The organism is Mucilaginibacter sp., assembly GCF_041088075.1.
Taxonomy (GTDB): Bacteria; Bacteroidota; Bacteroidia; order Sphingobacteriales; family Sphingobacteriaceae; genus Mucilaginibacter_A.
Map to the genome: position 1 here is coordinate 1 of NZ_JBGCVY010000018.1, position 44,783 is coordinate 44,783.

Sequence of the window (44,783 nt, forward strand, 5' to 3'; positions counted from 1 at the left end):
TATCTTCATAATGTTTACTTGTTTTTAGTAAATCATCTATAAAACAAAATATTCCTATAATTTTATCCTTGGTAAGCATCATCATTAGTTCTTTAGTTGTGGTAAACCAAAGTTCCCTTTTTTGATGCTTACTCCTTTATCCTTTTATTAGCAACTTGAGTTATTTAGCTAAATTTGAAACAAGCCGTTCAGTTTGTACCTGGGTTTTTGCCAGGATTTCTTCGGCGGCCATTCGTCCGGTTTCCGCGGCACCGTTCATATAGCCTTGGAAGTTAAGGCTGCAATGTTCGCCGGCAAAGTGCAGGTTGCCAATCGCCTTCCTTTCGGCCCCGCGGATACTGGTATATTGCCCAACTTTATAGCACGAATAACTGCCAAGCGTAAAAGGGTAAGTTGGCCAATGCATCCTTTTTACATTGCCGTTAAAAGCCTTTTTGCAGCCTGGCCACATTTGTTCTAACTGGTCAACAAACTTTGGTGCCTGGGATTCCGGCGTTCCGTTTCCCAATTGTAAGCCGTCGTTTCCGCCTTGAAACACCGTATAACCGCCGTTTTTACCGGGCTGTGCCTGGCTATTGTCCCATCCGGTTTGTATGGCATTGTTTGTAAAGGCGTAACCGCTGTATTGATATTTGCGCCAAACCCTGCTGTCAAAGCCCAGCAACAGTTTGGAGTTGGTGCCATAGCCTACGTTTTTTATCGCTTGTGATTTCCATTTTGGCAAGGCCACATCCAATTCAATATTTCTTAAAACACTAAAAGGGATGGTACAAACCACCACATCGGCATTAACTGTTGTTATCGAATTATTTGCATTTAAAAAATACAAGGTGTAGCCTGTTGCGGTCTGTTTTATTTTTACCAGCACGTTTTCCGTGTAAACCTGGTCTTTAACCCGCGCGTAAAGTTTATCGGTTAAAGTTTGGTTGCCGCCTGCAATCTTATAACGCTCGTCGCTTTCGCCAAAAATTTCAAACCCGCCGGAAGTGTCCGGGTTGAACAGGAATAAAAAGTTGATGGCAGATTGTACGTCTGTTTCCAGCCCGTATTCGGTTAAGTAGGCCGTTTCTATTCCTTTGCGGATAAACCCGGTCATGCCGATGCCGTCCAGGTATTCTTTAACGCTCATCCGGTCAAAACGCTTTGAAGTAGCGTCATTGTCGTCATAAGTGATTTCATCGGGCAGCGAATTTATATCGGCATCAATCCTGGAAGCATAAGGCAAAAAAGCTTTGATCACTTCTTTTTCAGCATAAAACCTGCCGTCTATAAAAAAGCTGTCCCTGGCAAATTTTTCTTCTGTTGCAGATCGGGTATCTAATAAAGAAAGGCCGAACTCGCTGCACAGTTGAAGCATGTCATCATGTCCCGAATCAATAAACTCCCCGCCCAGTTCTGTGTAAATATCCGGTGCCAAGATATTACTTTTAGAAAAAATCCTGCCGCCAACCCGTTTTGAGCCTTCGTAAACCGTGGCAAAACGCCCTGCTTTTTTCAGTTGGTAGGCACAGTTCAATCCGGCCATGCCTGCGCCTATAATCACCGTTTTGGGCTGGGATTGGCTTTGGCTGAGGTTTGCCGAAAAACCCGGTAGTTTAACGGCAGGCGTTACCTCAACCGCTTTTTTGCAGGCATTTAAAAGGCCAGCGGCACTGATTAAAGCACCTGTTTTCATCAGGTCGCCAATAAACTTTCTTCGTTGCAGGCTGCTTTGTACAAGTTCTTCAATCAACTCATCAACCGGTGCACTATTGGTTTTTTGAGATTCTTTGGCAATAGAAAAAGCTTTGCGCAGCGCATTGAGCAAAGGCGCACGGTTTTGTTTTTTTAAATTATTCATAAAGGTTTTTTGTTGTTCCTGTTTTCAGGCAACTTATACTGCTTTTAAAGGAAATAAGGTTACGGTTTGGATGCTTCTTTTATGGCCTAAAAATCATTAAGCAGTTTTTTTTAAAAAAGATGAAAGGCCGGGCACCAATTTTTTAGTGCTAAAAGAAGCATGGCAATTTTCAGGAATTAACCTTTGAACAAGTTTTATAATTAAAATGTTATCATCTTTATGTTGTAGAAAAACAGGTTTTGTTTACTTGGCAAAGTAGCAATTCCTGTTTATTTTGCGCATCAGGTATAAACTTATTACCTTTAAGAAACCAATATAACCACTTTTTGCAAGGTGAGCAAAGATTTTGTTGACAGCAGCTGTATTTGCCAATTAAGGGCAGGGGATGAGCCTGCTTTTGCCGCTGTTTATGAGCGGTATGGGGAGAAGGTTTATCGTCTTGCCTTTAGGTTTTTAAAAGATCGGGCACAGAGCGAAGAAATAGTGCAGGAAACTTTTATAAAACTTTGGCTGACCAAAAGCCAATTGGACCCGCAAGGCAATTTATGGCTGTACCTGTTTGTAATTGCCAAGCGCCTGTCTATAAACGCACTTCGCCAACACAATCAATCTGCTGATGCCTTAGGGCAATTTGCCACCCGGATGGTAGAAACCCATAATGTAACTGAAGAACAAATTATAGCGCACGACCTGGAACAATTTACAGAGAAGATATTACAAAAACTGCCTAACCAACAGCAGCAGGTTTTTAAAATGAGCCGCAGGGAGGGCCTGACCCACAAAGAGATTGCAGAGCGGCTGCATATTTCACCCAATACCGTAAAAAATCATATGGTAGAAGCGTTAAAAACTTTAAAATCTTATTTAAAATATGCCGATTTTATTTGTCTGATTCTTTTTGAACTTCTTCAGCGCGTGTCTAATTTTTAATGAAGTATATATGCTTCTTTTATCACCTAAAAAATGGTAAGTGTTTAGTTTTTGATCTATAAAAGTTGATGCGAACACCAATTTTTAGGTGATAAAAGAAGCATTGCGTTTTTTCTGATATTAATTTAACAGGCCCTTAAAAAAATATTTTACTTTTTAATAGTCGTATCAGCTCGGCCCGGTGTTCTGTATATATCTCTCCCCAACATGGGCCGATATAAACCAATTAGAACATGAACGAGGCAAAGCTGAAACGCTTGTTGCACGATTATTTTAATGATACCATCAATCATGCAGATTGTATGGAGCTGTTGGAATATTTAAAAAATACAGATGCCGGCAAGATAGAAGGGTATATATCAGAAGACCTGTTGAAGTTAGATGAGGGGCCTGAGCTGATGCCGTTGCAGGCCCGGGATATATGGAAGCAAATTACTTCGGATGTCCGCTATGCCAACATTGCCGCTCAGGTAACAGATAACCAATCCCCTGCTGTTAAATTATACCGCAAAACCTGGTTTTGGGTGGCTGCAGCCTTACTGGTTTTTCTTGCTGTCGGGTTAATCTTTTTCAACCGGCAGTTTGCTCCGCCTGTTGCTAATAAGCGCTATGTAAAGCATGAAAACAATAACGTTATATTGCCCGGCAGTAATAAGGCAATTTTAACCACAGCTAACGGAGAAGTACTTGTATTGGAACAGGCCGCAAATGGATTGATCGTTAAGAGCGGCAACATTAAAGTGCTCAAAACCCATAATGGGCAAATCATATACAATTTAAAGGATCAAAAGCAGTCTTCTTCAGTACAGCAAATTAGCTATAATACCTTAACTACGCCAAAAGGGGGAGAATACCAGGTGGTACTGGCCGACGGAACCAAAATTTGGCTTAATGCTGCTTCTTCCATTACCTATCCCACCGCTTTCGGCAATAAAGAAAGGCGGATAAAATTAAGCGGGGAAGCTTACTTTGAAGTTGCCAAAGATGCCCGCAAGCCATTTTATGTTAATACAGCTAACGGGCAAATCAGGGTGTTGGGCACACATTTTAACATTTCTGCTTACCCGGATGACGATGTAACTTCAACTACTTTGCTGGAAGGCACCGTCCAGGTAACCAAAAACCAGTCCTCTTCCTTGCTTAAGCCCGGCCAGCAGGCCAGCATCAGCCGCGGATCAGATCAGATCAGGGTAGCTGAAGCCAAAATGGATGAAGTAATGGCTTGGAAAAATGGCTATTTTATTTTTGATGAAGACAATATTGCCGATATAATGAAAAAGGTTTCCCGGTGGTACGATGTTGATGTGCAATATCATGGCTCTGTTGATGATCAGAAATTTGGAGGGACTTTTCACCGGTCAAAAAGCATTTCTGATCTGCTGCATTACCTTGAAAAAATCGGGAATATCCACTTTTTAATTACAGGAAGGAGGATAACCGTGACCAGATAAACCTACTCTTAACAGCGGTTATCCGGAAAAAAAGCCAGAGGTGTTTGCAGCAGCCCTGGCCGACGAGCCGGAGACCCCAGTCGGGCAACCGTAACTTATTGCAGCTATACAACCAATTACCAATTAACCTAACATTCAAATGTATAAAAATTTTACTGCTTTTATTAAGGGCAAGCAACCCTGCTGTCTTTATAAACCGTTGCTTATCATGAAGCTAATTATGATCCTGCTTACAGTTACTGCCTTACAGGTAGCCGCAGCAACTTATGCCCAAGAAGTTACATTCAGTTTTAAACAGGCCAAACTGAAAGAAGTCTTTGGTAAAATTCAGGCACAAACCAATTATGATATTTTATATAAAGCCGAAGATTTAAAACAGGCCAAACTGGTAACCGTTAACCTGACCAACATGCCTTTGAGGCAAGCACTGGACATTTGTTTAAGCAAGCAGCCACTTACCTACTCCATTGAAAACACCACCATTTTAATTACCCGCAAGCCTGTATTAACTGAGGGTAAAATAGCGGCAGCCATCCCCATCAGAGGCCGGGTAACGGATACGGTAGGGCAGCCGCTGCCAGGGGTAACTATACTGGAAAAAAACACACGAAACGCAGCAGTTACGGATGCAAACGGTAACTTTTCTATAACGGTAACCGATAATAACGCAGTGCTTCAACTGAGCTTTATCGGGTTTGTAACACAGGAAATCCCGGTAGCGGGCAGAACTTCTTTCAATATCAGGCTCCGGGAAAGCAAAACGGTTTTGAACGAGGTAGTGGTAGTAGGATATGGTACCCAAAGCAGAAAGGATTTAAGTACAGCTATCAGTACGGTTGGTTCAAAAGAAATCGGACGGCAGGTGGTTACAAGTTTTGAAAATGCACTGCAAGGGCAAGCACCAGGGGTGCAAATCAACAATCCAACCGGACAGCCTGGTTCAGCTATCAGCGTTAATATCCGCGGGTTAAGCTCTGTTAGTTTAACTACTGGCCCGCTTTACGTGATAGATGGTGTACCAGTGCAGCCAAGCTATGATGAAGAGGTTAGCATCGGTAACCAAAGGCCAAACCCATTAAGCAGTATCAATCCGAATGATATTGAATCAATAGATGTGTTGAAAGATGGTGCATCGGCCGCTATTTATGGCAACAGGGCTTCTAATGGCGTTGTTGTTATTACGACCAAAAGAGGCAGGGCCGGAAAACCTCAAATTGGCTTTAACATGTATTACGGCCTTCAAAAAATTGAAAAAAAGATTGCTTTGTTAAATGGCCAGCAATTTGCTACCGTTTTTAATCAGGCGAGGGCAAATGCAGGATTAAGTGCGGCTTATAATCCTGATACCGTTCGCACAAATACTAACTGGCAAGACCTGCTTTACCGCACAGCACCCATGCAAAATTATCAGTTAAGTGTAGCTGGTGGAGGAGACAAGTCAAAGTACTATATATCAGGCGGATACCAGGATCAACAGGGTATTCTTCTCAATTCTGATTTTAAACGTTATTCGGTAAAGATAAACCTGGACCAACAGATAGCAGATAAATTTAAAATCGGTACCAGCCTAAGTTTAGCAAACACATTAAATAACCGAAGTGTAAGAAGTGAATCAGCGCTTAATAATTCAGGTGTGGTTTTGGGCGCATTGCAGCAAATCCCAACGATGCCTGTTTACAATGCAAATGGCACTTATGCTTTAAACCCATTTTCGCAAACAGATAATCCATACGGTGCATTAGTAGAAACCCACAACAATATTTCCCTAAATCAAATATTTGGCAATACCTATGGAGAGTATTCATTTATGAAAAACTTGGTATTACGTTCCTCTATTGGTATTGATTATCACGCACAAACTGAGAACCAGTTTAATACAAGGGAATTACCGGGCTTTGAAAATGCGCCCTCGGCAAGTCGTGGAAGTGCAGCAACCGGAACCAATACGGCCACCGTTTGGCTTTGGGAAAACACGTTGACTTATACACCTAATTTAGGAAACGGGAATGACCTGACACTTCTTGCAGGCCAATCTGTTCAAAACTCTGACCGGTTTACTTCAAGTGCTTCAGGCTTTGGTTTCCCTTCAGATGCAGTTCCTTTCCTTTACGCAGCAAGTAATATATCTGGCATATCAAGTTATAGGGACCAATGGGGCCTGATCAGTTATTTTGCCAGGGCAAACTATAACTATAATGGCCGTTACTATCTTTCCGGAAGTGTAAGGGCCGATGGGTCAAGCCGCTTTTCTAAAGAAAACAGGTTCGGTTATTTTCCGGCAGTGTCAGCAGCATGGCGGATATCCCAGGAATCCTTTTTCCACAAAACCGATGCTTTGTCTGAAGTGAAATTAAGGGGAAGTTTTGGTGCAAACGGAAATCAGAACATTGGTGTTTATGATCGTTTCAGTACGTATGGCACTGGGTATAATTATCCAAATTATACAGGCAACGGAACCGTAATTGGCGGTATTGCCCCGGCTGTTATTGGCAACAATAATGTGAAATGGGAAACAACGTATCAAACTGATCTTGGTTTAGACCTGGGTTTCTTAAATGACCGTTTGAATGTAACTTTGGATGCATATGTCAAAAACACTAATAATTTATTGACTGCTGTTCCTTTGTCATTTAGTTCAGGCGCTCAAAATGCAACTATTATACAAAACCTTGGAAAGATCCAAAACAAAGGTTTTGAAATTGCTATCAATAGTGTGAATGTTCGTTCAAACGGATTTAACTGGAACACACAATTCAACTTTAGCTTGAACAGGAACAAAGTTGTTGACCTGGGAACTTTAGTAAATGCCAGTGGTAAAACAGTTGACAGACAAATTATTTATGGTTTTTCAACCGTGCAGAAAGGGCAGCCGCTTGGTGCGTTCTACGGATATGTGGTACAAGGGATTTTTCAAAGTGCCGCTGAGGTAGCAAGCGCGCCTAAACAACCCAATGCAGCAGCCGGTGATCTACGTTTTGCCGACTTAAACGGTGATGGTGTAATTAATGACAGCGACCGTAAAGTTATAGGAGACCCAAACCCTAAGTTTATAAGCGGTATTACAAATACATTGAGTTATAAAGGCGTTGATTTAAGCTTCTTTTTCCAAGGAAGTTTTGGGAACAAAATATTTAACAATAACCGCTCGCTGATTGAAAATATGGCCAACCCCTTCAATCAGTCAACAGCAGTTTTAAATGCCTGGACCCGCTCCGGACAGGATACCAACATACCGAGAGAAGTATATGGTGATCCAAACGAAAATGGCCGTTTCTCAACCCAATATTTGGAAAGCGGAACTTATGTGCGGTTGAAAAACCTGACCTTAGGATATACTTTACCAGCGCAATTTTTGAAAAAAGCTAAAATCAGCAGTGTAAGGATTTACCTTTCCGGCCAAAATATGCTAACGTTTACCAAATACAAAGGATATGACCCGGAAGTAAATGCAAACCCACTTTCCAGCACCCAGTTTGGACAGGATTATGGCGTTTACCCTTCTGCCAAAGTTTATACTGCAGGTATCAATGTGCAATTTTAAACCACATAATAATTAAACAACACAATGAAAATATATAAGAATTCGTTTCTCCTGATTTCGGCCTTAGCAACAATGGCCATAACAGGTTGTAAAAAAGTACTGGACAAACCACCACTTACTGCGATAACATCTGTCAATTACTTTAAAAACGGTGATGATGCAGAATCTGCCATCACTGGCTGTTATGATGCTTTGCAAACTTCGGATTACTATGGCGCTTCCCTAAACCTAACGGGGGAAATGCCTTCGGATGACGCAACCAGCGTAAACACCGATGTAATCCCTATGGATAAAATACAATGGGGTTCAACATCAGGGGTACCCAATGGAATATACCGCGCTGCATTCATCGGTATCAACCGTGCAAATACCGTACTGGCTTATGTCCCCGGTATTACAAACACTATTTTACCGGCAAGAAGAAATCAAATAGTAGGCGAAGCTTACTTTTTACGGGCTTTACACTATTTCAACCTGGTTAAATGTTTTGGCGGTGTGCCTTTGCATTTACAGCCTTCAGAAACGGCAGGTCAATCAGCAATGGCCCGTTCAACACCAGAACAGGTGTATGCACAGATTGAATCAGATTTAAATTCTGCAGAGGGAATGTTGCCGGTTACTTTTGGCGGAGGACAATCTTTAGACCGGACAAGGGCTACAAAAGGCGCAGTTAACGCTTTGCAAGCCAAAGTTTATCTATATGAAAGAAAATGGAACCAGTCTATGGCTGCAGCCAACAAGGTTTTGACCAGTGGTAATTATGGTACATTAACTACGCCATGGAACACTTTGTTCCCTTTTAAAAATAAATCGGAATCTATTATGGAAGTTCAATATTTTGGCAATCCTGAAAGTGGCTTTACATTGCCTGATGAAATTTTGCCATCTCCTCCTGCAACTTACTCTTATCCTAAATTTAATATCCCAACTAATGAATTCATGAGTTACGTAGATACCACTAATGACATCCGGTTTAAAAGGGTAGGCAAAGTAACAGGCGGGATTAGTTATGGCAGTGTAGTGTACGGTGGCAAAGGAACTGGGAATGACAACGGCTGGTTTATATACAAGTGGAGAACCGGTAATTATTTTAATAGTCCGGATAATTACCCGATATTAATGCTTGACGAAGTTTACCTGATGGAAGCAGAAGCATCTAATGAAGCAAGCGGCCCAAACCAGGATGCTTTGGATAAATTGAATGCCATTCGTACCAGGGCCGGCCTTGCCCCGCTCACGTTAGCTACTTTATCAACCAAGGCTTTATTTAGGGATGCCATTGACCGGGAACGCAGGCTGGAGCTTGCATTTGTAGGCGAAAGATGGTTTGACCTGGTTCGGTATAGCCGCCAAACTATGGCAGACCCTACTGCAACCCATAAAGTTGATGCTTTGGCAATTATTAAACAATTTAGGCCAACTGCGGACGCAAATTATTTATTGTTTGCAATTCCTTTGGGAGAATTAAACACAAACCCGCTTATACAACAAAACCCCGGGTTTTAAAAACCGTTTAGAGCCTGCTTAAATTCATAAAAGAAAAAATGTGAATGCTTCTTTTACCCTATAAAAATTGGTGTTTGCATCAGCTTAAACAAATCAAAAACCAATTGCCCACCAATTTTTAGGTGATAAAAGAAGCATAGATACTTTAACTAACAGAATTTAAACAGGCTCTTAACCTCATTGCGTTATTTTAAATGCTTCTTTTATCCTATAAAAATTGGTAATTGAGTTGCCTTTTGTCTGGGATAAAAAACAAACACAAGATTTACAGGCATAAAAAAGAAGCATGATCATCAATCCTAAGCATATCTAAGGGTTTGATATGAACTAAAAAAACAGGCCCTTAACAGTTATTTACAAGCAGGGAAGCGAAAAGCTTCCCTCTATTAAAATATGTGTTCATGAAAAGTGAAAAGAAAAATAGGTTTTTGTACTTCGGCCTGATTTTGACAGGCTTATATCTGATAGCTGCTTGTTCAAAAAAGACCGACGGCAATACCCCTACGCCACCTGTAGTACCACCGGCAACCCCGACAAAGTCGGACGTTGCAGTATGGCTAACCATGCCCGATAAATCATCCTTGTTTCAAAAACAAAATATAACACTAAATTTCAGCAGTACTGCCAGCTCCAATACAACCCTTACGGTAGATACGGCCCAAGTATTTCAAACCATTGACGGGTTCGGGTTTGCGTTAACGGGCGGTAGTGCATCTTTGATCAATTCCCTTAATTCAACGCAACAAGATGCTTTGCTTAAGGAACTTTTTACTACCGATAGTGCGCATATTGGTATCAGTTATTTAAGGATAAGTATCGGGGCATCAGATTTAGTGCCCGCACCTTATACTTATGACGATGGGCCGGTAGATGTAAACCTGCAAAATTTCAGCATTGACAAAGAGAAAACCGATTTTCTGCCTGTACTAAAAAAGGTTTTAGCGCTCAATCCGAATATCAAAATCCTGGCGACTTCCTTCACGGCACCTGCCTGGATGAAGACAAACAACAGTTTTGTAGGCGGTAAGCTTAACCCGATTTATTATGATGCTTTTGGCAATTACTTTGTAAAATATTTTCAAGCCATGAAAGCGCAGGGAATAAATATAGATGCAGTTACTTTGCAAAATGAGCCATTGAACCCGTACAATAACCCAAGTATGGTGATGCTGGCAGATGAACAAACCAACTTTATTAAAAACTATGTAGGCCCTAAACTTTTGCAGGCAGGCATTACAACAAAAATAATTTGTTATGATCACAATCCCGATCATGAAGCTTATGCAGACAGTGTTCTTCGCGATCCTGTAGCCAATACCTTTGTTGATGGTTCTGCATTTCATTTATATGCAGGTTCAATAGGTGCATTATCAACGCTGCATAATGCATTCCCAAATAAAAATATTTATTTTACAGAACAATACACTGGCTATCCGAGCAATTTTGCTGCTGATATACAATGGGCTTTTAGCAACCTGATTATTGGCGCTACCAGAAACTGGAGTAAAAACGTATTGGAATGGAACCTGGCATCAGACCCAAACTTAGGCCCACATACTGATGGCGGCTGCAAAAATTGTTTAGGTGCAGTTACCATCGGAACAACTATTTCAAGGAATGTATCTTATTACATTATTGCACATGCGTCAAAGTTTGTAAGGCCGGGCGCTGTTCGGATTGCTTCGGATGATTCTAATACGCTTCCCAACGTGGCTTTTAAAAATACAGATGGCAGCAAAGTCTTGATCGTTTTGAACAATACAAGTTCTTATCAAACCTTTAACATAAAGTTTAACAATAAAACAGTAGCTGCAACTCTTGCCGGCGGAGCTGTGGCAACTTACATCTGGTAATGCGCGCACTGGTTTTGCCTTTCAAAACCTTTAATACGGAAATCAAAAAGCTGCCCGGTGCTTTTTGATTTTGGTATTCTTAAAAAACCATACCTGCTTAGGGGCTGTTAAATTTTATACCAGGCCCTTTGCTATTCCCGGGTTTGATGCCAATGCTTCCTTTACCCTATAAAATTGGTGCCTGCATCAATTTAAATAAAATCAAAAACGAAATGTTTGCCAATTTTTAGGCGGTAAAAGAAGCATTGAAGCCCAGTTGGGTAAATTTAAAAAGGCCCTTGTTGGGATGCTTCTTTTACGGCATAAAAATCATTGGGCTTCTTTTGTTAAAAAAATGAAACACCAATTTTTTAACTTGCATTGATTAGGTTAATGCTGATCCTGATCAAATTGTGGCTAAGCCTTTTTGCCCAAAGTCCATCCTTTTCGGATAGTCGGGGTAGGTTTCGGGCCTGCAATCCAAGCATCTGTAATGGCACCGGTTACAAAAGCATAAATCCCTTTATGGATTAAATCAATAGCTTGTTCATCTTTCGGCCAGGTCCAGGGCAAAGAACCGGCACCTGTTGCATTTTCCAGCGTTTGGTCGTTCAGCAAGCGCAGGTTCATAAACAGGAACGAACCTATCGGACCCCTGATCCCTTTTTCTGCCATCAAACCTCTGACTGCGCCCAGCAAAATCCCCTGCCCCCAGTGCATCGCCCAGTTCATTGCCTCATTATCGGGTTTGGTGGGCAGGCCAAGCAAGCGTTCTAAAGTATGGGCAGGCATATAAGAATTTGGCCTTTTCGTAATCAATTGTTCCAGCTTTTCTGCCACGGTCATTGCGGCAACACCGGCTATTCCTGCTAAAACCCCTTGTAAAACTGCTTTACTGTTCATGCTTTTTTTATCGTTCAAGTTGATATTTAACTACATGCCTGGTGGGTTTTTGTTTATAACTATAACGTGTTTTATTGATTAAGAACACTTTTGTTATTTAACGATAGGGAATTTAAAACGCAAAAAAGTTTTTCCTTATTTACCAACCCATAGTAAGCTTACCAACTTTTAGCCGGTAAAAGAAGCATCGGAAATTAAACAAATCAATCCCCGCTAAAGCAAAAAATTGATAAAACTTTAATTGCCGCCTGGCCGTATGCCAAAAGAATGAAAAACGCCGGCGCTAAGCTTTAAAGCTGTTTGCACGGTAATTATTTAAACCGGGCCTTGCATTAATGGCAAAAGAAACAATCAACAAAAAATGTATTTTCTGATTTATACCAGTTATGCTTTGCACACCAATGACCAGGCTTTAAAAGCACTGTTGCAGCAAGCGCGCGAAAAGAACAAAAAGCAGGACGTTACCGGAATGCTGCTTTATTTGAACGGCATATTTATCCAACTGATCGAAGGCGGGCAAAAAGAGGTGCAGCAGTTGTACCAAGCCATCCGTAAAGACAACCGGCATAAAGAAGCCGTTGTTTTAAAGGAAGGCCCGATAGAAAAGCGTTATTTTACCGATTGGTCTATGGGCTTTAAAGCTTTTTCTGCAGAAGAACTGGCGTATGAGGAAGGCTATAAGTGCCTGAATGGCCCTGGCCAGCCGGATATACAATCGGTACTTAAAGTTTTTGAATTATTGGCACCGGTAAATTAAATTCACCGTTGTTGGCCTTCCTTCCAAAAAATGAAGTTGCTTGCTATCGGCAATACCCAATGAACTGGTTTAAATTTACTCCTTTGTGCTTTATGCCAATGCTTCTTTTACCACCTAAAAATTGGTGTGTTTGGGTTTTTTGTCATGCCGAAATTTTTTCGGCATCCTACAAGCAAGGCTATCACTTGGAAGAGGGATCCTGAAAAGATTTCAGGATGACTAACGCCAATGCTTCTTTTACCACCCAAAAATTGGTGTGTTTAGGTTTTTTGTCATGCCGAAATTTTTTCGGCATCTCATCAGAAAGGTTATGATCTCGGAAGAGGGATCCTGAAAAAATTTCAGGATGACTAAAGGCAATGCTTCTTTTACCGGCATAAATTTGGTGTGTTTTTGTCATGCCGAAAAACCATTCGCCAGCCATCATTCAAACCGCTGCGGTTGATTTGGCATTCCCGTTTCTTTTGGTTTGTTGGTAATCGGTTGGCGTTGTGCCAAACTGCTTCAAAAAATTCCGGCCCAAATGCGATTGCGAGCTGTAACCGACCATCGTGGCAACTTCGTAAACTTTATAATCGCCTTCTTCCAGTAATTTTGCCGCTACTTTTAGCCGGGTGATGTTGATGAGTTCGTTGATGGTCAGGTTTGATATCGCTTTAACTTTTCGGTACAAAGTTGGCTTGCTCATGTTCATCAGGCCTGCAATATGCTCCACATCCAGATCGGTGTTTTGGATATTCTTATAAATCACAGCGTTTAGTTTTTCCAAAAAGTTTTCGTCGGATTTTGAATTGGCCATGCTTTTGATATGCGCCAGCGGCGAACTTGCAAAATGTTCTTTGATCTTGTTGCGGTTGCTCAGCAGGTTGGCAATTTGCACTTGCATGTGTTCGGGTGAAAATGGTTTTTCGATGTAAGCATCAGCACCAACTTCCAACCCTTCAATTTTGCTTTGCAACGTGTTTTTGGCCGTCAGCAAAATGATGGGCATGTGGCTATGGTCAAAATTGGTTTTGATCTGCTTGCAAAGTTCAAAACCGCTCATGCCCGGCATCATCACATCGCTGATGATCAATTGTATGTTTTCTATCTCGATCATGTCCAGGGCCTCTTGTCCGCTGGCCGCTTTCATCACGGTGTACTTCTCGCTCAAATCATCCGAAATAAAATCTAAAATTTCAGGGTTGTCATCTACTAACAAAATTATTGGCTTCATAAAAGGTAGGTTTATATCAGTATGGTCATTTACTGTTTCTTCGGAATTCAGGTCAAGGTCAAACTCCTTGTCCTGATGCACAGGCAAGGTTAAAGTAAAAATATTAAGTTGGTTAACAGGTTTATTTAAAGCAAGCACGCCTTTATGCAGTTCGGCCAGCGAGCGCGACAAAGATAAACCAATACCCGTTCCGATTTGCTTTTCTGTTTCTTTCAGCCTGAAAAAAGGCTCAAATATTTTTTCGCGCATCTCGTAAGGGATCAAATGCCCGTCGTTCCTGATCTCGATGGTAAAAGTACTTTCGCTTTGTTCAGGAGGCAACAATTCTACCGATACTGTTTTTACCGCATATTTTATGGCATTGTTAAGTAGGTTGCTCAGTATTTTATTTAGGGCTTCCAGGTCAACATAAGCAAACAGCGGTTCCGGCGGTAGTTGGAGTGCGCAGTTTAAATTCTTCTGTTCGGTAATGGGTTTAAAACCGGTAAAAATATCTTCCAGCAGTTCGGTAATGTTTGCTTTAACAAAATTGAGGCTAAAACTATTGGCCTCAGTTTTCCTGAAATCAAGCAATTGGTTGGTGAGATCGAGCAAGCGGTCGGTGTTTTTCTCCATGATTTTCAGGTTGTTTTGAATGTCAGGAACATGTGCCGACCTGCGGATCACTTTTTCCATTGGCCCTTTGATCAAAGTTAAAGGCGTACGGATTTCGTGGGCCACATGGGTAAAAAACTCAATTTTGGCGTTGTAAATTTGCTTTTCCTTGTCGTTCTCCAAAAGCTCGATCAGCCTTTTATTTTTGTTCCTGGTTCTGATGTGGTAACTTCTAAACAGGTAGTAAATAATAAACAGCCCCAAACCGGTATAAAGGATATAGGCAAAAGTGCTTGCCCAAATTGGCGGGGCAATGATGATCTCAAGCCGGGCATCCTGGTCGTTCCATTTACCGTTGCTGTTGGCCGTATTAACAATAAAGGTGTAATGCCCTGGCAAAAGCTGGGTAAAATAAACCTTTCTGTTTGTTTTGAGATAGTTCCAGCGGTTGTCCAAACCCTGCATTTTGTATTTGTACTGCGTCATTTCCGGCGAGGGGTAGCTCAACGCGGCAAAATCAATACTAAAGGAAGACTGGTCGTAGTCCAGCTTGATTTTATGCGTATAAATGATAGATTGGTTAAGCAAATTATGGTTGATGGCCACCTCTTTGTTAAACACCTGGAAACCGGTAATATAAACCGGCGCGACAAAATTATTATCATGGAACGAAAGTGGGTTAAAGCTTACCATCCCTTTTACACAGCCAAAATACAAGGTACCGTCTGCATCTTTAAAAGAAGAGTTGTAGTTAAACTGGTCGCTCAGCAAGCCGTTGGCTTTGGTATAAACCTTTAAGTTTTGGTTAATTAGGCTGAGGCTGACCAAGCCACGGCTGGTGCTTATCCACAAATTTTTGCCCGCGTCTTCCTGCATCCGGAAAACGTAGTTGCTGGGCATGCCGTTGTTTACATCGTATATTTTGTATTGGTTTTTGGCAGGGTTGTAACGCCAAACACCCAGGCCTTCGGTAGCAAACCAAAGCTGATGTTGGCTGTCTTCAAAAATGCCGTTCACCGTACTGCTGTTTAATGCTTCTTTTACCGGGTATTTATAGTCGAGCTTGCCGCCCAGGTTTGTTTTTGGGTTGAAGTAGTAAATACCGTCGCGCATGGTACCGACCCAAATGGTACCGTTGTGGTCTTCAATCATGGAATAAACAAAATCATGGGGCGGTACGTGTTTAATCAGGGTAAAATCATGGCTTGCCGGATTGTAACGGTAAAGGCCGTAGGTGGTGCCAACAAGGATTAAGCCTTTACTGGTTTTGCAAAAGCAAACCACAAAGCTGCTTTTCAAATCGTTGGGTTTTGGTCCGGCCAAAAAATGCCGGACAACTTTTCCCGTTGGTATATCCAGAATATCCAGTCCGCGGTCAAATGTCCCTACAAACAGGTTCCGGCCATCAGCCAGTAAACCGTGGATGTTGGTATTGGCAATACTGTTTTTACCGCCCGGATTATAGTGTGTCCAGGTATGTTTATCGCTGCTGAGCTTGTTAAGGCCGTTATCCTCCGTACCGATCCAAAAATTGCCGTATTGGTCTTTGCAGATTTCGCGCACCACATTCCCTTTTAAAGAATTTTTGTCAATGCCCGGATAAAATTTGTTGAAAGTAGTGTACTGTTTGGGGTAATAATTGACGCCGCCGAAATAAGTCCCTGCCCAAACCCCGCCTTCCGAATCCTGGTACAAAGCGTAAACGGCATTGTCTGAAATGGAGTAAGGGTCGTTGTACTGCTTTTTTAAATTGGTAAAAGTGCCTTTTTGGATGTTGTAGATAAACACGCCCGATTCCGTTGCAATCCAGTATTCGTTGTCGGCATATTTCAAAAAATCCCTTACGTAGATTTCTGTTTTATTCTGGTTATAAGTCAGCACATCTTTGTAAGTGCCTGTGCCGCAATCAAAAACCTTAAAGCCCTGGCTGGAAGTACCAACAAAAATAGTGTTGTTGCCAACCCATTCAATCTTTTCGATGAAATTGGAAGAAACCCGTTTAGAGTGGTCGAAAACGCTATAACTTTTAAAAGAGTTGTTTGCAGGGTCAAACTTTTCAATTGTGCCTGATGCGGATGAAACCCAAATCGTTTTATTGGCATCCAGGGTAATGCTGGTGGCATCAAAATGTTGAAAAGGTTGCATGTTGGTCAGCTTCCCGGTTTTATCGTTGTAGATAAATAAAGTATTGCCCGTAATAAACCAATAATTGTCGTTATCACATTTAATAATACATCGGATTGCCGCGTTGGTTGGTGTTTTTATATAAAGAAAGCTTTCATTTTGGGCATGGTATTGATAAACCCCTGCATCTGTGCCTACCCACAAAGCACCTTTGTCGTCTGTATAAAGTGTATGGATAAAATTATTGCCGATGCTTTTTTTATCGTTGATATTATGTCGGAATGTTTTGAAAGTATATCCGTCAAAACGGTTTAGGCCGTCCTTGGTCCCGAACCATAAAAAGCCCTGTTTATCTTGCAAACAGCAGTAAACCGTATTGTTGGAAAGGCCGTTTTCTACCTGGTAATGCTTAAAATAGTAAGGCTGTGCCAGGCAAAAACCAAACGGAAAGAGCAGGAAAATAAGGTACAGGCTAAGTTTCAAGTATGGTTTTTTTAATATTTATTCCGTGTTTTTTGATGTTGTGGCATTTGCTTATGATGCTTCTTTTACCGCATAAAAATTAGTGTTGAAAGGCCCTTCCCCGGTTCTTTCTGATTTTTCGGGAACGATTGCTAAATGGGAAAAAAACTTAAATAATTTTGCTTCAAATATAACTTACCGTTAATGTTGTTTGTAAAAAAAATGATACGTTTTAACTAATAATTGATAGGATTTGGATAACCAACAGCTTCAAAACCCTTTTTCTTTACACCAGGATTTTAGAAGTGTTAACCTAACATTTTTTAAACTCGAATTTACCCAATTATTAATCATTTATGAAAAAAGTTTTACTTCTTGAACAAGAGGGCACAGCCCACTTGAAATGGGAACACAAACAGCCTTTAAAAAGGGTGCTAAAAGAAGCATTGGCTTTTGTTTCCATGGTAGCCTTTCTGCTTGTTTCTGCTTCGTCTTTTGCCCAAACGAAGCTTAACGTAAGCGGAACGGTAACAGACGACAAAGGCCAGCCCTTAGTGGGTGTAGGTGTTAAGATTAAGAACACGACTATCGGAACCTCAACCGATGTGGAAGGCAGGTTTAAAATTACGGTAACAGATGCCAACAGTGTATTGGCGTTCAGTTACCTGGGCTTTAGCGGACGGGAGATTCCTGTAAACGGCAAAAGCACGATCAATGTAAGGTTAGAGCCTACCAATTCCACTTTGCAGGAAGTGGTTGTTACCGGTTACGGTACCCAAAAAAGGGAATCAATTACCGGTGCCATCTCCAGCATAACCAGTAAGGATATAGAGCGTGTACATGGCGGTTCTACGGTTAGTACAGGTTTGGCGGGCAAGCTGCCGGGTGTAACCTTTCGGCAGGCAGAAGGCAGGCCGGGTGCAAGTGCCAGCATCCAGATCCGTAATATGGGTACGCCTTTATATGTAATTGATGGGGTACAGCAGGACGAAGGCCAGTTTAACAACTTGGCGCCAAACGATGTGGAAAGTATTACGGTATTAAAAGATGCATCGGCAGCTATTTATGGGGTACGTGCAGGAAACGGTGTGGTGGTGGTAACTACAAAAAGAGGCTCCGGCGAAAGCAGGATCAATGTGGATTCTTATTTGGGCTTTCAATACTGGGACAGGTTCCCCAATGTGCTTACCAACTCTTATGATTACATGAGCGCTTTGGCCGCGGCCCAGGTGGTTACCAACGGAAGTACAGCAATTACACCTACAGAATTAGAAAAATACAAACAAGGCACGCAGGTTGGCTATCAAAGTTTTAACTGGAAACCTTTTGTTTTGGCCAATAAAGGTGCCCCGCTAAATTCATTTCATGGTGATATTACAGGCGGAACTGATAAGGTTAATTATTATGTGGCAGGGACTACTTTATATCAAAACGATGAAGCGGGTTCAGAGTACGATTACCGCCGGACTAATATCCAATCAAATGTGCGGGCTAAAGTAGCATCAGGATTGACCGTTAATATGAACATTAACGGACGGGTGGAAACCCATGAAAACCCAGGCGTGCCCGGAGGCGATGATTATTTTTTAGCCAGGTTGGGTATTTTGGAAAACACACCTTTAGACCGGCCTTATGCCAATGACAACCCGGCTTATTTAAAAGACAACGGACCGCATACCGAAGCAAATTATGCTTTTTTAAATAAAACGTTAGCAGGTATCTACCACCAAGATTGGCGGGTATTGCAGGCAAACTTTGGCGCCGAGTACGAAATACCGGGGATAAAAGGACTGGTGGCCAGATATAATTACTCTTATTATATAGCTGATGAGTTAGAGAATAACCAAGAATACACTTATAACGCTTATACCTATAACCAAAGCACAAAAAATTACGATATTACACACTCCGTTACCAATCCCTGGAGAGACCGTGAACAACGCAAAGAACTGAATACCACTACTCAGTTTCAGTTAAATTACAATAACACTTTTGGTAAAAGTACGATTGGGGGAACATTTGTTGCAGAGCGTATCCACCTGGAGCATATAAGGAACTGGCTGCACGCAAGCCCGATTTCAAACAATCTGCCACTGATTTACCTGCCAACTGTAGATCAATACCAAGACAGTGATGATTCTGAGGCCCGTATTGGTTATGTAGCGCGTTTGAACTACAATTATGATAATAAATATTATTTAGAGGCATCAGGCAGAAGGGATGCGTCTTATTTGTTTGATCCGGCACACCGCGTAGGTTACTTTCCGGGTGTATCCATTGGTTGGAGGATCACGCAGGAAGGTTTCATGAAAAACCTGTTGGGGGACAAAGGGATTCTTACCGATTTAAAATTCAGAGGATCTTATGGTGTATTAGGGGATGATAGAGACCCTAATGGTTCAAGAGATATTTATGGAAATATAAACCCAATTGTTGCTACTTATGCGTACCTTCCTGGATATAACTATAATGCAGGTGCTGCAGGTAATATTGCTATATTAGGGGGAAACGCAGTCTCTACTTCCCAAAATAAAGGTGTTCCAATCACCACAGTTAGCTGGTTAAGAAACAAGATATTTGATGTGGGCGCTGACTTCAGTTTGTTTGGCAGCCATTTAAATGGTACCATTGATTATTTTGACCGATCGCGTACCGGCTTGGTTGGCACAAACTTTAGTGTGGTGTTGCCACAGGAAGCAGGATACGTATTGCCTGGAATTAATGAAAACAGTGATTCGCAACGCGGTGGTGAAGTTTCGTTGGCTTACAACAACAAAGTTGGTGCATTAACCTATAACGTAGGTGGAAACTTTTCTTATAGCCGTCATACTAACAATATTAACATAACTGGGCCTTTCGGTAACTCCTTAGATCAATACCGCAATTCGATAGTAAATCGTACATCTAATCTTTCCTGGGGCTACCAGGTTATCGGGCAGTTTACTTCACAAGACCAGATCAACGGTTATAGGGTAAATGAGGACGGTAAAGGCAACAGTACTGTTTTGCCGGGCGATTTGATTTATAAGGATCAGAACGGTGACGGAAAAATTGACGGGAACGACCAGCGCCCGATTGGTTATAATACAGGTGCCCAGCCCAATGTTAACTTTGGGCTTACATTTGGTGCTGCTTATAAAGGCTTCGACTTTCATGCTGACTTTTCCGGTGGGTCAGGTTATTCCTGGAACCAGAACTATGAAGCAAGATGGGCTTTCCAAAATAATGGAAACTTAAACACTATTTTTCAGGATAGCTGGCATTTAAGCGACCCTTACAATTTAAACAGCACCTGGATTCCCGGTAAATACCCGGTAAACAGGAACAATGTAGGGAATAACCATTACGATTATAATGCTAACTCAACATACTGGCTACATAGTGTTAAATATATCAGGGCAAGAACAATTGAATTAGGCTATTCTTTGCCTACCGCATTATTAGGTAAGGTTAAAATAAAAAGGGCCAGGTTTTATGCAAACGTTTATAACTTGTTTTCTTTAGATAATTTGCACCAGTTTGGTGTTGATCCGGAAGTTAATGACGATAACGGGTTACAGACACCACAAAACAGGGTTTTTAACTTTGGTGTTAACTTAACCTTTTAACTAAAACTTTATTCGAATATTTAATGAAAAAGATATTAGCAATAGCCATGTTTTCGGTACTTTTAAGTGCGGAATCATGCACCAAGGACAGTGATTTTTTAAACGTACCGCCAAAATCGGTCGTAACTACAGATGTGGCATTTTCGGATCCGGCATTAGTATTATCTGCTATAGGGGATCTTTACAATAGGCAGGTTGATTTTTCAAGTCTTGATGATGGATGGCAAACTTTTACAGATTTTGGTGAATCCTTTCCGTCTGACAACGGCTCTTATTTTATTGTTCAAAACCGTAGCTGGGGTTACGGCTCATGGGCAATTTGGGATTACGGATATATACGCGACCTGAACTTATTTATTGACAATGTAACTGCTTCTACTAAGTTGTTGGCTACTGATAAAAGCCGGTTTTTGGCAGAGGGGCGTTTTTTACGTGCCAATTATTATTTTGAACTGGTGAAGAGAATGGGCGGTGTCCCGCTCATTACAAAATCAATAACTTATGACAACAGCGGTTCTGTAAGTAATTTGTTGACACCGAGGGCAAAAGAGTCGGATGTTTATGATTTTGTGATCAGTGAGGCTGAAGCCATAAAAGGCTCTTTGCCTGCTGATTTGGTTGACAAGTCGAGGGCATCACAGGCAGCAGCCCTGGCCATGGAAGCAAGGGCTGCATTATATGCAGGCTCTATTGCAAAGTACGGCTCAACAACACCGCAGGTTTCACTTCCGGGCGGCGAAGTAGGTATCCCTGCAAGTATGGCCGCCGGTTATTACACTAAAGCTTTAACTGCGGCCAAAGCAATTATCAGTGGTTCTGTCGGAAATTATGGTTTGTACCAAGTGCTTCCTAATCTTTCCGACAATTTTGCAGCGGTCTTTTTAGATAAAAGTTCTGTAAACCACGAGTCTATATGGGTTGAGGATTTTAAAGCACTCGCAGGTAAAACGCATGCTTTCACTACAAACGATCAGCCTTATTCTGTATCAGATGAGGCTACGGATGCCGGCCGTTTAGACCCTTCTTTAAACCTGGTACAGTCCTTTGAAAAGCTGGATAACACCTTTGCCCCGATACCAACAACAGACGCCTCAGGCAACCCAATTTATTATACCGATCAACAAGGCCCTTTTGCAGGCAGGGATGCAAGGCTGGCAGGAACGGTAATGCTGCCCCACTTTTTCTGGAAAACAGCGTTTATTGATATTTGGGGAGGTTATTTATTGCCTAATGGCAACATTATCAGCAGTGATGATGCAACACATTTGGCTACTTTGCCTGGTACTTCGGCACAAGTACAGGTTGTTGGAAAAGACGGGCCGACACCTACTGGCGAACCGCTTAGAAGCCAAACTGGTTTTTACATCCGTAAATACTTAGACCCGGCAACGGGTTCAGGCCGAAGAGGGCGTGGCAGTGATGTCAACTTTATCCGTTACCGCTATGCTGAAGTTTTACTGAATGCAGCCGAAGCATCTGCTGAATTAGGCGATTTTGACAATGCATCTATCTATATCAACCAGGTACGTGCAAGGGCTGGTTTAACAACGCCAATTACTTTAACTGCCGGCAATTACTTCGACCGTATGGTGCACGAACGCCGTGCAGAGCTTTCATTTGAAGGGCATATTTTGTTTGACATGAAACGCTGGAGGATAGCCACCAAAGTTTGGGACGGCAATACAGAATCATTGGCAGATTTAACCAGCAACATTGGTTCGGCCACAAAAAGGAATACACAGCCCTGGGGCCTTTACCCTTATAAATTTTACAACCCGGGAGGCGCCAACGATGGTAAATGGGTTTTTAAAGAAGTCCTCCCGTCAAACGTAACAGGGGTGCTTAATTTCAGGATTGGTAATTATTACTCTCAAATTAATGACGGTATCATTTCTGCCAACCCCAAAATTATCAGACAACCCAACCAATAATTTATAAGCTATTTTAATTAGAAATTATGAAAATCAAATTTCATTACACCGTCATACTTTCGCTGATGCTTTTTAGCGCAGCATGTAAGCTGGACAATTATGCACCGCCGTCAGTAACTTTAAAGGGACAGTTGATGTACAAAGGCACCCCTGTTAATGTTGAATATAACCAGGTCCCTTTTCAACTTTACCAATCCGGCTTTAAAGGGAACACGCCGATAAGCGGGACATTTGACCAGGATGGGACTTATTCTGTACTGACCTTTAATGGCAACTACAAGTTTACCATCCCCGGCGGCCAGGGCCCATTCCAGTGGAAAGAACTGCCTTCCGGTGGCAGGGATTCTATTGCTATCAACCTTACCGGAGATCAAACCGTTAATATCGAAGTTACGCCTTATTATATGATCAGAAATGCACAACTGGTGGCTTCTGGCGGCAACATCACTGCGCAATTTAGTATCGAAAAAGTTATTACCGATGCTACTGCCAAAAATATACAAACGGTGAGCTTGTTTGTCAATAAAACCCAGTTTACATCTACAGCAGATCAGGCCGCTGAAGTTGATTTAGCCGGGACACTAATCACCGATCCTACTAATGTAAATTTAAGTGTGGCTATTCCTAAGTTTACCCCAACCCAAAATTACGTTTACGCCCGTGTAGGCATCCGGATAGCAGGCGTAGAAGACATGATCTTTTCCCCTGTTCAAAAGCTGACCTATTAAAACCTTGTTACAAATGGCCATTCGGTAGGAATGGCCATTTGTATTATTGCTAAATGTGTTTATTTAAGAGTAAGAAATGGTTTAGATTTCTGCCAAAACAACAATACTTCTTTTACCCTATAAAAATCAGTACCGTTGTTTTTGGAGCTTGCCATTTTTTATATGTTAAAAGAAGCATTTGGCTGTCATCCTGAACTTATTTCAGGATCCCGCAGGAAGGAACAACAAGCCAACCAAGTGGGGTGCCGAAACAAGTTCTGCTTAACAAAAACATAAACGCGGTGTGATTTTTAGGTGGTAAAAGAAGCATGGCAATCTTATCATGCAAAATTTAAAAGGGCTTTAAATAATGTCATTTTATAAAAGCTTATACATAGTTAAAGAAACAACAATACTTCTTTTATCGGGTAAAAATTGGTATTGCTTCTGTTGAAAAGCATGATAAAGCTTTCTGATTTTTAGGTGCTAAAAGAAGCATGTAAAGAACAAGCTTTGATAAATCCCGGAAATGTGTCAATCGTAGTATAACCTTCTGATGAAAAGAAAAATTTCCCTCATATTCCTCGTTTTCCTATATTTTTCTGCAAATGCCCAACAGCAACAATGGCATTTGCTGACCAACAGGATAACCACACCTTGGGCGCAAAAAGTAGACCCGAAAGCACCATTGCCGGAATATCCACGGCCGCAACTGGTACGTGGCAACTGGCAAAATTTGAACGGGCTTTGGAGTTATGCCATCATCCCTAAAAATCAAAACGAACCATCCAGATATGAAGGGCAAATATTAGTGCCATTTGCGGTAGAATCAGCTTTATCGGGCGTAGGGAAAACGGTAGGCAAAGACAGTCTGCTGTGGTATAAAAACACGATCAGCATCAACAAAGCTTTAAAAGGCAAAGAAACACTGCTGCACTTTGGCGCGGTTGACTGGCAAACCGAAGTTTTTGTAAACGGTAAAAGCGTTGGTATCCACGAAGGTGGCTACGACCCTTTTACATTTGATATTACCCCATTTTTAAAAAGCGGTGCCAGGCAGGAGATCAAAATAAAAGTTTGGGACCCGACAGACGATGGCCCGCAGCCACGCGGCAAACAACTTAAAAAGCCGGAAGGCATTTGGTATACGCCGGTAACAGGCATCTGGCAAACGGTTTGGCTGGAAGGTGTGGCCAAAACTTATATCGAAGCAACTAAACAAACGCCCAATATTGATAACCAAACCTTGACCATTTCGGCCGAAGTGGCAAATGCCCAGCCGGGCGACAAATTGAGGATCACCGCAATGGATGGCCAAACCAAGGTTGATGAGAAGACGATAGAGGCAGCCGGAACGGCAGTTTTAAATATCCAAAACCAGAAACTATGGTCAACAACCAGTCCGTTTTTATACGATTTGCAAGTAGCCGTTATCAGGAACAACAAAGCAGTTGATGAAGTAAAAAGCTATTTTGCCATGCGTAAAATTTCCCTCGGCCCGGATGCCAACGGGATTCAGCGAATGTTGCTGAACAATAAGTTTGTATTTGAATATGGCCCGTTGGACCAGGGCTGGTGGCCGGACGGTTTATATACACCGCCAACAGAAGAAGCTTTAAAATTTGATATTGACAAGCTGAAAGCGATGGGTTTTAACCTGATCCGTAAACACATTAAAGTAGAACCTGCCCGTTATTATACTTACTGCGATAAAATGGGCATGTTGTTGTGGCAGGATATGCCAAGCGGCGATTTAGGCAACCATTGGGAAAACCGGCCGGGCGTATACGACCGTGCGACGGATAAGGAGCGCAGCCCGGAATCTGAAAAGTATTACCGCAAAGAATGGAACGCCATCATCAATGCTTTATATAATTATCCTTGCATCATTGTTTGGACTCCGTTTAACGAAGCCTGGGGGCAATTTAAAACTGTTGAAATTACGGAATGGACGATGAAAAAAGATCCTTCCCGGTTGGTGAACAGTGCCAGCGGCGGAAATTTTTATGCAACCGGAAATATTGTTGACCTGCATAATTACCCACATCCCGCCATGCCTCGCCCAGAAATTTTTGGTAAAACAGAAGCAGTGGTATTAGGCGAGTTTGGTGGCTTAGGCTGGCCTGTTGAGAACCATGTTTGGCAAGCCAACAAAAACTGGGGCTACCAGAATTTTAAAAACGGGGAAGACCTGTTTAAAAGATACGATACCTTTACAGAAAGGTTGCAGGAACTGATCAAATTGGGTTTATCTGCCGCAGTATATACGCAAACAACGGATGTAGAAGGCGAAGTGAACGGCTTTATGACCTACGACCGCAAGGTTATTAAAATCCCGGTAGAATTGTTGCAAAAATCTAATACAAGGTTGTATGATCCTGCGTTAGTGAAAATAAAATAGATCAATCTGATGATGTCCTCAAAAAAACCTTTTGTTAAATTTTATAAGCAACTATTACTTAAAGCTGCATTAATAGGTTTTAGTGGGTTTGCTGCAACTGCACAATCTACAGTTACGGCAACCATGGTATCAAAAGCAGCTAACCAGCAATCCAATGCCTATTACGTAAATAACCGGGCACCGCTGCAAAAACAATATTTTACAAAACTGCCTGTAGGAAGCATACATGCTGGCGGATGGTTAAAAAAAGCTTTGGAACTTCAGCGGGACGGGCTTACCGGAAACCTGGGCGAGATCAGCATCTGGCTTTCAAAAACCAACAACGCCTGGTTGAACAAAGAAGGCAAAGGCGAATACGGCTGGGAAGAATTGCCGTACTGGTTAAAAGGCTATGCCAACATTGGCTATATGCTGAACGATAAAAAGATCATTAGCGAAGCCAAGTTCTGGATTGATGCAGTACTCAACAACCAGCGCGACAATGGTGATTTCGGGCCCTCAGTAGAAAAAAAAGGCAACCGTGATTTGTGGACCAACATGCCGATGTTATGGTGTTTGCAATCTTACTACGAATATGCTAAAGACCCGCGTGTTATTCCTTTTATGACACGTTATTTCAAATATGAACTGTCTGTTCCGGATAATAAATTTTTAAAAGATTACTGGGAAAACAGCCGGGGAGGCGATAATTTGTTAAGCGTGTACTGGCTGTACAACCGTACCGGGGATAAATGGCTGCTTGACCTGGCCAATAAAATAGATAAAAATACAGCCGACTGGCGCCAGGCCAACAACTTGCCCAATTGGCACAATGTAAACATAGCCGAATGTTTCAGGGAACCGGCCACTTTTCATTTGCAAAGCCATGACCAGAAAGACCTGAACGCTACTTATAACGATTTCAAACTTGTGCGCGCGATGTACGGACAAGTGCCCGGAGGGATGTTCGGAAGCGATGAAAATGCACGCAAAGGTTATGTTGATCCGCGTCAGGCAGTTGAAACCTGTGGCATGGTAGAGCAAATGACTTCTGACGAAATGCTGCTGGGCGATACCGGCGATCCTTTTTGGGCCGAGAATTGTGAAGACGTAGCTTTTAATACTTTTTCGGCCGCTTTTATGCCCGATTACAAATCACTCCGCTACCTTACTGCACCCAATATGGTGGTAAGCGACAGTAAAAACCATCATCCCGGCATTGCCAACGAAGGACCGTTTTTAATGATGAACCCTTTTAGCAGCCGTTGCTGTCAGCATAACCATGCCGCAGGCTGGGTTTATTTTGCCGAAAATACCTGGATGGCCACGCCTGATAATGGGCTTGCCGCACAATTATACAGCGAAGGCGAAGTAAAAGCCAAAGTTGGCAACGGCACACAAGTAAGTTTGGTAGAAACCACGCATTATCCTTTTGAAAGCCAGGTTAACTTTACCGTTAATACCGCAAAAGCAGTCAGCTTTCCGATCTACCTGCGTGTTCCGGCCTGGTGCAAAAATGCTTCGGTAAAAGTAAACGGACAGGCTGTAGCGGTAAATACCGGCAGCGGCGATTATATCCGCTTGGTTAAGAACTGGAAAAACGGTGATAAAATCTCTTTACAACTCCCAATGCAGTTAAAAGTGCGGGAATGGAACGAGAACAAAAACAGCGTAAGCGTTAACTACGGCCCGCTTACTTATTCTTTAAAAATTGATGAGAACTACACGCGCGAAGACAGCAAAGCAACTGCCATCGGCGATTCAAAATGGCAGCCCGGTGCCGACCCTCAAAAATGGCCTTCTTTTGAAATCCACCCCAATTCTGCCTGGAACTACGGTTTGCTGATTGATAAAACCCATCCTGAAAACTCGATTGAAATTATCCGCAGAAGCTGGCCAAAAGACAATAACCCTTTTACCAACAAAAATGCACCGATTGAACTAAAGGTAAAAGGAAAACTGATCCCCGGTTGGACAATAGACCAATACGGCCTTTGCGCGGTTTTGCCCCAAAGTCCGGTAAAAAGTGAGCAGCCCGTATCCGAACTTACTTTGGTGCCAATGGGCGGGGCAAGGTTAAGGATTTCGGCATTTCCGGTAACCGAATAAAGATGAAAACAAAAAGAATTAAAAATTAAACCGGCATACTTCTTTTACCCTATAAAAATTGGTGTAACGGTTCACAGATAATTGTTCATGGTTTATGGAGAATTGTTTATGGGAGATAGGATTTGGACACCAAATTTTATAGGGTAAAAGAAGCATTGCACAATTGACTTTAACAATTCAAATAAGAATATCAAAATGAAAAAAATACTATTTATCCTTCTGTCCGGAATGCAATATCTTGCGGTTAGCGCCCAAGGTTTTCGGGCACCGGCTTATCCGCTTATCAATCACGATACTTATTTTAGTATCTGGTCTACAACAGATAAGTTGACCGATGCGCCAACAAAGCATTGGACAGGCACCGACCAATCTTTAACCGGATTGATCAAAGTGGATGGCACGGCCTATCGTTTTATGGGCAATGAAGAAAAAACGTATAAAACGTTGATCCCAACCTCTGACGAAGAAAACTACCAAACCAAATACACCGAAACCCAGCCTGCCAGCGGATGGGAAAATGTTCAGTTTAACGATGCCGACTGGAAAAACGGTATTGCGCCTTTTGGCGACAACAATGCCGATAAAACTTCCTGGAAAACAAAAGATATTTGGGTGAGAAGGACGTTCACTTTAAACCAATCGGACTTTAAAAAACTATACCTGAAAATAAGCCACGATGACAATGTGGAAGTTTACTTAAACGGCGAAAAGGTTTACAGTAAAACAGGCTGGGTACAGAAGTTTGTATTTATTGAAATTGATGATGTAATCAGGAAAAACTTAAAGGCCGGTAAAAATGTGCTGGCCATCCATTGCGCAAATACTGCTGGCGGCGCCCATTTGGATGCAGGTTTGGTTACCGAACCGGTATCGGCACAAAAAGCAAACATTTTAGTGGCCGACCAAACCAATGTAGATATGAACGCAACACAAACCATCTATAATTTTACCTGCGGAAAAGTTGACCTTACCTTAACGTTTACTTCGCCCTTGCTGCTGAACGACTTGAATTTGCTTTCACGCCCTATCTCTTATATTTCTTACAAAGTTAAAGCCAATGATGGCAAAACACATAACGTGCAGGTTTACTTTGGCGCTTCTACGGATATTGCGGTAAACACTTCCATGCAGCCGGTAACCACGCAAAAATACACTTCCAACAGTGTGGCCATATTAAAGGCCGGTACGGTGGAACAACCCATCTTGCAAAAAAAAGGCGATGACGTGCGGATTGACTGGGGCTATATGTATGTTGGTGTGCCGCAAAGTTATGGCAGCAACCAGTATGTCAGCAGTTCTACGGATGCATTTAACAACTTTTTGCAGAACACAACTTCATCAAATGTAAAGGAAGGAAAGCATTTGGTTTTAAGTACCATTATTCCACTTGGTAAAGTAAGCAGTACGCCAAAAGAGCAGTTTATCATGCTGGGTTATGATGATTTGTACGCCATTCAGTATTTCAAACAAAATTTAAAAGCCTGGTGGAAGCTTGACCCTTCAAAAACCATCGAAAGCGAACTGAATGCAGCAGCCAGGGATTACACTTCGATCTTAAAAAGATGTACTGATTTTAACCAAAGCCTGCAAAAAGCAGCCGTTGCGGCAGGCGGCGAAAATTATGCCAAGCTTTGTGTTTTGGGTTATCGCCAAAGTATCTCGGCACATAAATTAGTTAAAAGCCCGCAAGGCGAGATACTGTTTTTATCGAAAGAAAATTTTAGCGGCGGGTTTATCAATACGGTGGATGTAACTTATCCGTCGGCACCGTTATACTTGGTTTATAATCCGGCCCTGATGGAAGGGATGTTGAACGGTATATTTTATTTCAGCGAAAGCGGAAAAAATACCCGCCCTTTTGCAGCACATGACTTGGGCACTTACCCCTTGGCCAACGGACAAACTTATGGTGAGGGCATGCCGGTTGAAGAATCAGGAAACATGCTGATCCTGACTGCAGCAATAGCAAAAGCGGAAGGCAACGCCAACTTTGCCAAAAAACATTGGAAAACTTTAACTACCTGGGCAGATTATTTGAACAAGGAAGGGCTTGACCCGGCAAACCAATTGTGCACCGATGATTTTGCCGGCCATTTAGCTCGCAATGCCAATCTTTCGGTAAAAGCCATTGTAGGGGTTGGTTGCTACGCCATGCTTGCCGAGCAGTTGGGCGATAAAGCAACAGCCGAAAAATATAGGAACAACGCCAAAGAAATGGTGGGCAAATGGATGCAGCTTGCCGATGCAGGCGACCATTACGCATTAACCTTTAACAACAAAGACACTTGGAGCCAAAAATATAACATGGTTTGGGACAAGGTGCTCGGCCTCAACCTTTTCCCTAAAACTGTTTATGAAAAGGAAGTTAAATTTTATCTGACGAAGCAAAATGAATACGGCCTGCCTTTAGACAGCAGGAAAACCTACACCAAATCTGATTGGGTTTTGTGGACGGCAGGCTTAACCGATAACCAAAACGATTTTAACGCTTTGGTCAACCCGATTTATAAATATACTGTCGAAACGACTTCGCGCATACCGTTAAGCGATTGGCACGAAACCACAACCGGTAATAAGGTTGGCTTTCAGGCACGAAGTGTTGTTGGCGGTTACTTTATGAAATTATTGGAAGTCAAGCTTTCAAAACAATAGGCCGGGCATCAGCACAAGTTTAATTTTGATCATCTATTTTCAATGCTTCTTTTATCGGCCAAAAATCAGTGCGCTTTACCTGCTCTCCTACAGCTCCCTCTCCTTTGGTGAGGGTTGGGGTGAGGCTACAAATTTATATGCCTAAAAGAAGCATTGGAATAATCCCGGTCTTGCTGAAGAGCCTGGTACAAACTTAATCAGGTTCTGAATCACTAAATCACTAAATCACTAAATTTTACTTATAAACATGCAAATTAAACTAAGGGTAATAGCTGCGGCTATATTCATGCTGCTAAGCGTACAGCTATCCGCACAGAAAAAAACAACAACCAGAGCGGTTTGGACGGCTCAAAAAGCAAAAACATGGTATGCACAGCACCAATGGCTGGTGGGCAGCGATTTTATCCCAAGCACGGCCATCAACCAGTTGGAAATGTGGCAGGCCGATACTTTTGACCCTAAAACGATTGACAAAGAGCTGGGTTATGCACAAGGCATCGGCATGAACGTGATGCGTGTATTTTTACATCATTTGCCTTGGCAGGAAGATCCCGAAGGGTTTAAAAAACGCATGGACGAATATTTAACCATTTCGAATAAACACGGTATCCAAACCATGTTTGTGTTTTTTGACGATTGCTGGAACAAAGTGCCAAAAACAGGAAAGCAGCCGGAACCAAAACCGGGGATACACAATTCGGGCTGGATGCAAGATCCTGGCCAGCCTGCTTCAGATAATCCGGCTAATTTCCCGGTGTTGGAAAAATATGTGAAAGATGTGCTGCATCGTTTTGGCAATGATAAACGCATTTTGCTTTGGGATTTATACAACGAGCCTGGAAATTCTGACAAAGGCAACAAATCAATGCCTTTGTTAAAACATACTTTTGAATGGGCCAGGGAAGTAAACATCACTCAGCCCATCAGTGCAGGCATGTGGAACTGGACTTTCGAAACCCTGAACGCTTATCAGGTTGCCAACTCGGACATCATTACTTATCATGATTATTCGCCCGAAGCAGATCACTTAAAAACCGTGCAGTTTTTAAAAATGTTCGGCCGTCCGCTTATTTGCACCGAATACATGGCCCGCCCGCGCAATAGCTTGTTCAGCACCGTGTTGCCAATGTTGAAAAAAGAAGATGTAGGCGCCATTAACTGGGGTTTTGTATCTGGAAAAACCAATACCATCTATGCCTGGGACACGCCAATGCCGGATGGCAGCGAACCAAAATTGTGGTTCCATGATATTTTCCATAAAGATGGCACGCCTTATAAAGCGGATGAAACTGCGCTGATCAAAAGCCTGACCAACAGGACGAAATAAAGTAAGCTGACGGATGAACAGAAATTGTTTTAGTACTTACCGGCCAAGTTACTTTTTGGTCATGGTGGCACTGTTCATCAGTACAAGTTGCCGGAACTTGCATCAACCGATAAAATCAACGGCTGTTGCAAGTTCCGGGATGAATTTGGTTTTGGACCGTGATTTTGCTGACCCGACGGTTATCAAAGCGGGCAATAAATACTATGCTTATGCAACCCAAAGCCGCAGCAACGGCAAAACAGTCAACATTCAGGTTGCTTCTTCTACCGATCATCAGCATTGGAAATACGAAGGCGATGCATTGCCGCAAAAACCTAAATGGGCTTCAAAAACACAAAGTTTTTGGGCGCCTGATGTTTTTTTTGATGCGAAGCTGAACAAGTTTGTGATGTTTTTTTCTGCTGATCCAAACGAATTGACCGGCAAATGTTTGGGCGTTGCTTATGCTGATCATCCGCTTGGCCCTTTTACAGATAAAGGCGAGCCGTTGCTTTGCGGCAGCGGGTTCCGGAACATTGATCCAAAAGGTTTTGTTGACCCAAAAAGCGGCAAACATTTGCTTTACTGGGGTTCGGATTTTCAACCCTTAAAAGTTCAGGAAATGACGGATGATTGGTCGGCATTTAAACCGGGCAGCACGGCAAAAGCAATTGTTTATCCCGGCAAAGACAAAACTTACAGCAATTTACTCGAAGGTTCGTGGCTGGATTACGATAAAGGCAGGTACTATTTGTATTATTCGGGCGATAACTGCTGCGGCGCCAAAGCCAATTATGCGGTTATGGTTGCAAGGGCCAGCACCCCGACCGGGCCGTTTGAGCGTTTGGGCGAAGCAAACCATTTGCTCAACAGTGCCATTTTGGAAAAAGACAGCGTTTTCCTGGCGCCCGGCCACAACTCGGTATTTCAGGATAAAAAAGGCAGAAAATGGATTGCTTACCATGCCATCGAAAGAAGCCACAAGGAAAAAGGAAGGGTTTTGTGCATCAATCGGATTGTTTATAAAAATGGCTGGCCGGTAGTGCTTAAACAATAAAACGAACAATGGGCGTATGCTTCTTTTACCGCATAAAAATTGGTGTTTATGTTGAGGTACAGGAAGTTGAAAGCCTCAACCTAAATTTTATATGATAAAAGAAGTATGAAAATCCATTATCAAACAAAATTATGATGCTTCTTTTATGCCGATAAAATCAAGATAGTTTATCTTTAAAAACCTATTTGCTTCACCAATTTTTATGTGGTAAAAGAAGCATGACAAACAGCCTGAACAAAACTTAAATATTTATTATCAACCCCAATAGCTATCAATCTTATCCCAAAAAATATGAAAACAAATTATTTGCTGGCCTTGTCCGCAGCTTCGGTTCTGGCCTTGTCAGCTTGCAACAATACATCAAACAAACAAGCTTCTACCCAAAATTCTGACACCGTGCAGCAAGCAGTTTTACCTGCTAAAACGGCTTTCGAAAAAACAATTGATAATAAAAAAACTGACTTGTATGTTTTGAAAAACAAGAACGGCATGGAAGCGGCCATCACCAATTACGGCGGCAGGCTGGTGAGCCTTTTGGTGCCCGACAAAAACGGCAAAATGACTGATGTAGTTGATGGTTTTGAAAGTGTGGAAGGTTTCCAGCATTCTACCGAACCTTATTTTGGTGCCACCATTGGCCGCTACGGCAACCGGATTGCAAAAGGTAAATTTAAACTAGACGGTAAAGAATATGCGTTTTTCAAAAATAACGGGCCAAATACGTTGCACGGCGGTAAAAAAGGTTACCAGGATGTGGTTTGGGATGCCAAACAATTGAACGATACTACTTTACAGTTAACTTATCTTTCTAAAGATATGGAAGAAGGTTTCCCGGGAAATTTGAATGTAAAAGTAACTTATACTTTAACCGGTGATAATTGCTTGAAAATAAATTACGAAGCCACTACCGATAAACCTACCGTGGTGAACCTGACCAACCATGCGTTTTTTAATTTAAACGGATCAGGAAGCGGGACAATTTTAAACCACGAAGTTCAAATTGATGCGGATAACTACACGCCGGTTGACAGTACGCTGATCCCATCCGGAAAAATTGTAACGGTAGCTGGTACGCCTTTCGATTTCAAAAAATCAACAGCTATTGGTGCACGTGTAAACGACAACAACGAGCAGTTAAAAAACGGAAAAGGGTACGACCATAATTTTGTGTTGAACAAGCACGGCAGCAGTACGCCGGTAGCCAAAGTAAAAGGCGACAAAAGCGGCATTGTGATGGAAGTTTATACCGAAGAACCGGGCCTGCAATTTTACAGCGGCAATTTTATGCACAGTAAAAACAGCATGAAATACGGAAAAAAAGATGACTACCGTACGGCTTTTGCCATGGAAACCCAGCATTTCCCGGATTCGCCCAACCAGCCGCAATTCCCTTCAACCGTTTTAAAACCAGGGCAAACTTATAAAACCCAAAGCTGCTACAAATTTTTGTCGAAATAAACCAAGCACAAACCTTAACAATTGGGATATGGAACAGGCAATATCAGGCTTAAATTTAATCAGAAGATATGGCCTGTTTTTCGTATTGACCATCTGCTTTTCTGTAACAAAAGCACAGGTTTTTCCTGTTGACCAAAAAGGATATAACCAAAATTCAGGCGTAAAAATAGTATCTAACCGTGATGGATTTACGGTTGCCTGGCCGACAGGAAATACCGGAAACGGCCGAATATTGCTGAACATGCAAAATGGCAAACCTTTGTTCAGCAGCATCCAGCTTGGTAAAGAAGGTGCTTATCATACCATTATCGAAAACACAGATCCGGAGTTTATCCTGACCAAAGGCAAACGCGATCTGATCTCCCAAAACGGTTGGAACATTTTTTTTGACAGAGTACCTTTAAAGCCACATCAATCTTATAAAATTAATTTTAGCAAAAAGTCGGCAAGTGTAAGTACTTCTGGATCGCGAACGGTAATCAGTATTGACGGCGTTGAAGCGCCAAACTTTAAAGGAAAATTAGAAATCACTTTGTACAACGGGCAGCCGCTTTTTAATGTGGCAGTAGTGATTTCCACCCAAATTGATTCTACCGCAATCTTGTATGACGCCGGTTTAACCAGCAAGCAGCAGCCTGTAAAAAATATTTCCTGGAGCGATGTTTACGATAAAATGCAGGCGAACGTAAATCTTGCAGATACTGCCAAAAATGTAGCCGTAAAATACCGGACCATTATTGGCGAAAACCCTTCCGGCAGTATTGCTGTTTTCCCGGCGCCGCACCAGTATTTTTATCCCTTGGATGAAGCTTTTAATTTGAAATTTGTGTGGTACGGCAACAATTACCGCAAGATGCTTCCGGGTTTTGGTTTTGGCATCCGGCAGGATTTGTATGGCGATAACCGGTACGTTCCCTGGTTTAATGCGCCGCTCGGAACGAAGCAACGGTTAAACTTTTTCTGCTTGTTAAGCACTGGCAATCCAACTGCTTTGTTGGCCGATGTTAAGAAATACACACACAACGACAGTTATAAACCGCTGGCAGGCTATAAAACGATGTCGAGCCATTTTCACAACGAGTTTATTTCGCGCGTGGTGCTTGCCGGTAAGCCTGTTCCGGATAGTCCTTCTTTTATCAAAGTTTTTAAAAATTTAGGGGTGAATATTGTTCACCTGGCCGAATTCCACGGAACAGGCCATCCCTGCGGACCTGACGGGCAGCGTTTATTAGAATTAAAAACCTTGTTTGAGCAATGCAAACGTCTGTCATCGTCAAATTTTCTGTTGTTGCCCGGAGAAGAACCAAACGAATTTTTTGGCGGCCACTGGCTGGAGTTTTTTCCGAAGCCCGTTTACTGGATCATGTCGAGGAAAGCCGGTACACCTTTTACAACCACCGATCAGGAACACGGGAAAATTTACCACATCGGCAGTAAAGAAGATATGTTTGCTTTGTTAAAAGCCGAAAACGGACTGGCCTGGACGGCGCATGCACGGACAAAAGGTTCAACCGGGTTTCCGGATGCTTACAAAGAGGAGGCTTTTTACAAATCCGACCGTTTTTTGGGAGCCGCCTGGAAAGCTTTGCCTGCCGATTTATCGCAGCCGAGATTGGGCAAGCGCGTGCTTGATTTGATGGATGACATGAACAATTGGGGGTTGCACAAAAAAGTACTTGCCGAATCAGATCTTTTCTCTATTGAACCGGAGAATGAAATGTATGCCCACGTAAATGTAAATTATTTACAAATGGACAAATTGCCTGCTTTTAACAATGGCTGGCAACCGATATTGGATGTGCTGCAAAACGGAAGGTTTTTTTCTTCGACGGGAGAAGTGCTGATCCCGGAATTCACCGTCAACAATTCCCACTCCGGGGAAACTATTCAATTACCGGCCGACGGTAAATGCAACATTACTTTTAAAGTTGACTGGACATTCCCATTAAACTTTGCTGAGATCATTTCCGGTGATGGCACCAAAGTTTACCGGCAGCAAGTGGATTTGAAAGACACCAAAGCATTCGGAAACCATACTTTTCATCTCACCACAAACCTGAAAAATAGGAAATGGCTGCGTTTAGAAGTCTGGGACGTGGCAGCAAACGGCGCATTCACGCAAACGGTTTGGATAAAATAATGGTTTTTGACTTAATAATTGTTCGGGCTGTTGATGCTTCTTTTATCGCATAAAGTTGAAAGCCTCACCCCGACCCTCTCCAAAGGAGAGGAAGCAAGCTGCACCAAGTTTTCAAGTCCCTCTCTTTTGTAGAGGGATTTAGGGTGAGGCGCACCAAATTTTACCCGATAAAAGAAGCATCCCGTTTTCAGAAACCTATTTCACCTTCCGCTTATTTCCTTTATAATCTGTAATAAAAATGGCTTCCGCGTTTTTGTCCAGCTCCATTTTTCGGGAAGATTGGGACAAATAAGTAGCACCGTAATAAAACTCCACATGTTTTTTCCGGTTGTTTTTGTAGATAATATCCGCATAAAAATCAGTTGGTTTTAAGTTGATCCAAACTGCCGGTGTTTTCTCTTTGATCTTCGAACTGAAAACTTTCAAGCTGTCCTGGTTTTGGGAAGCCACATACAGATCACCGCTTTTTGCAGAATGGACAACCGCCAAACCTTTCGCATCGCCATCTACAAAAAACCCGCTGCCTGTTACCGGTTTACTGCTGAAACCGCCTTTGCCATTGCCTTTAAGGTACAAACCCATAAATGCATCGTGCCTGCCGGTAAAAGGCTCCATACCATAATCGTTTCCAACCATCAGCAAATCCAAAGAACCGTCCTGGTCTATATCCCGGGCAACCATCCCATAAACCGGGGCCATTTGTGTTTCTAAAGGCATTGCACTGATCGAAAATTTGCCATTGCCTTTGTTTTCGATAAAGCTGGTGTTCATATCGGTCGCTTTTAAAATAACCGCGTTTTCCCGGTCTTGCTTGCTCCATAAATCATCCATGGTTGCACGGCCAAAGCCTTTATAAGTAGGGAATTTTTTTCGGGTGGAGATCACCTGGCTGATCAGATCATCACGGGTGTGCATCGGAAACGGTTTTTGGGTGCCGTCTTCTGCTTTCATATAACAAAAAATCATCGCATCATACGAACCGTTGTTATCTACATCTTTTGCTAAAATGGTCATCGGTTCGGCAAAAGTAGCTTTGTAATTAGAGTTTTGCCCCAGGTTTCCGGCGATGTAATCCATTTTGCCGTCATTGTTAAAATCACCGGCCACCAAACTGTTCCACCAGCCCACGTGCTGCTCCACGCCCGAATTGCCGACTTTGGTAAAACCATGTCCGTTGTTTTTATAAAAAGTGATTGGCATCCATTCCCCTGCAACCACCAAATCAACCAGGCCGTCATTATCAAAATCCGACCACAAAGCATCAGTGATCATGCCTGCATGTTCCAGCTCCGGGCAAAGTTCTTTCGTAACATCTACGAACTTTCCGCCTTCGTTCCGTAGCAAATGGCTTACCGGCGAGGCAGGATAAGCGCCGGAAACCGAACGACCGCCAACAAAAAGGTCCAGATCGCCGTCTTTGTCAAAATCAGCGGCACGAACACAGGAACCGTTATCATATTCTATCGGAACGGCGGCAAAATTCCGTTCAAACTGTCCTTTTCCGTTGTTGATGTACAAGCGGTCTTGTGCCGAGGAATGGCCTTTTGGGAACTCGTAACTGCCGCTCACCACATACAAATCCAAAAAACCATCGTTGTTGGCATCAAACAAAATCGCGCCCATATCCTCTTCCTCTTTAAAATCTTCGTGGAGGAAGCATTTGGTATCCGCAGTAAACCTGCCGTTTTTATCCTGCATAAAAAATGTGCCCTTGTTTCCGGCCGAGCCGCCAACGTAAAAATCATCATAACCGTTGTTGTCAATATCGCCCACAGCGATACAAGGGCCAAACTGACTCAGTTTATGCGGCAAAGTAGGCTGGATGTTGTAATCAATGGCGTCTTTTTCTTCGTGTTTGTAGCTGATGCCGGATTGCCTGGCCACCGATTGAAAAAGCGGAATCTCCTTAATAAAGATGCCCGGCGAAAAATTGCCACTACTGTTTTTATAGGCTAAATTTATGGTTTGGTCGGTTTTGATGTTGGTTAGCAATTGAGTTTTTCCATCCGGCCAGCGTACCCTTAAAGAATCAACCGAAGTAAAATCGCCCAAACCAAAATGTGCTTTGGCATCATCGGTAGAAAGATAACCGCGGCAAGGCTGCTGGTCATAAAACTGTTGTTTCCCCTGGTAATAAATGCGGATAGATGCTCCGATGCCTCCTGTATTTTTGCTGTCTCCTGTTAAACCAACGCTTAAATAATGATGGCCTTTGGCAACTTGTTTTTTATTGTTCAGCGTATTTTCATAGATAAAAGCAGGTTCATCAATGTTGTTGACAACCAGGTCAAGGTCGCCGTCGTTGTCCAGATCAGCATAAACGCCGCCGGTTGAAAATGCAGGTTTTGTAATTCCCCAGTTGGCAGATTGATTTTTAAAAGTATAACCGCCCGCATTTTTAAAAGCATAACTTACTGTTTTTACCACCGGAAAAGAATCGGCACTGGCAAGGGAAGTATTTTCTTTGGGCGAGCGGCCCTGGCTATTGCTGTAAAGCGCATGGTCCAGATCAGTTACATCCCTCGGATAACCGTTGGTAATTACCATGTCCCGGTAACCATCGTTGTCAAAATCGGCCACCAGCGGCGTCCAGCTCCAATCGGTTTGGTACATCCCGGCCAAGTAAGCCACTTCACTGAACTGCGTATGGCCGGAAGGCGTTTTGCCCTGGTTTAACTGCAGCACGTTGCGGATATATTGATGCTCGTAATTGTATTTTTTATTGTCAATGTAAGTGATGTAGTTATCGCCCATCAGCATGGTTTTCTTTCGCAGGTTTTCCTCGGGCAGCATTTCCAAAGAAACCAGGTCGGGCATACCGTCATTGTTGATGTCCACCATATCCGAACCCATTACCGACCAGCCCGTATGTTTAAAATATTCGCCTGCCCGGTTGGTAAAAGTTCCGTTTTTGTTGTTGATGTACAACAAATCGTTGGAGATAAAATCGTTGCCCACGTAAATATCCGGCCAGCCATCGTTGTTCACATCCGTGATCGAAACCGAGTTGCCAAAGCCTTCCATCAAAATGCCAGCTTCCTTGGTTACGTTGGTAAAGGTGCCGTTGCCATTGTTTTTATACAAACGGTCGTTGTTAACAGCACTTCCATCAGCTACTTTTGGCCGGTAAGCAACGGGCGTTCCTTTGTCCAGCACGTTGGTCAGCACGTATAAATCCAGCAAGCCATCGTGGTTGTAATCAAAAAAAATACCCTGCGTGCTGTAGCCGTTGTCATCAATACCGTAAGCGTGGGCAGACTCTTTAAAAGTTGGGATACCGTCTTTGTTCAGCTTTTGGTTGATGTACAATAAATTCCGGCGCTTGTTGGGGTCTTTGTTAAAAGAAGCGCAAACATAAATATCCGGCCAGCCATCGCCATTGATATCAACCACAGAAACGCCGGTACACCAACGGCGTTCGCCGCCAACTGCTGCTGCATCGGTAATGTCCTGAAACTTTAAACCGCCTTTGTTCAGGTACATTTTGTTGGGAACCATGTTGCCGGCAAAATAAACATCGGGCAAACCATCGTGGTTAAAATCGCCAATGCCCACACCGGCACCGTTGTACAAATATGGATGGTTTAAAATGTTTAAACTGTCGCTTTCGGTGATCGTGTTTTTAAAATCAACCCCAGTTTCGGATGCAGGGAGCAGTTTGAAAAGTGTGTTGGAATTGTCTTTTTTAGAGCAGGAAGCACATGCAAAAGCGATTAATATCGTGAGCAGTTTTGCGTGCCGAAAGGAATTGTATAACATGTTCTGTCAGGTACTTTCTAAAGTAAAATCTGCTTGATGGCAGCAGGTGATCAACCAAGGTTTATAGCGGTGAAATTACCATTTTTTTGTGCTTTTTTGCCCGAAAAAATTGTAAAAAGCAAACTGTTTCAGAGCCTGTTTAAAATTGTTCAGGGCTGATCGGTATGCTTCTTTTAGGCAGGTAAATTTGGTGTTGAAAGAAGAGGGGATTGTTAAAAAAGAAGGAAGGGCCACCGATTTTTAGGTGGTAAAAGAAGCATCGGAAAAAGGTTGAAGCAAATGTGTTTCTTCAAATCCTATCAAAACTTCATCAAATTGTATCGCTTGATAAGGATAACCGTTGAAAATATTTTATTAACTGTTAAATTTGACCTTTGCCTGTTTGCTGGCCATCAAAACCTGAATTGATTTCTTTCTGCTTTTATATGCGTAAGTTGTTTTATGTTTCATTTGTTTCTTTATTGCTAACCGCGTGTTCTGCACATCGAAACGACTGGAAAAAATCAACCGAAAACGCGGATTATATCCACCGTTCCATCCAGGAAGTTACCGATGTAATGCTGTACGATATTTATTCGCCGCCGGTCGCCAGCCGCATTTATGCTTACATCAGCGTGGCCGGATATGAAGCTGCGGTGAACGGCAACAGCAACTATATCTCGCTTTCGGGTCAGTTGCACGGTTTGGATTCTTTGCCAAAACCCGATCCGCATAAAAAATACAGCTTTAACCTGGCCGCTTCCCATACTATTTTAACCGTCGGAAAAACGCTGGTAACTTCCGAAGGGCGTATTGAAGCTTTCCATACCCAGTTGATGCAGGAATTTAAAGATGCAGGGATGCCGGACGAGGTGTACGAAAATTCCATCGCCTACGGCAAACAAGTGGCCGACAAAATTTTGGCCTGGGCGGCAAAAGATAAATACAAACAAACGCGGTCGTTATCCAAATACGATGTTTTAAGCGATGACGGCTCCTGGAAACCAACCCCGCCGGCCTATATGAAAGCGGTTGAACCGAACTGGGGAAAATTAAGGCCATTTATCATAGATTCGGCAGCACAATTTAAGCCTTTGCCTGCCCCGGCTTTTTCATCAAAACCGGCAAGTTCTTTTTACAAGCTGGCCTTGGCGGTCCATGATGCAAACGTTCACCTAACCGAAGAGCAAAAAGACATTGCCAATTTTTGGGACTGCAACCCGTTCAGGGTAAATACCAACGGGCATACCATGTTTGCCATAAAAAAGATCTCGCCGGGCGGCCATTGGATCAATATTGCGCATTTGGCCTGCCAAAAAGCAAAAGCAGATTATGTAAAAACTGCCGAAACTTATGCCTGCCTGGCTGTTGTTATTGCAGATGGTTTTATCAGTTGCTGGGATGAAAAGTACAGGAGCAAAGTCATCCGGCCGGAAACTTATATCAACCAATACATTGACCAGGCCTGGATGCCGCTGCTGCAAACGCCGCCTTTTCCCGAATACACCAGCGGGCATAGTGTTGTTTCCGTTGCCTCTGCCAAAATGCTGACCAAACTTTTTGGGGACAACTTTAGCTTTGCCGATTCTACAGAGGTGCGGTTTGACATCCCGGTTCGCACGTTTAAATCCTTTAACGAAGCCGCCAAAGAAGCGGCCATCAGCCGGTTTTACGGCGGCATCCATTACATCCCTTCCATTGAAAACGGGATGGACGAAGGTAGCAAAATTGCAGAATTTGCCATGCAAAAGTTAAAAACCAGAAGGTAAAACGGGAAAGAACAGGATTGAATTTTGGATTTATTGAACCAATTGGCAATGCTTCTTTTATCGGCATAAATTTGGTGAGCCAGAAATCAGGAGTGTCTCAGTTTGAATTTAATTCTTTTTTATAAATCCTCAGATAGATATTTGACTGTCTTTTGGAATTATAAATTGAAAGTTGTCTGGAAGTATAAACCAACTTGGCAGGCCACCTTGAACAAGTGGATAACCTTTTTCAGGATTAACACTCCACCAGCTCCTATCGTATCTAATTCCTTTAACTATTTTGCCGCTGTGAAGTTCTAATTCGGCTATAGAAAATTCTAAATTTCCTGGCTTAGTTCCATCGTAAAGAACGTTGTGAACCCGTTTTATTCGAGATTTAGGATGTTTAGCGTCAACAGGTGGAATAAGTGCCATTTTAAAATACGTTTAAATGAAAAAAGCCTCAATATTAGGAGCCTTAAATTATAAATAAGTTAACAGATTAATCAACCAGTTTAACAATATCTTCTATACTCATAAAATCTTTTGTTAGTCCTGCTGCCATTGCAGGTGTTATAAGCAAGGTTTTATGGGTTTTGCAGAAATTATAATAAACAAAATGTAATGCGATAGCGTGGCAATGGTTCTCAATCTTTTTAGAAAAAGCATTTGTTAAACGTGTAAACTTACGCATGTGCATACGCATAGTTAAATTTTGTCTTTCAACATAAAAAGTGCTTACAAAATCAGCATTTGGTTTACCTAATATTCTTTTCTTTTCAAATCCTGTGCAATCGCCAGGGCTGTATTTGCGTTCTGTGCTTGTTTTTCCTGCTGGTTCGCCATATATTTTAATTAGCATGGCATAATCAATTTTTGAACCGAAAGCATCAGGAACGGCGTTTAAATACGCTTTGTGGCCGTTAGTGGTTAACTGCACCCTATTCCTTAACCTGCCTTTTAGATCGCATATGAAAGTATAAGCAGATTCAGCACTACGATTACCAACAAACCAAGATACAATCATTTTGCTGTCAGCATCAATGCCGGTCCAAGTCCAAACATCGCCAGTATCGTTTCCCTTCATTTCTTCCGGCACATTCTTTTCTTTGGCATAAACAAAACTCCAAATTTCATCAGGTTCTATTCTTTGTGAAGTCAAACTATGTACAGTTTCATCATGAAAGTTCTGGCAAGCCTTACCAGTATCAACCAAAAGTTTAGTAACCGTATTTATGCTTACATCAGCAATACGGGAAGCAGCAAGCAAACTCACACCTTCAACAAGCATATTAATGATTTGTACTTTTTTGGCGATTGGTAACTTATTCATAGAACAAATATAATAATTTAATTTAAATGTCAAGCATAATAATTCAATTACAAATATTTTTTAGTAAAAATAAGAAATATTTTTTTTGTGTTTTGGTAAAATTAGATTATTTTTGAGAGCAAACAAATTGATGGATAATGAAAATATTACTACCAGGTTCTGAAATTGATGAAATACTTCGTCCGTACTATGCAATCGTAAAAGAAGCACTTACTGAAAGCTTCAACGATGTTTTGAGTTTCAAAAGCTTTGTTGCTGAACGAGGCGTTTTTATTAATTTAAAACCAAGAAGCAAGGGTTCTATGATTAATGATTCTGTCAGTGCAAGATTATCTCAAGCGGTTTTTAACGATCAAAATGCAAAGGTTATAGATTGCAATGGTGTGTTCGGCTTGTTAATTCAAAACAAGATATTTTTAAGGTTCAACAAAATGAATAAACATTTTAGAACCTCGGTTACACGTACAAATCAATACAAATCTTTTGAAAGAGGAACAGATCAGATAGAGGGTTTACCAAGAGATGTTACTATTATTTGGGGTGGTTTTACACCTAATTTAGCATGGAGCGAAATAAAAGGATATTTTCTATGTTCAATAAACGGGTCAATTTTAAACTGGTATTTTAATTTAAAAGAGTACATGGTTGAACAACTTCCTATTGACTTTGAAGAAGCTTTAAAAGAGGAAGTTCAAACAACAAAAAGAAGGGTTTCACCCAAGAAAATTGGCGAAGATCGCCAAACAGGAACGGAGGAATAAAATTTATGTCAAATTTTAATATCGGTATTTTAGCATTAGCGCGTGAAGCGAGAGGGCTTACGCAGGTGGAATTATCAACACTTTTAAAAGTCAAACAAGGAACAATTTCTCAGATCGAAAATGGAAAAGCAAATATATCTGAGGATATAGCAAAGAAGTTACCTTCAATTTTAAATTTTCCTGAGCAGCTATTTTATTCTGATAAAAAAGTAATAAAAGTAGAAGGACACTATAGAAAAAAGATTTCTTTACCTGTAAAAGAATTAAAAGAATACAAAGGTAAAATGACCTTTACAGAGTGGCACATAAACAAACTCTCAGATGCGGTTGATATTCCTAAACCTAATATTCCACTTTGGGATATTGAGAAAGATGGAACTATTGAAAAAGCTGCAAATTTTGTTCGTGAATATTGGAAAATTCCCAGGGGTAGAATTAATGACTTAGCAACCATTATGGAGAATAATGGTATAATTATCGCTCCGTTAGATTTACATAATATGGATGCTCTTAGCACATTTTCTTCAGAATATAATTTACCTATCATTTATATAAACAGAATGAGATCAGCAGATAGAATAAGGTTTAATCTCGCCCATGAGTTATGTCATTACGTATGTCATTTTGGAAAAAAGATTGCCTTAGACAATGAAGAAAGGGATATTGAAAAGGAAGCAAATACCTTCGCAAATGAACTAT

General features: G+C 42.0%; 26 protein-coding genes. 19 read left to right on the forward strand and 7 right to left on the reverse strand.

From position 1 onward, the window contains the following. Window positions 1-160: 160 nt before the first annotated feature. Window positions 161-1,840 (reverse strand): NAD(P)/FAD-dependent oxidoreductase, encoded by a 1,680-nt coding sequence (locus tag V5804_RS03230; protein WP_369589932.1) that lies wholly within the window; start codon window positions 1,838-1,840, stop codon window positions 161-163. A 333-nt stretch (window positions 1,841-2,173) separates the two neighbouring features. Here V5804_RS03230 and V5804_RS03235 point away from each other — a divergent pair, with 333 nt between their 5' ends. The 5 genes from V5804_RS03235 to V5804_RS03255 all read left to right on the forward strand — a co-directional run bounded on the left by V5804_RS03235 (window position 2,174) and on the right by V5804_RS03255 (window position 11,121). Then, entirely contained in the window at window positions 2,174-2,770 is a 597-nt protein-coding gene (locus tag V5804_RS03235; RefSeq protein ID WP_369589933.1) for an RNA polymerase sigma factor, read from the forward strand. 233 nt (window positions 2,771-3,003) lie between these two features. Continuing rightward, on the forward strand, window positions 3,004-4,221 hold the full coding sequence (locus V5804_RS03240; protein WP_369589934.1) for a FecR domain-containing protein: 1,218 nt from the start codon (window positions 3,004-3,006) through the stop codon (window positions 4,219-4,221). A 208-nt stretch (window positions 4,222-4,429) separates the two neighbouring features. Further along, on the forward strand, window positions 4,430-7,762 hold the full coding sequence (locus V5804_RS03245; RefSeq protein ID WP_369589935.1) for a TonB-dependent receptor: 3,333 nt from the start codon (window positions 4,430-4,432) through the stop codon (window positions 7,760-7,762). 24 nt (window positions 7,763-7,786) lie between these two features. Continuing rightward, on the forward strand, window positions 7,787-9,268 hold the full coding sequence (locus V5804_RS03250; RefSeq protein WP_369589936.1) for a RagB/SusD family nutrient uptake outer membrane protein: 1,482 nt from the start codon (window positions 7,787-7,789) through the stop codon (window positions 9,266-9,268). A 563-nt stretch (window positions 9,269-9,831) separates the two neighbouring features. After that, window positions 9,832-11,121, forward strand: coding sequence for a glycoside hydrolase family 30 beta sandwich domain-containing protein (locus tag V5804_RS03255; protein WP_369589937.1), 1,290 nt, complete (start codon window positions 9,832-9,834; stop codon window positions 11,119-11,121). A gap of 396 nt (window positions 11,122-11,517) precedes the next feature. On the opposite strand, the gene V5804_RS03260 is transcribed toward V5804_RS03255, so the two are convergent. Beyond that, complete coding sequence (locus tag V5804_RS03260; RefSeq protein WP_369589938.1) at window positions 11,518-12,003, reverse strand: hypothetical protein; 486 nt, start codon at window positions 12,001-12,003, stop codon at window positions 11,518-11,520. A 361-nt stretch (window positions 12,004-12,364) separates the two neighbouring features. On the opposite strand from V5804_RS03260, the gene V5804_RS03265 reads away from it, so the two are divergent. Continuing rightward, window positions 12,365-12,760 carry a BLUF domain-containing protein gene (locus V5804_RS03265; RefSeq protein ID WP_369589939.1) on the forward strand — a complete coding sequence of 132 codons (396 nt, stop codon included), beginning with the start codon at window positions 12,365-12,367 and terminating at the stop codon, window positions 12,758-12,760. Window positions 12,761-12,941: 181 nt separating this feature from the next. Here V5804_RS03265 and V5804_RS03270 read toward each other — a convergent pair whose 3' ends face one another. Both V5804_RS03270 and V5804_RS03275 read right to left on the reverse strand, forming a co-directional pair. Beyond that, the gene (locus V5804_RS03270) at window positions 12,942-13,187 is read right to left on the reverse strand and encodes a hypothetical protein (protein ID WP_369589940.1); all 246 of its coding nucleotides are present in this window, start codon (window positions 13,185-13,187) and stop codon (window positions 12,942-12,944) included. Further along, window positions 13,188-17,177 (reverse strand): two-component regulator propeller domain-containing protein, encoded by a 3,990-nt coding sequence (locus tag V5804_RS03275; RefSeq protein WP_369589941.1) that lies wholly within the window; start codon window positions 17,175-17,177, stop codon window positions 13,188-13,190. Window positions 17,178-17,512: 335 nt separating this feature from the next. On the opposite strand from V5804_RS03275, the gene V5804_RS03280 reads away from it, so the two are divergent. The 10 genes from V5804_RS03280 to V5804_RS03325 all read left to right on the forward strand — a co-directional run bounded on the left by V5804_RS03280 (window position 17,513) and on the right by V5804_RS03325 (window position 36,504). Next, on the forward strand, window positions 17,513-20,764 hold the full coding sequence (locus V5804_RS03280) for a SusC/RagA family TonB-linked outer membrane protein (protein ID WP_369589942.1): 3,252 nt from the start codon (window positions 17,513-17,515) through the stop codon (window positions 20,762-20,764). A gap of 23 nt (window positions 20,765-20,787) precedes the next feature. Continuing rightward, window positions 20,788-22,695 (forward strand): RagB/SusD family nutrient uptake outer membrane protein, encoded by a 1,908-nt coding sequence (locus tag V5804_RS03285; protein ID WP_369589943.1) that lies wholly within the window; start codon window positions 20,788-20,790, stop codon window positions 22,693-22,695. 26 nt (window positions 22,696-22,721) lie between these two features. Next, the gene (locus V5804_RS03290; protein ID WP_369589944.1) at window positions 22,722-23,423 is read left to right on the forward strand and encodes a DUF3823 domain-containing protein; all 702 of its coding nucleotides are present in this window, start codon (window positions 22,722-22,724) and stop codon (window positions 23,421-23,423) included. Window positions 23,424-23,958: 535 nt separating this feature from the next. Then, window positions 23,959-25,803, forward strand: a complete 1,845-nt coding sequence (locus V5804_RS03295) for a glycoside hydrolase family 2 protein (protein WP_369589945.1) — start codon at window positions 23,959-23,961, stop codon at window positions 25,801-25,803. A 123-nt stretch (window positions 25,804-25,926) separates the two neighbouring features. Further along, window positions 25,927-27,891 (forward strand): beta-L-arabinofuranosidase domain-containing protein, encoded by a 1,965-nt coding sequence (locus V5804_RS03300; protein WP_369589946.1) that lies wholly within the window; start codon window positions 25,927-25,929, stop codon window positions 27,889-27,891. A gap of 195 nt (window positions 27,892-28,086) precedes the next feature. Then, window positions 28,087-30,543: a DUF4965 domain-containing protein gene (locus V5804_RS03305; protein ID WP_369589947.1), complete on the forward strand. Its 2,457-nt coding sequence runs from the start codon at window positions 28,087-28,089 to the stop codon at window positions 30,541-30,543. A 247-nt stretch (window positions 30,544-30,790) separates the two neighbouring features. Further along, complete coding sequence (locus tag V5804_RS03310; RefSeq protein WP_369589948.1) at window positions 30,791-31,870, forward strand: cellulase family glycosylhydrolase; 1,080 nt, start codon at window positions 30,791-30,793, stop codon at window positions 31,868-31,870. 13 nt (window positions 31,871-31,883) lie between these two features. Continuing rightward, window positions 31,884-32,906, forward strand: coding sequence for a glycoside hydrolase family 43 protein (locus V5804_RS03315; protein WP_369589949.1), 1,023 nt, complete (start codon window positions 31,884-31,886; stop codon window positions 32,904-32,906). Between the two features lie 291 nt (window positions 32,907-33,197). After that, window positions 33,198-34,364 (forward strand): aldose epimerase family protein, encoded by a 1,167-nt coding sequence (locus V5804_RS03320; protein ID WP_369589950.1) that lies wholly within the window; start codon window positions 33,198-33,200, stop codon window positions 34,362-34,364. Window positions 34,365-34,392: 28 nt separating this feature from the next. Further along, on the forward strand, window positions 34,393-36,504 hold the full coding sequence (locus tag V5804_RS03325; protein ID WP_369589951.1) for a hypothetical protein: 2,112 nt from the start codon (window positions 34,393-34,395) through the stop codon (window positions 36,502-36,504). Between the two features lie 195 nt (window positions 36,505-36,699). Here the strand turns inward: V5804_RS03325 and V5804_RS03330 are convergent, their stop codons facing one another. Then, entirely contained in the window at window positions 36,700-40,263 is a 3,564-nt protein-coding gene (locus V5804_RS03330; protein ID WP_369589952.1) for a VCBS repeat-containing protein, read from the reverse strand. Window positions 40,264-40,688: 425 nt separating this feature from the next. Here V5804_RS03330 and V5804_RS03335 point away from each other — a divergent pair, with 425 nt between their 5' ends. Continuing rightward, window positions 40,689-42,011, forward strand: coding sequence for a vanadium-dependent haloperoxidase (locus V5804_RS03335; protein ID WP_369589953.1), 1,323 nt, complete (start codon window positions 40,689-40,691; stop codon window positions 42,009-42,011). Between the two features lie 129 nt (window positions 42,012-42,140). Here the strand turns inward: V5804_RS03335 and V5804_RS03340 are convergent, their stop codons facing one another. Together V5804_RS03340 and V5804_RS03345 are read right to left on the reverse strand one after the other, a co-directional pair. Then, window positions 42,141-42,425 carry a hypothetical protein gene (locus tag V5804_RS03340; protein WP_369589954.1) on the reverse strand — a complete coding sequence of 95 codons (285 nt, stop codon included), beginning with the start codon at window positions 42,423-42,425 and terminating at the stop codon, window positions 42,141-42,143. Between the two features lie 67 nt (window positions 42,426-42,492). Beyond that, a complete protein-coding gene (locus V5804_RS03345) occupies window positions 42,493-43,323 on the reverse strand; it encodes an IS1 family transposase (protein ID WP_369589955.1) in 831 nt (276 codons plus the stop codon). A gap of 137 nt (window positions 43,324-43,460) precedes the next feature. On the opposite strand from V5804_RS03345, the gene V5804_RS03350 reads away from it, so the two are divergent. Next, the gene (locus tag V5804_RS03350; protein WP_369589956.1) at window positions 43,461-44,084 is read left to right on the forward strand and encodes a hypothetical protein; all 624 of its coding nucleotides are present in this window, start codon (window positions 43,461-43,463) and stop codon (window positions 44,082-44,084) included. A gap of 5 nt (window positions 44,085-44,089) precedes the next feature. Beyond that, window positions 44,090-44,783, forward strand: a 694-nt coding sequence (locus V5804_RS03355; RefSeq protein ID WP_369589957.1) for a helix-turn-helix domain-containing protein, incomplete at its 3' end; no start/stop codon positions are given.

What these genes read in the sequence shown, in the direction of transcription:
- V5804_RS03315 (WP_369589949.1), top strand. Translation starts at nt 31,884, where the DNA reads ATGAACAGAAATTGTTTTAGTACTTACCGGCCAAGTTACTTTTTGGTC.
- V5804_RS03300 (WP_369589946.1), top strand. Translation starts at nt 25,927, where the DNA reads ATGGTATCAAAAGCAGCTAACCAGCAATCCAATGCCTATTACGTAAAT.
- V5804_RS03310 (WP_369589948.1), top strand. Translation starts at nt 30,791, where the DNA reads ATGCAAATTAAACTAAGGGTAATAGCTGCGGCTATATTCATGCTGCTA.
- V5804_RS03305 (WP_369589947.1), top strand. Translation starts at nt 28,087, where the DNA reads ATGAAAAAAATACTATTTATCCTTCTGTCCGGAATGCAATATCTTGCG.
- V5804_RS03290 (WP_369589944.1), top strand. Translation starts at nt 22,722, where the DNA reads ATGAAAATCAAATTTCATTACACCGTCATACTTTCGCTGATGCTTTTT.
- V5804_RS03325 (WP_369589951.1), top strand. Translation starts at nt 34,393, where the DNA reads ATGGAACAGGCAATATCAGGCTTAAATTTAATCAGAAGATATGGCCTG.
- V5804_RS03335 (WP_369589953.1), top strand. Translation starts at nt 40,689, where the DNA reads ATGCGTAAGTTGTTTTATGTTTCATTTGTTTCTTTATTGCTAACCGCG.
- V5804_RS03350 (WP_369589956.1), top strand. Translation starts at nt 43,461, where the DNA reads ATGAAAATATTACTACCAGGTTCTGAAATTGATGAAATACTTCGTCCG.
- V5804_RS03280 (WP_369589942.1), top strand. Translation starts at nt 17,513, where the DNA reads ATGAAAAAAGTTTTACTTCTTGAACAAGAGGGCACAGCCCACTTGAAA.
- V5804_RS03340 (WP_369589954.1), bottom strand. Translation starts at nt 42,425, where the DNA reads ATGGCACTTATTCCACCTGTTGACGCTAAACATCCTAAATCTCGAATA.
- V5804_RS03345 (WP_369589955.1), bottom strand. Translation starts at nt 43,323, where the DNA reads ATGAATAAGTTACCAATCGCCAAAAAAGTACAAATCATTAATATGCTT.
- V5804_RS03250 (WP_369589936.1), top strand. Translation starts at nt 7,787, where the DNA reads ATGAAAATATATAAGAATTCGTTTCTCCTGATTTCGGCCTTAGCAACA.
- V5804_RS03330 (WP_369589952.1), bottom strand. Translation starts at nt 40,263, where the DNA reads ATGTTATACAATTCCTTTCGGCACGCAAAACTGCTCACGATATTAATC.
- V5804_RS03320 (WP_369589950.1), top strand. Translation starts at nt 33,198, where the DNA reads ATGAAAACAAATTATTTGCTGGCCTTGTCCGCAGCTTCGGTTCTGGCC.
- V5804_RS03285 (WP_369589943.1), top strand. Translation starts at nt 20,788, where the DNA reads ATGAAAAAGATATTAGCAATAGCCATGTTTTCGGTACTTTTAAGTGCG.
- V5804_RS03255 (WP_369589937.1), top strand. Translation starts at nt 9,832, where the DNA reads ATGCCCGATAAATCATCCTTGTTTCAAAAACAAAATATAACACTAAAT.
- V5804_RS03295 (WP_369589945.1), top strand. Translation starts at nt 23,959, where the DNA reads ATGAAAAGAAAAATTTCCCTCATATTCCTCGTTTTCCTATATTTTTCT.
- V5804_RS03270 (WP_369589940.1), bottom strand. Translation starts at nt 13,187, where the DNA reads ATGATGGCTGGCGAATGGTTTTTCGGCATGACAAAAACACACCAAATT.
- V5804_RS03245 (WP_369589935.1), top strand. Translation starts at nt 4,430, where the DNA reads ATGAAGCTAATTATGATCCTGCTTACAGTTACTGCCTTACAGGTAGCC.
- V5804_RS03260 (WP_369589938.1), bottom strand. Translation starts at nt 12,003, where the DNA reads ATGAACAGTAAAGCAGTTTTACAAGGGGTTTTAGCAGGAATAGCCGGT.
- V5804_RS03230 (WP_369589932.1), bottom strand. Translation starts at nt 1,840, where the DNA reads ATGAATAATTTAAAAAAACAAAACCGTGCGCCTTTGCTCAATGCGCTG.
- V5804_RS03265 (WP_369589939.1), top strand. Translation starts at nt 12,365, where the DNA reads ATGTATTTTCTGATTTATACCAGTTATGCTTTGCACACCAATGACCAG.
- V5804_RS03240 (WP_369589934.1), top strand. Translation starts at nt 3,004, where the DNA reads ATGAACGAGGCAAAGCTGAAACGCTTGTTGCACGATTATTTTAATGAT.